The sequence below is a fragment of the Polaribacter sp. 11A2H genome (assembly GCF_011379025.1).
Taxonomy (GTDB): domain Bacteria; phylum Bacteroidota; class Bacteroidia; order Flavobacteriales; family Flavobacteriaceae; genus Polaribacter.
Genome location: NZ_WTLD01000001.1, coordinates 461,372 through 519,042 on the forward strand (window position 1 = coordinate 461,372; position 57,671 = coordinate 519,042).

Consider the following 57,671-nt stretch of genomic DNA (forward strand, 5'->3'; position numbering starts at 1 on the left):
AAATTTGTCAGAGAAAGAACAATTGGTGGGAGAAGCGTATGCTTTACGTGCAATGCAGTATTTCGAATTGATAAATCTATACGCAAAACCTTACAATAAAGCAACAGCAAATACAGATGCTGGTGTGCCGATTACTATAGAATATGATGCAGAAAAGGAATATGATGTACAAACAGTTGAAGAAGTTTATGCATTAATTTTAAGTGATCTTGCTAAAGCAGAAAGCTTATTAAACATTCAAAAACAAGAGGTAGGATATAATTATAGATTTTCTGTAGTTGCTATAAAAGCATTGAAGTCGCGTGTGTATTTATACCAACAAGAATGGCAAAAAGCAATAGACGTAGCAAATGAAGCACTTGCTATAAATGCTGAAATTCAAAATCTGAATGCAGATACTTCTATAATGCCATCAGAATACAACTCCGTAGAATCTATTTTGGCATTAGAAACCATTGCTTCTGTAGATTTGGTTAGCAATACAACTATTTCAGAAGCTTTAATTAATGCTTATGATCCATCTGAAGATTTACGTTTTCCACTTTATTTTAAGCAAAATACAGATGGAAGTTTTAGCTCTAAAAAAAGCGCTGAAACTAAGTTTAAGGTTTCTTACAGAACAGCCGAATTACATTTAACCATTGCAGAATGTTTAGCAGCTTTAAATGAAGATGTTTTGGCAAAAGAAAAGTTGATTGCCTTTGCAGAAAATAGATACACTACCGATGGTTTTAATACTTATAAAGCAAACGTAAATTTATTAAATAGTAACGACCTAAAAACAGAAATTTTAGAAGAACGTAGAAGAGAATTTGCTATTGAAGGACAAAGATGGAATGATTTAAGAAGAACTACGCAACCTAAATTAACTAAGATTTTTGACGGAGTAACCTACATTTTGGAAGAAAATGATGCTAGATATGTGATTCCTTTTCCTAATGATGCAACTATTAATAACCCTAATTTATAAATAAAAACAGTTGTAACCCTTTATTATCTTATAGGTTACAATTTTAATAATAAGATAAAAATAACCCAATTAAATATTTAAATTATGAAGAAAATTTTTTCGATTCTTACTGTTTTTTTTACCTTAGCTGTAACAACTGTTTCATGTTCAAGTGATAATGATGCTCCAATAGAATCATCTTTGGCAACTATTACCGATTTTTCAATTGCTATTGATGGTGTAAACGCAGATGATATTGTTTACGACCTTGGAACAGATATTATTGTTACAGTTCCTTTTGGAACAAACTTAACTGCCGTTGTTCCTACAATTACAGTTTCAGAAAACGCAACTGTTTCTCCAGTTTCTGGTGCAGCAATTTCTTTTGTAGATGGTGAAGCTAAAACTTTTACGGTAACTGCAGAAGATGAAGTTACTACTAAAGAGTATACTGTAACTATAAATGTTCGTGGTGAAGTTGGTAGTGGGTCTAAGTTAGAAACATATGTGCTAGCAGATTTGTTTGGTGAGAATTCAACAACAACATACACATACAATGAGGCTAATTTTGTAAGTGAATACACAGAAGAACAAGACGATTTTGACACTATTACAACAACGGTTTATACATTGGTTTATAATGATAAAAATCAAGTTGTAGAAAAAACAGCAGCAGATGAAAGTACTGTTTATACTTATGATAATGGTCAAATTGTAAAAGGTGAATATAAATCTGAGGATAAGTTAGTTTACACTTATGATTATGCATATAATGCAAATGGAGATTTAACATCAGAAAAACGTACAAACCATACAGATGAAGATGCTATAACTGAAGTTTTATTTACTATTGTAGATGGTAATGTTACATTAGAAACTAGATTTGGAGATGATTATACAGCTGCTTACGATGCTAGTAATAATCCTTTTAAAGGTCTTTATCCAGCTGCTTTTGCTGCAATTAATGTTGGTATTGCTACAGTAAATACAAACAATCCAATATCTGGTACTTTAGCTGATGATGTAGTTACTTATGAGTACAATACAGATAATTACCCAACAAAAGCTTCTTATACTTACTTCGGTGGTTTTGCTACTGTTGAAAAAACATTCACATATTTAGCAAATTAATAATACTTATTCCCCTTTTTTTTAATTACACAAACACTCTTATTTATAAGGGTGTTTGTCTTTATACAACCTATTTTAAAATGAAAAAATCCTTTTTATTCCTATTTCTTTTTTTAATGTTTGCTTGTAATACGAATTCTTCAAACGAAGAAGTATTTCCTCCTAATAAAGAAATTTCATTAACTAAAGAAGAAAGTATTATTAAAGTATATAATGAGTCTGTTTTGCCATTATTTAAAAACTATATGGATGTAGAAATACCTACCCAGTTTAAGGTAGATAAAGATGACTTAAGTATAAATGCAGGCGCAACTTTTGGCTATGTAGAAGTTAGTCAAGGTTTGGTAAACTTAACAAAAGAGCATATTCAATTATTTGCTTTAACGCATGAAGTAGCACATATTGTAACCATTTCACAATCTAGGATTTTTGGTTTGGAAGGAAGTATTCCTAAAGGAGCAATAACAAATGATTATAAAAAAGCAGAATATTTAGCAGATTTAATTGCAATTCATTTAATTAAAACAAAACTCAATAATGAGTTTCGTTTATTAAGTACTGACTTTCCTTTCTTAGAAAACTTGTTGGGAGGTAGTACTTTTACACATCCTTCAGGAAGTGATAGAATGAATGAGATACAAACGTATTTAGAAAATAGCCTCTCAACAAATAATGATGAAGCTTTTAAAATCAATTTCCTTAGAATATGGGAAATGGAGTAATTAGAAAGGTGAACAAACACTCTGTTCTATAATAATATTAAAGAACTAAAATGTGCTGTAATTGCAGCTCGTTCCTAGTTGGAGTATAAGGAAATGAAATAATTTTTGTCTCCTTCTGATTTATAGTTTCATAAATCTAATCAGTACATTTCACGAATAAAAGAACTTTGTAAAGAACATCTTTCTAAGTTTCGTATTTTAAAAAAACCGGACAATATTACTTTAGAAGAAAAAATGGATAGTTAATTCCTGAGTAGGTTTTAACGCTATTAAAATAAAGTTTTATAGCGTTAAAAAACTACTGTTACATACCGATTTATTTTTAACAGCTATTTTTTATTCTGTAATAGCATCTGCATTTTTATAGATTTCTTTTAACTGTTCTATAATTTCGTCAGACGGATTTTCCCACATTCCTCTCTGAATCGCTTCTAACATACGCTCAGACATGTCTTTTAAAGCCCAAGGATTGTGTTCTTCTATAAAAGCTTTATTCTGTTCATCAAACAAATAGGTTTCTGTAATTTGTTCGTACATAAAATCTTCTATTAAGTTGGTGGTGGCATCATAAGCAAACAAATAATCCATAGTGGCAGCCATTTCAAAAGCACCTTTATACCCATGTTCTTGCATCCCTTGCATCCATTTTGGATTTACAACTCTAGAGCGAAAAACTTTTAACAATTCTTCTTTTAAAGATTTTACCTTCGGATTATCAGGACGAGAATGATCGCCAAAATACGTTTCTGGTTGAGATCCTTTTATAGTATTTACGGCTGCCGTCATTCCTCCTTGAAACTGATAATAATCATCAGAATCTAAAATATCATGCTCTCTATTATCCTGATTTTGCATTACGACTTCAATATTAGACAATCGTTTTTTAAAGGTCTCGTGGGCGGATTTTCCACTATTGTCTTTTCCGTAATACGCATAACCACTCCAATTGATATATGCTTGTGCTAAATCATCAGAAGTTGTCCAGTTTTTTCCATCAATTAAACCTTGTAAACCTGCTCCATACGCACCAGGTTTCGAACCGAATACTCGATACAAAGCTCTTTCATTGGCTTGTTTTTCATCTAAACCTTCTTCTTGCCATTGCAGTTTTTCTTCATCAAAACGTTTCTTTATTGGGTTTTGTTCATCGGTTTCATCTAGCGTAGCAACTTTTTCTACAGCGGCATTAAAGAGCGAAATTAAATCAGGAAAAGCATCTCTAAAAAAACCAGAAATACGCAACATTACATCAACTCGTGGTCGTTTTAACTCTAAAGTAGAAAGTACTTTAAAATCTTTCACTCTTCGGTTGCTTCCTTGCCAAACAGGTTTTACGCCAATTAAAGCTAAAGCTTGTGCAATATCATCGCCACTGGTTCGCATTGTTGAGGTTCCCCAAACCGATAAACCGATAGAAGTAGGGTATTCTCCATTTTCTTGTAAATAGCGATCAATAATATTCTGAGCACTTTTTTTGCCTAATTGGTAAGCGGTTTCAGAGGGAACAGTACGCACATCAACAGAATAAAAATTTCGTCCGGTAGGTAAAATATCTAAACGTCCTCTTGTAGGAGCGCCAGAACCTCCAGCCGGAATGTATTGTCCGTTTAAGCCTTTAATTAAATGGCTGATTTCATTACTTGTTTTTTCTAAAACGGGTACTGTATGTTGTTGTATGTAGTTTAATATTTGATTGGTGTATTGTCCAATATTTTCTAGAACATCGTTGTTAAACAATTGGCTGACAAGATTCTTCGCTTTGTTTTCTAGTAATTCAACTGCTTGTCCGTAAGTTCTACAAGAAATACCGAAAATATCTTTTTCAAAAGAACTAGAGTATTCTACGTTTATAGGATCAAAATCGAGTTGTAAATCTTCAGCCAAACTCTGTGTAATTCCTTTTAAATCGCCTTGTGGCAAACGATGCAAGGCAACAATTAAATCGACTAATTTTTCTTCTCTTGGTAGTTTTCCTAAAATATGCAAGCCTCCTCTAATTTGCGATTCTTTTAGTTCACACAAATAACCATCAATAACTTCTAGTAGAGCATCAATATCTTTACCGTCTTCGTTTAAATCAGATTTAAGATGGGTTTCATTTACCAGCGTTTCAATTTTGGTTTTAATTAAAGAGGCTCTTCTTTTATCAACCAAAGCCGACTCATAAAACTCATCAATTAACAGTTCTAGTTTTAATAAATCGCCATAATTTTCTGCCCTTGTCATAGGCGGAATTAAATGGTCTAATATAATTGCTTGGTTTCTTCTTTTGGCTTGTGTGCCTTCTCCTGGATCATTAATAATAAACGGATAAAAATGCGGAATAGCGCCTAAAATAGCCGCAGGAAAACAGGTTTCTTTACTCAAAGCCACACTTTTTCCGGGCAACCATTCTAAGTTTCCGTGCTTGCCAATATGCACTAAGGCATCGGCTTTAAAACTATGTTGCAACCAAATATAATAGGCTAAATAGGCTGGAGGAGGAGGTAAGTCTGGCGAGTGATAACTGGCTTGTAAATCTAAATTATAACCTCTACTTGGCTGAATACTCACCAACACATTATCAGAAATAAAACCAGGAATTAAAAAAGAACCTTCTTTATAATTTGGCGAATCTTTTGGGTTTCCCCATTGTGCTTCTACTGTATCTTTAAGTGTTTTAGAAAGCTGATTGTAGTACTTATAAAAAATAGCTTCGTCTAATTTAATAGCGTGTCTTTCGTTTAATGTATTTATCGTTTCTAAATCGTTGGTAACAGAATTGGTTAACTTATGTATAAGTTCTTTGGTCGTTTTAGGATAATCGGCCGCAAGGGCATAATTTTCAGCTGCCAATTGCGCTAAAATTTGCAACGTACTTTGTGGCGTATCTAACCCAACACCATTTGCTAAACGACTATTGTTATTAGGATAGTTCGGTAAAACCAATGCAATTTTCTTATCAGCATTTTTTTTCTCTTGTAGGTTAATCCATGCTTTAGCCATTTGTGCAACAAACTCACAACCTTCTAAATTCGGAACGTAAGAAACCACTTCAGAATCTGTTAAAGCATCTTTTTCTACCGATTCTTTAAACGAAATTACTTTCGATATAATTTTTCCATCCACCTCTGGCAACGCAATATTCATAGCAATATCAGTAGGTGGTAAGCCAAAACTACCTTCTAGCCAACTTTCTCTATTGCAACTTCCCATAATCGCCTGTATAGCGGGGACATTAAAAACATCGAACAAGCTCTGTGTAGTATCATTAAATCCTTGCACGCTAAACCCTGTAGTATTAATAATAACTTGGGGTTTTTCTGTTTGATGCGCTTTTAGTAAATTAAAAATTTGTTGCTGAATATCATGTTCTCGATACCCAGCTGCCATTAATGCAATTGCAGAAATTCCTTGTTGCTCTAAAGCATCAATAATACTATGTATTGGTGCTAAATTATTAGATAAATAATAACTTCTATACCCAAAAATAATAGCTTGTTTTTTTTCTTTATTTTCTGTTGATGAAGTATAAATACCTTCTTTTGGGTGATATAAAAATAAATCGGGAATGGTTTTTATAGCATCCGGAATTACAACTGTATCTGTAATTCTGTTGCTAATTAATTGCAAAGATGCTTTACAATTTTCTAGTCCACCTGCCTGAATGTATTTCCAAATTAAATCGACATCCTTTAACGGAATGTTAGAAGATTGCATCAACTCTAAATCTGGTTTGTTATCACCAGGTAAAAATACTAGCTGAATATTGTTTTCTTCGCAACAATCTGTAATCGCTTCACAAAGATAATTGTAATAGGCTTTTCCGCCTAAAAGTTTAAGAACTACAATTTTTGCGGCAGAAATTACATCATCTACATACGTATCTATAGTTAATTCTTGCTTAAAATAACTAAGGTTTGCAAACCGAAAAGTAGGTGCATTGTCTACAGAATTATGTATTAATTTGTAGGCATTATTCATCATAAATAAATCGGAATCTGCCGAAGACAAAAAAACGATGTCTCCCGGAGATTGATCTATATAAAACACCCCTTCATCATTAGGGTTCCAGCCGCCTGGTATGGTAGAAATTAAATGCACGTTGTTATAATTTTATTAGATTACTTATTTTTTAATATACAGCAAACCACCAACTACTTATTGTTCGCCAATAAAGAAATCATTTCTTCATTGGGCGTTTTCCAACCTAATTGTTTAAAAGGAGTTCTGTTCAATTTTTGGGTCATTTCTCTAATTACAGAAGCATTAAAAACAGGATAGTCATATTTAAAATAGTTCAATTTCTCTATATTATAAGTAAGAACACCAATGGTTTTTCTGTTATTATTAGTGGAATGAAACGTTACTTCTCCAATTTTAGCAAGAATGTTTTTATAATCAACTGCTATTTTTTCAAATAACAATTGATTATAATAACTATCCAGAAATAACGCATCTAACTTGTCAATATCTTTCATTGAAAAACGAGGAATAACGACAGAAAAAAAAGTTTCAGAATTAACAAAAAGCAAACATTTTTTTTTCGCTACATAAAAAATATTTGCATTCCAATTTCCAAGAACATGCTCATCGATTAAATCGCTGTTTTCAATTTTCTTGTGTATAATCTTCTCCAGCTTTTTTGTAGTAAAAATGTGCGTCATCGTTTAATGAGAATGAGAATGAGAATGTCCGTGATCATGACTATGAGCATGCGTTATCACTTCATTATTTTTAGTCAATTCTATATTTTTACCAATAACCACTAAATTTGTTTTGCGAGCTTCATTTTCTCCCCAAGGTCTTTCAAAATAATAATCGAAACGAGCACCAACACCTTGTAAAACCATACGCATTGGCTTGTTAGGGATGTTTACAAAACCTTTAATTCTATAAATCTCGTTGTCTTCTACAAGCTTTTTTAAATCTTTCACTAAAACTTTAATATCCGCAGTTTCTGTATACTCTAATAAAACTGTTTTAATATCATCGTTGTGGTGGTGGTGGTTTCCAGACTTATGGTGCTCTTCGTGAATAGAATGACGGTTATCTACATCGTCCTCTGCAGAAGCTTCCACACCTAATAATAAATCATTATCCAATTCACCATTTACAACCGCAATAATTTTGGTATTAGGTCTTGCTTTGGCTGTAATTATTTTAGTAACCTCTTCAAACTTTTCATCATCAATTAAATCTCTTTTGCTCACTAAAACCAAATCTGCACAACCTAACTGATCTAAAAATAACTCTTCAATAGGTGTTTCGTGGTCTAAAGAATCATCTGCCAAACGTTGCGCTTGCACACGTTCTCTATCGCAAATTTCTCCAGTAGCAATTCCTACAGCATCTACCACCGTAATTACAGCATCAATAGTAATATGGGGCTTTAAATCTGGCCAGTTCACTGCTTTTACCAAAGGTTTAGGCATCGATAAACCAGACGTTTCAATCACAATATGGTCAATTTCATGTTTGCGCTCTAATAATTGCAACATAGAAGGCAAAAACTCTTCTTGCACCGTACAGCAGATACAACCGTTTGGTAACTGAATTAAATTACAACCCTCATCATCACATTCCGATGAAGCAATTAATTGTCCGTCTACATCTACCTCTCCAAATTCATTTACCAAAACAGCAATACGCTTTCCGTTGGCATTTTTTAGCATATTATGCACTAAAGTAGTTTTTCCTACACCTAAAAATCCGGTAACTATGGTAATTGGTATTTTCTTGTTCATGTCTTTAAAATTTAGATTCTTACTATTTTATAATAATGTTCTTTATTCCTTTTTGGGCGTTTCCCTCTGGGTCGGGCTATTCGCTATATCTTTTTTATCCAAAAAGGAATAAAAAAGGATGCCGCTACTATCCCTAACGCAAAACTTACTATCCATTTTAAAAAGATACAGTAAGTATTGCTGTTTTATAATAAGCTATTTACATATCTGCAAACCTTCTTTTATACCAAATGAATTTTAAAATGATTGATGATAAATTTAAATTATTTTTTCTTAATAAGAGATAGAAAATGGAATCATAGCCATAGCTACGGTGCTATTTTATATTGAATTAGTAAGGAAAAAGAAATGAATTTAATCAGTCATTTTGATGTTTATTTGGTATTATACAATTTGTTATTAAATATTTCGCATGTCAGTTCGAGTGATTTTTATGAAGCGGTAGCGTAATAAAAATTGTATCGAGAACTCTTTATGAACTTGAAATTCATTTACACGAAATAATTATTTGTAAACCGTATTAATTTGAATATGCAAAGCAATTCACTTTAACTTTTTTTCTTCTTTCTCTTGTATAAAAACAAGTTCCATTTTTCTTCTGCAACACCATGTTTGTCCATTTCTGCTCTTGCCATGGTAAAAAATAAATCAGACATACGGTTTACATAACTCATAATATAGTCGTGTACACACTCTGGATCTTCTTGCATTAAGGTAACCAATTGTCTTTCTCCTCTTCTCATTTGTGTTCTACAAACGTGGCAAAGTGCCGATATTTCATTTCCACCAGGCAATAAAAAATAATCTGATGGAGAGCTAATATTTGCTTCCATTTCGTCCATCCAAACTTCACAAAAATCTGCGCCATCTTTCGGTTCCGGATTCGGATTTTCTTTTTTAGAATCAGAAGGTCTAGCCAAGTGAGACATCATATTCATCATATCTTTCTGAATGCGATGTAAATTTGGTTGCCATTCGTGTTCGTTTCCTAGTTTAGAACGCATTAAACCAATGGTAGAATTTACTTCATCTAAAGTTCCAATACATTCAATTCTTGCAGAGTTTTTAAATTCTCTTTTCCCTCCAAAAACTCCGGTAGTACCTTTGTCTCCTTTTCTTGTATAAATTTTCATGTGCTAATCGTTTATTTCGTTAATCAATTGTAACAGTTTTTCTGATGTACCAAAATAGTGATGTACATAAGAACCCATTACCCGTTGTTTTTTATAAATTTTAGTGTTTGTATCACCATTTCTTGCATTTGTAATTGTGGCATTTATGGTGGTTTCAGTATCGTTTACTAAACTAGAATAATGAAACTCGTGCCCTTTAAAAATATGTTTATTTATGGCAGAAGTACGATACCCCAAATGCAATTTTTTATCCGCTATTGAAGCTTCAAAATCAAAATAATCAACCATTGTAAAAGCCTCGTTATTTTCAGAGATAATCGCTTTTCCTAAATACATCATTCCGCCACATTCGGCATAAATAGTACCGTTATTTTCTGCGAATTCTTTCATGCTTTTCAGCATTTCTGTATTGTTAGACAATTCTTTTAAATACATTTCCGGATATCCGCCAGGTAAATAGATAAAATCGCAATCAGGAATTTTCACATCAGCTATCGGACTAAAAAACACTACTTCTCCTAATGCTTCCATGGCAGCAATATTCTGCGGATATATAAAATTAAAAGCAGCATCTTTAGCCACTGCAAATTTTATTTTTTTGGATGCTGTTGTTTTTTCTGTTGATAAAAGAGCACTTGGTTCAATCTCTTTAGAAGCTTCTAAAATAGCTTGCCAATCTACCGTTTTGTTTAGTTCGTTTGCAATTTTATCAATAACAATATCAAACTTTTCTATTTCTTGTATGTTTAATCCTAAATGTCTCGACGGAATTTCAATGTCTTTTAAATTCGATAAATAGCCAAAACAACGTACATTAATATCATCACAAGCTTCTTTAAGCATATCGTAATGTCTCTCGGAACCTACGCGGTTAAAGACAACGCCCATTATTTCTACTTCTTTATCAAAATTCACAAAACCCTGAATAAGCGGTGCAACAGAATACGCAACAGCTTTAGCATCAATCACCAGTAAAACAGGTGTTTTTAGCTTTTTAGCCATTTCTGCCGTACTACCTTGGTCTTTTTTTGCGCCATCAAACAAGCCCATTACACCTTCTATGCAATTAATTTTAGCCTCTTTGCCATAGAAGTTTAAACAGGTGTTTATCTCTTCTTGAGACATCATAAATAAATCTAAATTGACACCCACTTTTTTACAAGCCAATTGATGAAATTTAGGGTCTATATAATCTGGACCAACCTTAAAAGGTTGTATCGCTATCTTTTTATTTTTGAATAAACGCAGCAATCCTAAAGTAAGCGTAGTTTTACCAGCATTACTACTTGGTGCAGAAATTATCAGTTGTTTTATCATCCTTTGGTGTGTATTGGAATTCCGGATACCATAAAATCTACTTTGGTCGCCTTTTTGGCAATATATTGATTCACTTTTCCTTGTAAATCTACAAATTGTCGTGTTGCTTTTTCCATAGGGATTACGCCCAAACCAATCTCATTACTAATAGCAATAATGATATTATTTTTCTCGCAAAGTAAATTCCATTCTTCAACAATAAAATGATAACTTAAGTCAGTATCATATTTAAAATGATCCATTACGTTGGTTATCCAAAGCGTTATGCAATCTACAAATAGTACTTTATTTACAGCAGTTATTTTACTTAAATGAAGCGTTTCTTCTATGGTGGTCCAATTATTAGTTCGTCTATTTTGATGAATTTCTATACGTTTTCTAAATTCAGCATCCCAATATTTAGAAGTTGCTAAATAAGTTGGCGAATCGTCTAAACTTAAGGCAACTTCTTCTCCGTATTCACTTTTACCAGAACGTTGTCCGCCAGTAATAATATGTATTATTTTAGCGCTCATTTTCTGTAATTAAAGGTTCGTAATTGGCATGAATACGATTGGCAAAATCTGCAGCAACACCAATTTTTACCATGCCTTTTTCTGCATCAATAACTTGGGTGTTATGTACGCCTTTACAATACGTTTGAAAAGCCAATACGGTTGCTTCTAAATTACTATCTGCATTTAACTTTCCGTCTGTTATAATATGTAAATTGTGTTTAAAATCAACATCAACACAAATACTTTTTATTTGTTTAAAACCGGCAGTTAAGTTTGTTTTTCCACCTGTTTTAAGTGAGGTTAATGCAATTTCAATATCTTTTAAAACAGCAGTTCTATGTAAAATATGTTGCGCTTCTCCATCAAACAAAGAAACAATAGAAAACTGTGTGTTCTGGTTTTTAGATTGTGTTGCAATTTTATCTACCGTTCCTTTTGCATACGCTATAATTTGATTTTTTAACATAGAGCCACTAGAATCTATTAAAAAGATATGGTGTTCTTTTAAAAGTGATTTTTTGTGTTTCGTCTTTATTTCAAACTTATCGGTTGCTACATATTGACTTACCGTTTTTTTTGTGTCTGTAGTAGAAACATTTCCTTGATTATAGTGAATTGCTTTAGAGCCATTTTCTATCTTGTCTGTAAACGTATTTTTTTGTTTCTGAAAATCGTTTTTAGGACTTAAAAAATGGATATTTTCTTCTTTAGACGCATTTCCTTCAGATGGAGCTTCTTTGGGTTGCTCGTTTTCGTTTTGATTCGGGTTTTGCTGATTTGGAGACTTATTTAAACTTCTGTGGTTTAACACAAAATCTGCTATTTTATCAACATCTCCTTTAGTAACTTCTGTCGCGTTTTGATACGCCGCAAAAGCCCTTGCTGTTTTCAATAATAAAATGTCTGCACGCAAACCTTCTACTTGATGCTGAATGGCTAATTCGCTACAGTATTCTATAATAGCATCGTTTATAAGAACCGTTTTTAACTTGTTTTTAGCGGTTTCAATTTGCGTTGCAATACGTTGGTCTTTACTTTTATAATTAGCAACAAAATCCGCAGGGTTATCATCAAACTGAAAACGTTGCTTAATAATTTGCTGACGTACTTTAGCATCTGTAGTTGTGGTAATGTTTACACTTAAACCAAAACGGTCTTTTAGTTGTGGTCTTAAACTTCCTTCTTCAGGATTCATAGAACCTACTAAACAAAAGCGACTTTTAAAATAACGAGAAATTCCCTCTCTTTCTAAGTAATAATTTCCCGAAGCAGCGGCATCTAATAAAATATCTGTAAGATAATCTTGTAATAAATTTACCTCATCTACATATAAAACACCTTGGTGAGCTTGCGCCATTAACCCAAGGTTAATCACTTCTTTTTTCGCATTAATCAACTCTTCTAAATTGATGCTTCCAATAAGTCGGTCTTCAGAAACACCAATGGGTAAATTTATAAAAGGATATTTTTCTTGATCAGTCATTAGATTTGTTAACGATCTAATTAATGTAGTTTTTCCTGTTCCTTTATCACCAATAGCCAAAACACCACCAATAAGCGGGTCTACCAAGTTTAAAATAAGAGCTAACTTAAAATTATCTTGACCAACAATGGCAGAAAAAGGAAAGTTGATTTGTTTTTTATCAGCAATCATAAGGTAGAAAGTGTATTATAAGTCCATATAATTCCGATAATTGCAGATGCTGCACCGGCAATACCATTCATCCATTTAAAAATGGATAAATTTCGCTCTAAAAAACGACTCATTACCGTAATTAAAACATAACTATAAGCACCCATTGCTACAATGATACCTAGAGATTCTACGGCAAGAATAAGAAGAGCATCGGTTACAGTATCACTACTTAAAACGAGTGCAGAAGTTAAAGCGCCACCTGTACCAGCTAATCCGTGTAACATGCCAATCCAAAAAGATTTATTCATTGGGTTTACCGCAATTTCTTCTCCTTTGGTACCGTGTAAATGTATTGGGTTAGCTAGTTGATGCTCGTGCGCTTCAATCTTTTTATGCTCTTTAACCATTTCATTAATCGCATGGTTTCTTTTAATTGCAACAACACCTAACCAGATCATAATAGGACCAACCGCTAGTTCTGCATAAAAAGAAATATTATGTACAAATAAAGTAGCCATACTTTTAAAAAGTAAAGCCACGCCACCAAAAAGTAATAAGGTTGCAGAATGCCCAAACGCCCACTGAGATGCTTTAAAGACAGTCTTAAAATCTACCTTTTTTTTACTGATAGCATTTTCGGTTGCCAATACAGAAACTGCTGTAACGTGGTCTGGTTCAAAAGAATGTAAAATCCCTGCCATTAAAGGCCTAATTAAAGAAGTTATTGTCATTATTTAATGTATTTAATAAGTGTTCCGTTTTTATGAATAAGGTAAATATCTAGGGCTACCTGTTTCATTTTTGTATGCGTGTGTTTATAGCAATGTTCTAATAGTAATTGAAAGAAAGGCGAATTTTGTTCAAACTCGAATAACTCAATTAAACGACCTGCCATATTTAATTCTTTAATTTTATCTCCGTCTTCAAAGCCAATTTGTTGTGCTAAATCCACTACAAAATCTTTATTCCAACTAGACACACAACTGTGCGTATCTGTTATTCCACCTGCTAATTTTACTGCTTTACCAAGCATAATACCAATGCTTACTTTTTTAATAGGGCATTGATTAATTTTAGTAAGGGTTTCTCCAATCCAATTTCCATAATGGATAAAAGCATATGCTGGCAAATGATTAAATTTTTCTGATAAAAATTTTTCACTTCTTGCTCCGGAATTAATCACCAATTCTGTAATATTATTAGCCACAGCAACATCAATACCTTGTTCTATACTGGCTATATACGAAGATGAAGAGTATGGTTTTACAATACCAGTTGTACCTAGTATAGAAATGCCATTCATAATGCCAACACGTTCATTAAGTGTCCGTTTTGCTAATTTTTTTCCGTTGGTTACAAAAACGGTCACTGATACACCACATTCTAAATCATAATCGTGCAATAATTTCTGAAGTGCACTGGTTATCATTTTTCTAGGAACAGGATTAATTGCAGGTTCTCCAATAGCCAATTCTAAACCTTTAAGAGTAACGGTACCAACGCCTTCTCCGGCAATAAACTGAATGTCTTTTTCTTGTGTTAATTTTAAAATACAACCTATTTCTGCTCCATTGGTAACATCAGGATCATCTCCGGCATCTTTTATTACAGAACATGTAGCTGTACTTTCTGTAAACTCACAAGAATGAATCTTAATTTCTAATATTTTATCAATAGGTAAATGTACGTTTACAGTGCTGTTTTTCTTCTGATGGATAATCGCCATCAATCCTGCTTTTGCAGCAGCAGTAGCGCAAGTGCCTGTTGTAAAACCTTCTCTTAAAGGTCCTTTTGGTACTTCTCTTAATCCCATAATTGCGAAGTATTGGTTAGCAATGTTGGAGTAGGAGTATCTGTTAAAATACGTTGTAAATCAATTTTATGAAACACAAGCGTAAAGTAACTAGGTATTTTAGGCTGATTGATGATAATAATTTTTGCGTTCGTTTTTAAGGCTGCTTCAATCTTGGTACTTAAAAACCCACTGTTACCAGTTTCTTTGGTAAGAATTACATCAATATGATGTGTTTTAATCAGCTCAATTTCTTTTTCTAAACTGTCAGACGGTAAGCCTAAAATTAATTGCTTTTCAGGGAAATTACTTTCTTTAGCAATGGCTAAAGATTCTGGTCTGTTTAGTATTCTAAAATACGTTGTATTTTTTTGCCACCACGGATGCAATTTTTTAATAGATTGTACACCAGTTAAGGCTAATAAAGTCTGTTTTTCTTTTAACAACGCAAAAGCAGCATCATATGAATTCACATATTTTACTAAAGGATGAATGGTTTTAGAAAGTAATTCTCGTCCGAATTTTAGTACAGGGATTTGTAGCTTTTCTGCCACTTTAGCAATGGTTTTATGCAATATTTCTGCAAACGGATGAGAAGCGTTAATAATGGTTTGTATATTGTTTTCTAGTAAATAACTTTCTAGTTCTTTTTCATCTAATGCACCGTAACGGTAACGCGCAATTTTAGTGATATCAAAAGAGATATTTGTTTTTGTAGAATACACAAAAGGCATTGCCATACTTTCTAATAAAGCAGCTGTTTTTTTACCTTCTGTTGTTCCTCCAAAGACTAATATCATGCTATATGTTTTATCAATAAGTTTATAAAAATCTCACAGGTTTTTAAAACCTATGAGATCTAAATACGAAATGGTTTTATTCTGTTACTACAAATTTCTTATTCGTTCTAAAAATGTGTTTCACATCTGGACTGTATAATTGAGACCTGTTTTTACGAGCACCAATTGCATGACCAACGATAATTAATACTGTTCTTGTTTTTTTACTGTCCTTTACAATTTTTGCTAGATTTTCTAATTTACCTTGATAAATTTCTTCATCTTTCCAAGAGATTCTGTACATCACTGCTACAGGCGTATCAGCATCAAAATGTTCTAATAATTGCGCTTCTACTTTTTTAGCAATTCCTACACTTAAAAAGATACACATGGTAGCATTTGTAGCTGCAAAAGCAGCAATACTTTCTTTTGATGGCATTGGTGTTTTACCTTCTCCACGTGTTAAAACAATAGACTGTACTACTTCCGGAATCGTAAATTCAGATTTTAAAACGGCAGCTGCGGCACTAAAAGCTGAAATTCCTGGTACAATAAAGTACTCCATTTCTAATTCATCAAAAATGGTCATTTGCTCTTGGATAGCGCCATACAAAGAAGGATCTCCACATTGTAAACGTACAATAGCATTACCTTTTTTGTAATGTTCTTGCATTACCGCTATTTGCTCTTCTAAAGTCATCATTGCAGAGTTTCTAACCACAGCACCTGGTTTACACCAATTGGTCATTTCTTCAGGAATTAAACTACCTGCGTACAATACACAATCTGCGTTTTCTAAATAGGCTTTTCCTTTTACGGTAATTAATTCTTCATCACCAGGTCCTGCACCAATAATTGCGATAGCGGTTCTACGTTCTGCCTTAACATCTAAAGCAATAGAAAAAGTGAATTTCTCACCATTTTCTAAATGAATTTTTTGTTTTTCAATTAGTACATTTTTGCTTCCAGAAAGTAGCATTGCAGTAGATTCGGAAACACCATCAACACCAATTTTAGATTGCACCATTTCACTTGGGTTTGGTACGGTAATGGTGTCTATTTCGTCTGAAGTAAAAGTGCTAAACGGAATGTTATTTTTTGTACTAAAATCTAAATACGCTTGTTGTTGTGCCTTAATATCTATAGATCCAACGTTTTTAATCGCTGAAAAGTGAATGTTTCTATTTTTCAATTCTTCTTTTAAAGTAGTTTCAAAAAGAACTGAATCTAATTGTTTAGAGCAACCAGAACCAACAGAAAGTACTTTTGGTATAAAGAATACACTAGCAATTGTACTTGTATACACTTTATAACTTACGGCAATAAATAACTCAAATTGTGTGTAATCAATCTCCGCTTCATCGTAAAAAACAGTAACAAAATTAGGTACTGTTTTTTCTAAATGCTGAGTACCTTTATCTTTAATATCTAACAATAGGGCAGTAGGTTTATTATTTACAAACAACGCCATTGTTTTGTTCATTGATAAAGAAGTGGCTACTTGCCAATCATATTGATTTGCTAACGTATCTAACGCCCAAATATTTTGTACATCACTAGACGTAGATATAATTGGGTTGGCTCCTAAAACGGAAGCAACTTTTAAAGCAAAATCATTTGCGCCACCTTTATGTCCGCTTAAAACAGCTTGCACATTTAGACCTAAATCATCCACAGAAATTACTGCAGGATCTGTGTTTTTATCTTGAATATAAGGTGCAATTAATCGCACACAAATACCTAAAGCAGTCACAAAACAAATACCGTCTAATTTTAAGAAATTATCAGTTAAATAGTTTGATATTGAGCTAATAGTTGATACGTTTTTATCCGAAGAATTTAACGTTGTAATTACCAAAGATTTTGGAAATTCTTTCTGAATAATAAGGGCTTTTTCTAACCCTTTTTCAGTAACTGCTATAATGGCTATTTTTTTCATTTATTGTTTTTCTGCGGTGTGAATGCTAATTTTGTTATGCTCGTTTACTTGAATGCTATTTGTACTAATTGTATAATTTAATTTGGTAAGTTCTTCTGTAAAAACCTCGCTACTATTTTTTCTTACAGCATTGGTAACCAGTTTTAAATATGGGTTTATTTGATGTAAAAGTTTAATTAGTTCTTTTAACCTTCCTCCGTGTCCGCCAATGAATACAACATCCGGAATTGGGTAGTCTTTTAGGTTGAGGTTAAAGAAATCATCAATAATAATTTCGATGCCAGGAGTTGCCAAACGTTCGGTGTTTTGCTGAATAATAGCAGCGCATTCTGTACGTTTTTCAAAAGCTATAATTTTTAAATTCGGATAGTGTTGTTTGGCTTCAATAGCGACAGATCCGGTACAAGAACCTATGTCCCAAAAAACAGCTTTATTTTGCAACTCTAATGCCTGAATTGTACTTAAACGAATGGGCATTTTTGTAATCATATTCGCTCTATTCTTTAACGGAATAAAAGCAGTATCGGGTATGCCAAAGTGTTTCTTTTTTGGTGCTATTTGTTTTAATAAAACACAGTTTAAATGTTGATGAGTTTTAAGAGTACACGACAATAAATCGAGTTGCTCAATATGTTCTGTATCTCCATCCAAAGCCTCTCCAATAGTTATCGAATAATTATCGAAACCATATTGTAACAAACGCTTTGCAATTTCTGCCGGTGTTTTTTTGTTATCAGTTAATACTCCAATTAATTCGGTTCTATTGATTAATGCTTCGTCTAAAGCCGACCAATCTCTACCGTGAACCGATATCGATTTTAAGTTGTTATAATTGGTTTGCGTTTTATGACATAGTAACTGAATGCTATTAAAATAAGGAACTGAATTTAGTTTAGCATTCGGTATTAAACGTTGTAAGGTATTTCCGAATCCGTAGAAAAAAGGATCACCAGAAGCAAAAACAACAATAGACTTATCAAAAGTATTGTATTGCTGAATTAAAGCGTCCATTTTCCCTGAAATCTCTATCCAAGTATGGTTTTCTGGTAAATAAGATTTTACCAGTTGATAATGACGTTTTCCGCCAGAAAAAACAGTAGATTGTTGTATGAACTCTAAAGCATCATCATTTAACTTGGGCGTACGATGATTGCCTATTCCAATTAAATAAAAATCGATATGTGTCTTTTTTTGCTTCATTTCTTAATAAGAATCCTTAATAACAACATCATTTATATTCTTACGTTTTTCCCATTGTAAACGTTCTAATTCTGGGTTTTCGTAGAATTTATCTACATGCCCTAAACACAAATAACCAATTAGTTGTCTGTCTTTAGGAGCATTTAATATGGTCTTCACCTTATCAGGATTTAAAATACTAACCCAACCTAAACCAACATTTAACGCTCTTGCCATTAACCACATATTTTGTATGGCACAAACCACAGAATAAACACCTGCTTCTTTCATGGTAGTTTGTCCTAAAACAGGATGCTCACTAGGTTTGTAGAATACCGCAATATTTAGTGCAGATTCTACAATACCTTCCAATTTTAATTGGGTATATGCATTTGCTTTTTTTCCTTCAAAAAGGGATTTAGCTTTCTCGTTTTCTTCAAAAAAACTATCCTTTATTTTATTTCTGATGTCTAAATCTTTAATCACAACAAACTCCCAAGGCTGTGAAAAACCAACGGAAGGTGCATTTACTCCAGCAAATAGAATTTTATCTAAATCTGCTTGAACAACAGGTTCGTCTGTAAATCGATTCCCTCTTACATCTCTACGAGCAAGAATAATCTGTTCTAACGTTTCTATATTTTCTGAAGTAAATTTGTTCATCTTTTAAGATTTAAAATAGGTGGATGCTTCTGGTAACGTAAAAGCGGCATTTACAATAGCTGCCGCAACATTGCTGCCACCTCTGTTGCCTTCTATAATTACCCAATCTGTTGTTGTAATTTGTGATAATTGTTCTTTCGATTCTAATACATTTACAAAACCAACCGGAACACCAACAACACCAACAGGTTTAAAGGCTTTATTATCTCTTAATTGGTCTACAATTTCAAATAAAGCAGTAGGAGCATTCCCAACAACATATAATGCATTTGGGTATTTTTCAATCGCTTTTCTAATTCCTGCTTGAGAACGGGTAATATTTTCTGATTTTGCTAATTCTTGTGCCTCCTCATCATTTAACAAACAGTGAATTTGGTTGCCGTATTCCTTTGTAAAAGCTTTTGTAATTCCTGCTTGTACCATGGTAACATCAGTCACAATTTCACCTCCGTTTTTAAGATGGTTGTGCCAATTTTCAATCGCTTCTGGTGTTGCCGAATAATGATTAAAATCTTCTAAAATTCCAGTGGTATGAATCACTCTCGTTATTGCCCATTTATCAGCGATAGCAAAAGGCAAATCTTTAATATGTTCGGTAACGATTCTAAAGCTTTCTTGCTGAATTTCTTTACCTGTATGTGGTTTTCTATTTAAGTACCCTCTAGGAGTCACTAAATAGTCTTTAAAACGATAGGTTTGCGAGTTTCCAATCATCACCAAGCAAAACATATCTACATCATCAGGATTAAATTCACCCAATGTCGTTATTTTAAGTTCTTCTTCTGGTCTTGTTACGTGTCTTATAATGGCAACCGGAGTAGAAGGTGAGCGTTCTGCTAAAAATATTTTTTGCAATCGGCCTAATTGCCAATGTCTCTTTTTACTTTTTGGGTTGTACAAACTCGTTACAAAATCGCCCATTGCGGCAGCTTTAATTCGTTGCTCAATTTTATTCCAAGGAGTCATTAAATCAGAAAGAGAAATACAACAAAAATCGTGACCTAATGGCGCACCCAATTTACTTCCTGCAGCTAAAAATGCCGAAACTCCTGGTAAGGTTTCTAATTCAATATCAGTATGATTTTCTTTTGAAACTACCTCGTAAACTATCGCCGCCATGGCATAAATACTGGCATCACCAGAGCCAATAACCACTACATATTTGTCTTCTTTTGCTTTTTCAATAGCTTTATGAGCTCTTGCTTCTTCCATCCCTAATGGCATAGAAATTAGTTCTGCATCTTCTTTAAATAAAGAGGCTCCAAACTGAAAATAATAGTCGTAACCAATAACTACATCTGCTTTTTGTAAAGCATTTTTAACTACGGGTAACATATAATCGATATCTCCAGGACCTAAGCCTGCTACAGTTATTTTCATTTGTTTATTTTTTTAATGATGATAAGAGAAAAATAAGGGGTTTCTCTTTGTGTTGCAATTGCCCAATCGGTTGTTATAAATTGTTGATCGGTGCCTAAGCGTTCTGCATAGGTAATGCTATGTTTTTTGTGATCTATTACATCGGTAATAATGTCTACAACCGATATAATTTTCATTAATACTACGGTGTCAAAATGTGCAATTGCTTCTTCTAACTCTTCCTGTGTTTGTATACGCGGAATAACAACTACTTTTTCGTTTTGTAAACACAAAGGCATTTTACTTTCTGCTGCTAAATGCAAATAAGAACTAATACCCGGAATTAAATGAATAGTTAATTGATGCGCTTGTATTTTTTCTAATAGATAAGAAAAAGAACTAAACGTACTAATATCGCCTTCGCTTACAATGGCGATTGATAATCCTTTTTTATAATCAGCTAAAATTTGCTGAAAGGTAGTTTCGTAAATTTCTTTGGCTTGCGCTCTTTCTAAATCCATCTTTAGATGAAAACCGACTAATTTAGCAGCATCTAAGTTATAATTATCTAAGATAGAAAGCGAATAACTTGCCTTTCTTCCGTCTTTAAATAAAGAACCCGGATAATATATTTTATCAGCTTGCTGTAATGCTTTTAAGCCTTTTAGCGTAATTAAATCGGCATCGCCAGGACCTAATGAAACGCCGTAAATTTTACCTGCTATCATATGCCTAACATTTTTTTAATTTTACTTGTAAAACCGTTTTCTTCTTCATTTGGTTTTTCATCTTCTTCAAATAAAATTCCTTTTACATTAAGATGATGACCAATTTGCTCTTTCCCTTTGTCTTCTTCAAAACCAATGACTTGTTTTCTGTATTTACATAACTGACAATTCATGTTTGCTATTCCGTTTTTAGCTTCATGTAAACGCTCATCAAAAGCCTGTAAAATTAATTCATCGGCACCAAAAGGATCTGTGTACACATATTCTAAATTAGAACTCGCATCCATTTCCGAAACGCTTTTATAAATTCGCTCTAATAAAATACCTGTAAAAAAGAAAAAAGGAATCACAATAGTACGTTTAAAACCTAATTTTTCGACTAATTGTAAACCTTCGTCTACATTAGGAAACGCTGTTCCGCTATATACTGTGGTGGCAAAACCAAAGCCCATTCCGTCCCAAAGCATACTGGTTAATTTAGCAACATCGCTATTGGCATCTGGGTCTGTAGTTCCTCTACCAACTACTACCAAACAGGTTTCTTTTCTATCAATTTTAGGTAATTTTTTCTCTGTTTCTTCAATCCGTTTTAACGATAAATCAAGTAAAAAAGAACTTACACCAATATGTTTTCCCATAGAAATGGTTAAATCATCGTGATAACCTTGTAAGGTATTTAACTCAAACGGAATGTCATTCTTGGCATGTGAACCCGCAAATAAAATAACAGGCAACGCATATATTTTTCGAATACCTTGCGCATACATGCGTTCTACGGCAGCTTCATACGTAGGATGATTAAATTCTAAAAACCCATAATCTACTTCATATTCATCTTGGTAGCGTTCTTTAAGAATGCTCACCAATCGTTTAAACGATTTTACGCCAGCTTCTCTTCTTGTACCGTGTCCGCATAATAAAATTCCTTCTTTCATCTTCTTAATTTATTGGGTTTGCACCTATTAAAAATACTACGGGCATTGGTAGTTTTTGTGTAATGATATCTTCTTCAATATTTTCTAATGTTGATGTTAGTAAGATTTCATTATCTCTAGAAACATTAGAAATAGCATTAATCGGGATGTTTGGATTGTTGCAAACGGCTATTAATTTCGGAATGATTTTATCTAAACTTTTAGAGCCCATATAAAGCGCCAAAGTATTACCAGCATTCAACATTTCTGCAATACCCTTTAATTGCGTTGTAGAATAATCTGCAGTGTGTGCTGTACAAATTAAAAAAGCATTAGAAAAACCTCTTTCTGTAACAGGTATACTCATTGCACTTGCCGCTGCTAAAGCTGCGGATATACCAGGGATAACTGTAAAAGGAAGTTGATGTTTCTTTAAAAAACGTACCTCTTCTGCAGCGCGACCGTAAATATATGGATCACCAGATTTTAGACGAATTACTTTGTTCCCCATTTCGCAATGTGTTTTTAGCAATTCGTTTATTTTATGCTGACGAGCTTGTGGATCTTCTTTATCGCCAAATTTTCTACCTACATAAATACGTGCTGCAGTTGTATTGATATCCATTATTTCTTCTGATATTAAATTATCATGTAAAATAACTTCAGCATTTTGTATGGCTTCAAAAGCTTTTAACGTTAATAAATTTTTATTACCAGGTCCTGCACCTACAATGCTTATTTCTGGCAATTTGTCTTTTGCAAAAATCAATTCTGGATTTGCAAACTGATATTCGAAATTTAAGATTGATTTCGATTTAGAATTATCAACAATTTTAAAATCTTGTGCAGTATCTTCTCCAAAAATAGGAGCAGGCAAGTTTAATTGTATGGCAGCGTTTTTATAATATTCCTTTCTTTTAGGATGCACATCTGCACAACCATTTATAATTTCGCCAAAACAATCTTGTTCTAAAATAGTTTCAATTAAACCAATACTATCTTTTAAATGAATGAGGTTTACCGGAACGTTTGGGTTTTTTAATTGCTTTTTGTTGGCAAGAAATCTTCCGGGATGACGTTTTGGACCAATTAATCCTGCCAAACGTAAAATAGTTAGGTTGCTTCCAAAATGTTGTTTTAATAATTCTTCTGCTTTTATCAACCCAATACCAGATGCTTTTTCTGGCACACAATGTATTGTTTCGTCTATAAGGCTATTTGTATTTTGATACACAGAAGTAGAACTTACAAAAATTACCTTTGTAGTTGCGGCAGTATTTTTTATAATTTGCGCTATCTGAAGCGGATGTATGGTCTCAATATTATCAATCCGCTTTGGCGGAAAATTGATGATTAAAGTTGAGGTTTCATGGATAAAAGATGCCCAATCACCAATAATTTTATCAGCTTCAACTTTTATTCTATCTGATTGAAACGCATATTTAGACAATGGTTTTAAACGACCAAGTGTTGTGGTACTACCATTTACGGAGTAGCCACTTTTTTGAAGTTGTAAAGCCAATGGTAATCCCAACCAACCTAAACCTAATATAGAGATGTTCTTATTCATAGTGATATTAAATCTTGACTCGCGTTTTGTAACTGAATTTTAGTACAATATTTCCAAGCCAAATTATCTATAGAATCAAAGTTAATGATTCCTATAACTTCTCCAAACTTATTTTTAAAACGGATACCTGTTTGGTTTATTTTTTTTTGATAAAAATACTCTGTACTAGAAATTTTTGATTTTTGTAATTCCTTATCTTCTTTTGGTACACCAGCAATGGTTAGTGGTATACAATCGGTTGCTGTTTCTAATTCTAACGTGTATGTTTTAGCATAATTTGCGGCAGTTATTTCTGTAAACGGCATTGCTTTTAGATGTGCCATTTTAAGTGTTACACCTTTGGGGTTTTCTAATAAGTATAAGAATAAAGGATACAAATATTGATCGGAGCTAAAGCCTTTTGTTATAAAACATTCCCCTAATTCTTTGTCGTCTTTTAATTCGAAAGGTTTGGGTTTAAATGGCGCTATTTCTCTATTAGATTTTAGCGCATCCCATTCCTTTTTATATAATAAATTAGCTTCAACGGGTAAGTTTTTATCAATATGACTTTTTACAATAGGAATAATTTTATCAGCAGTTAGTTCTTTGTACCAATATTCACCTGGATTTACAATACAAGTAGGTGCGTCTTCACATCTTCCATTACATCTGGTTTTAATAGTATGTACAGTATCCCAAAGATCATTATTACGTAAATAAGCTCTTGCAGCTCTTACTACTTTTTCTGATCCTGCTTTTTGGCAAGAGCCTCCGTCGCAGAATAAAAAAGTATGTGTTGTATTGGCTATATTTTTACCCATAATTTAAAAGAAATAAGTTAGATTTAATTTAGCTAAAAACGGAGTTCCTGGTGTAAAATGAATATCATCTACAGGCGCTAATTCTCCTTGTAATTGTGACGAGTCGTAAAAAACAGCTTCTCTCCAACTAGTGTCAAATAAGTTTTCAATAGAAATTCCTATTGTATATTTAGAAGTTGTATAATTAACAACAGCATCTACAATAAAATAATCTTGTGCTATTATAGATGCGTCTTCGGTTAAAGGACGTTCTCCTAAGTAGCGATAACGTAGCGATGCTTTAATTCCGTTTTGTAAACGTAAAGTAGCACCACCAGTAGTGGTAAAACGAGGCGCACTCGGAATTTTATTATCCCCTTTAGGGGCATCTAATAAAGTACCGTAACTATAATTTAAATCTGTATCTAGCCAAAAGTAGGGCAGCGGTTGGTATCTAAAAGAAGCCTCACTACCTAAACGTTTAGATCTTCCTTTGTTTTCGAACTCGAAACCATCAGACACAAATACAAATTCGGCATCACTTTGTAAATAATATGAAGTTAAATTACCTATAAAATTATCACCTATTTTAAATTCAGTCCCTAAGTCATACCCAATTGCTTTTGGCAAAGGATTTATACTCTTGTTTTTTACTGCGGCATTTGCATAATTAGAATGAAAACCAGTGCTTGCTTTTGCATAAAATTGAAGATCTTCTGTAGCGTCGTAAAACAGACTTAGTTTAGGGCTTAGTTTAAAAGCGGTTGTACTTCCTTGTTGCGGAGTTGGTATAATTTCTGTTACATTAAAGTCGAAATAATCTGCTCTTAACCCCGCTAAAACCGTTAATTTATTAGTAATTTGTATTCTTTCTTTAATAAATGCAGCGTAATTGGTTTCTTTAATTTTAAACCTATTTACATTTTCTAATAATTCTCTGCCAATAGTATGATTTAAACCAATGTAATTGTGATTATGTTTTGCAGACCAACCAAAGGTTGTGGTACTATTAGGTATTTCTAAAATGTTGTTTATGGCTATATTTCCTTTATAAGCAAAGACATCTCTGTTTTCTTGTTGATGAATCATATCTCCATGAACAGGATCGTTTTGAAAGAATGAAAAATTAGAAAACAAATTGTAGGTATTAGATACATAATACAACTGATTAATAAGCGTTGTATTGTTAGATAATGTAGAATTTAACTGTGCATTTACGTGTATTCTTTTAGTATCGCCACCTTCTTTATCATCAATAGCACCATATTTAGTTATAAGCCCGCTTTTTACAGCACGTAAAGGAATTTGTCCAGAAGCATTCCAATCACTATGAAAAGTAGAAAGAGAGGTTTTTAATTGATGTTTATCCGATAGGGAAATACTATATTTAGTAAAAGTATTTAAACGCCTAAGTTTTTGATTACTTTCAAAAAAACTGTTATTGTAAGTCCCTTCAATTGCTATATAAGCACTTTCATCATTTTTAGTTAAAAAATTCTTTTGATCTATAAGAGAAACCATTGCCAGAGCTCTTGTAAAATCATATTGACCATATTCTAGTTTTACAAAATTGCGATGTAGTTTGTCTTTGGTTGTAAATTTTGCAGCACCAGAAACAGCAAAGTTACCTAAAGAAGTTTCATGTGGTCCTTTGTAGTAATCTGCATTCTGAACCGTTTCTGGAATTAAAAAATGTAAATCGGCATACCCTTGTCCGTGTGCATGCGAACTTAAATTAATTCCAATATCATCTACCAAAACAGCAAAGTCAGTTCCATGATCATTATCAAAACCTCTAAGAAAAATTTGTTCTGCTTTTCCGCCACCTGCATGTTGGGCTATAAATAAACCAGGAACCGTTTTTAGAAAATCTTGCGAACTACTAATAGGTATTAATTGCAATGATATTTTAGAAACCTTATGAACACCTAGTTTTTTTTCGTCTTTAGAACTGATAATAATTTCAGAAAGTTCTGTAGTTTCTCTATCTAAAACAATAGCTAAATTGTTGGTTCCTTTTTTTAAGGTAATTGTCTTTTCTATATAGCCTTCTAACAAAAATGTTAGATTTATAGGTGCTTTTACAGCCGTAATAGAAAAGTTTCCTCTTTCATCAGTTGTTGTTAATACTGTTTTTCCGCTTGTTAAAATACGAACTTGAGAGATTGCTAACTGTGTTTCTGCATCAGTTATTTTACCTTTAATGGCCTTTTTTTGTGAGAATATGGGCAATGAAAAACACATAGCCCATACGCTGCATAAAATCAATTTTTTGTACATTTAAAAATGATGTTAAGCAGGTAAGGAAAGAAAATATGAAATAAACATAATTTTCTAACTCTTTACCCGAGAGTTAATATTATAAATTATTATCATAGTGGCAGGTCTCCTGACTCAACTTTATATTCATTTACCTTCCCATAGTCTTACTACAGTGGTTTACTTAATGAGTACTTTATAAGTTTTACAGTTGCGGGAACAGTCTTGGATTTACACCAAATTCCCTTTTAATCTTTACGAAAACGTAAAAAACCATTTGATGCAGCGAAGGTAGTACTTTTTAAATGAGTTAACTAATAGTAAAAACGGATTAATTAACGATTTTTTTGATAAAATCTAAACGTTTAGAAATAGTTGTTTTAGGTAGACTTTTAATTGAAAACCCTAAATTAGTATAAGTTTCTACCAATAAATTATGTAGCTTTTTAGCATCTTCGAAAGATTGAAGACGTTGTGGATCTTCGGTATAAATTTCTTGCCAAGGCGGAAGCATAAAAACAGTAATGTGATAATGTTTTTTATAATTAAAATTTAAAAATTTAGAACAAATAGGATGTTTTTTTAATTTTAAATAAGCAATATTATCTGCTAAACCACGATCTACAAAAGTAATTTTATTGCTTTTTATATTTAATTCTGCTGTTATTTTTTGATAGACTAAATTGGTAAACCCAACAACATCTTGCCAAGGAGTCTTGTTTCCTTTTTGCTCTTGCTGAGAAGTAATTAATTTTCTAGAAACTTCTTCAAAGCAATTAAAGCCATCTGTACGAAGGCTATCTATCAAGGTCGTTTTTCCAGTACCAGGAGCACCTGTAATAATATATTTTTTTTGAAGCTTAGACATTTTAAAACAGTAATAAAATTGCAATACTTAAAAGACAAAATAAGATACTTACAGCATAATTAATTCGACTAGCAATTTTAATTTCTTCGTGTTTAATTATACGGTTGTTACTACCAATAAAAGGTTTTTTAAGTAATTTTCCGTGATAATAATTAGGCCCTCCAAACTGACAATCTAAAATATAAGCTAATGCAGCTTCTGGGTAACCAGCATTCGGACTACTATGTTTTTTACCTTCTTTAAAAACAAAAGAAATTCCGTTTACTTTTAATTGAACAAGTAACATTAATATAGCTGTAATTCTAGCCGGAATATAATTGGCAACATCATCTAATTTAGCCGCAAACTTACCAAAAGAGATATAACGATCGTTTTTATAACCAATCATAGAATCTAAAGTGTTTATCATTTTATAAGCCATTACCCCAGGAATCCCCAAAATTAAAAAGTAAAAAAGAGGTGCAATCACTCCGTCACTTAAGTTTTCTGACATGGTTTCTAAAGTAGCAACTCTAATTTGTTGTTCGCTTAAATTATTAGTTTCTCTACCTACAATCCAAGATAAACGTTTTCGTCCGGCTTCTAAACCTTCATTTTTGAGCGTATTAAAAACGGCATATCCTTCTTTTATCAATGTTTTGTTGGCAAGACAATAAAACAACATTATTATTGAAAACAAAATAGAAAGAATAGGGAAGTTGTACGCATTTAATAAACGAATAGTTAGGTAAGGAAATACAAAAGAAATACCAACCAATAGAATAGTTAATAGCGCACCTTTAAAGACTTTAGAAGCGCCTTTGTTTAATTTTTTTTCACCAAAAGAAATACTATTTCCGTAACCAACAATAAGGTGCGGTAATTTTTTAGGATCTCCAAAAATAGCATCTAAAGCAAAGGCAATTATTAAAATGTATATTGAGGTTACATCCATTTTTTTAAAGCTTCAATTAATATATTATTCGCTTTTTTGCTTTGAGTAGAAAGTCGAATATATTCTCCTTCTAAACCATTAAAATTAGTAGCATCTCTAATTAGAATTTGATGTTCTGTACTTAAATATTCTTTAAGTTTTTTTGCTGATGTATGCAGTAATTCAACTAAAAAATAAGAAGTAGTACTATCGCAAACTTTTACGCCTTCTATTGCGGTAAGTTGCTTTTTAAATAAGGCTGTTTCTTCTAATAACTCTGTACTATTAAATTGAAGCGTTTTGTAATTGTTAAAAATATATTCCCCTGCTTTTATTGCTAATAAATTTACACTCCAAGGCATTTTTAAAGCTAAGAGTTGTGTAATGTTTTCCGCATTAGAAACTACGTAACCAAGACGTAAACCAGGAATTGTAAATGTTTTGGTTAAAGAACGAACTACTATTAAATTGATGTATTTCTCTGTTAATGAAACAATAGATTCAACACTGTTTGTAAACTCAATATATGCTTCATCAATAATAAAAGTAGTATTTGGTTTTTGTTGAAAAAGAAGTTCTAATTCGCTTTTAGAAAAAATAGCTCCCGTAGGATTGTTTGGGTTGCATATAAAAATTAAGTCGGCATTTGTTTTATGTATTTCTGTTCTAGAAATTAACTCGTATTTTAATTTAAATATTTTACAAGCATCTTCATATTCAGAAAAAGTTGGTGCAATAATTGCTGCCTTTTTATCAGAAAAAAACTGAGCGATAAGATAAAAAGCTTCGGTTGCTCCGTTGGTAAATAAAAACTGTTCGTTTTTAAGGTTGAACTTTTTAGCAGCAAGAATATTCAATTCGTTTGCAGCAGGAGAAGGATAACTTTGTATTAAAGGAACGTGCTTTGAAACTTCATTAAGTAGCATTTCTGGACACCCTTTATAATATACGTTTGAGCTAAAATTATGTTTAATTTCTCCATCAATTAAATGAAGATCATCTCCGTGGCCGTTTAACATTCTTGTGCACTATTTTTTAGAATTGCTTCCATATCTAAGTTTTCATCAATCCAATCTGCTAATTTATCAAATTGTTGGGCTTTAAACTCCTTGTAGTTTATGGCTGTTGCGTCAGGGAATTTTAAATGTAGTAATTCGGTAACAACGTTTTGATTATCAAAAATACCATGAAGGTATGTCCCCCAACTTTTATTGCCATCAAAATAGCCTTCTTCTTTACCGTTTATAATATTTAAATGGTTGTTTTTTGGAACGGTAGTTTCTCCCATATGAATCTCATAACCAATACAAACCTCTTTAAAATCTTTAAACTGAAACTTACGTTGTACGGTTTGTTTTGTTTTGGAAAGAGTTGTATCAATTTGAAACAAACCTAAACCTTCTTCTGATTTTACATTACTTTCTACGGAAAAAGGATCTTTAACCGTTTTACCTAACATTTGATATCCACCACAAATTCCGATAACAGGAATGTGTTTGTATTGTTCTTTAATAATAGTATCTAAACCGTCTTTTTTTAAGGCGATTAAATCTTCAATCGTATTTTTTGTCCCCGGAATAATAATAATATCTGCTTTATTAATTTCCGAAGAATTTCTAGTAAAATAAAGGTTGATTAATGGTTCTTGTTCTAAAACCTGAAAATCTGTATAATTAGACATGTAATGAAGTCTAACAACCGCTATATTAAGTTTGTTTTCTTTTGCAGTTGTTGCTCTTCTATTTAAAGCAACAGAATCTTCTTCTTCTATAATAATATCTGTTGCGTAGGGTAAAACCCCTAAAATAGGAATACCTGTTAGTTCTTCTAGTTTCTTTTTTCCATCAACAAATAAAGAAGGATCGCCTCTAAATTTATTAATGATAATTCCTTTTACTAATTTACGTTCCCAATCTTCAAGTAGTTCAATAGTCCCATAAACACTACCAAACACACCGCCTTTGTCAATATCCGCTATTAAATAAACGCACGCATTTGCGGCGGCGGCCATTCGCATGTTTACAATATCTCTATGTTTTAAATTAAGCTCGCTAATGCTGCCTGCACCTTCCATTACAATTGGGTTGTGTTTAGAAGCTAATTGTTTAAACGATTTTTTAGCTTCTTCAAAAAGGTGTTTTTTATCATCTCCTAAAAAATATTCTTTAGCGGTTTGGTTACCAACTGGTTTTCCGTGTAAAATAATCTGAGATTTATTTACCGAAGATGGTTTTAATAAAATAGGATTCATTTCTACTGTTGGCGGAATTCCGCATGCTTCTGCTTGTACAGCTTGGGCTCTACCTATTTCTAAATTATCTGGTGTAGAAAAACTATTTAAAGACATGTTTTGCGCTTTAAATGGTGCGGGGTTATATCCTTTTTGTTTCAACCATCTGCAAATTCCAGTTGTTATCCAGCTTTTACCAACATCAGAGCCTGTGCCAACTAACATGATAGGTTGTAATTTTTGCATTCTAATTTTGTTTATTGTAGAAAACAAAAATATATAAATAATATAGACTTCGTATAGGGTTACCGATAAAGTTATTGCTAGAATTTTTTAATAATGTTGTTGTCTAGAGACAATTATAAAAATAATGATATAATTAGTCGTTTTTTATATTTATTGTATGAAAGTATAATCTGTAATATTTCTTTTTTTAGAAGTAATTTAGATTGAGTAGTGGTGTCGTATTTTGTCTTTTTTATAAAGCATCTTTATAGACCCAATGCTTATTTTCTTTTACAAAAAATGAATTTTCATGAATTACATTTAAAGAGTTGTTTTCGTAAAAAAAAGCTTTAAACTCAACCGTGTTTTCTGTGGATTTTAAAACATCTAGTTTTATCCATTCTATGGACTTTGTCCAAATTAATGTTTCTTTTTTTTCAGAATTTGATGGTCTAGTTGCACTATGATGACTTTTTTGTAGATAATCTATATTCCCCATCACAAAAGCACTATATCTAGAACGCATTAATTCTTCTGATGTAGTTACAGAATGTATATTCTGGTGTGCTTTTTTACAGCAATTAGTATATAGTTTAGAAGGATTGCAAGGACATTTCATTGTTTTATTATTTATTAATACAATATATAATAATCCTTTTACATATCGATTTTATGTTCGTTTAAATAGTCTAAAAAAACCATCTATATAAAAATATGAAATGTAGATTATTAAATTCATTAAATCTTAATATAAAATTTTTTACTCTAGAATAATTTGAAGGCATTATATATTTGATGTCATAAAGTTTTTAAAGAACGCTATTTCTTTTTTAATTCTGTGATATTATAAATACACCTTCATCTAAAAAGTTAAAACTTTACAAAAAAATATCACTAAATACAGTGAGTAAAAAAAGTTGAAGTACTTTTATCTTGCCATTAATTATAATTCCTTTTTTTTGATAAGGTTTATAATCAGTATTTATAATTGATTTTAAGAATTAAGATATATGATTCCAGTAGAAGACGCTAAAAAATATATAGAAAAATATAAAAAACCAGAAATAGATCGGTTTGACTTTCGTGCATTTTCTGAACCTTATAGAGTTTTAGCAAAAATTTTAGGAGGCTTTGATAAAGGCGAAAGAAGAACCTATTATAATGTAAGTGATTTTGTTGCCGTTTTTGACGATGCAATTACGGTAAATCCATGGAGAACCGAAGAAGGAATGCGTTTGGCAATTCAGTTATATGGTATTGTTCAAACTCCGTATTTAGCCGATATGTGGGATTTTATGGATACGTTACCTTATCAAAGAGGATACGACAGAAAAGCTTTTAGGTCTGTAAAAACGCAAGATACATTACGTAATAAATTACAGTTTTTTACCCATTTTTTACGATTAAGTAGAAGTGGGTTTGGCGGCTTAACATTACAAGAACAGTTTCAATATAGCACGTATTTTCCAGGATCGAGTAGTTATTTCTTAGCAACCTTACTGCATAATGGAGAAGGAGTGTTTGATGAGTTATTAGACGATATTATTCAGGGAGAAGATGAAATTGGTGGAATTAGTATAGATATTATAAAAGCATTATTACTATCTGAAGACGAAAAGCATTGGGAAATGGTTGGTAAATTATTACTTGCTGCCCAACGTCAAGAAGGATTAAGACAAACTATTCTAGAATCTTTAGATGAAGCTGGTCTTGGCGCTTTAAAATACATGATCAATATTGTTTTAGAAAACGACCTTACTCGTTTTAGTAGTGTTACAAGAGCAGTAAGTACTTGGTTTGGTTTAAATTGGGACACACCTAAAAAATCGGTAATCAATAGAGTTTTAGAATTGGCACAATCTTTAATTTTAAATTTAAAAGAAGTAGACACACTTCTTAAAAGTAAAGATAATTTAGAGGTTTTAGTTGCTTTATGGTCTATCGCTATTTTAGATGTAGACAAAGCAAATGCCAAAGCGTTAGATCTTGTTTTTACATCAGAAGATAGAAATAAAAAGATTTTAGCCTTATATTTTATATCTAAAACAGACAGAACAAACGATTCTTTAGTAGCGTATTTTAAAAATGAAATTGGTAAAGATTATGCTTTAGATCATTGGATGGCAGTAAATTTACCATCCAATATTTCGTTAGATAATGAAACATTTCAAAAATTATTTGACGTAGCAAAAACAGCAGAAGAAAAAGGAAAAACTTTCGAGAGTAAAATATTCTCTTGGTGGAGTTTTACACCTAACTCTTATTATTTTTATCAGTTTCTTTTACATGAAGCTACAGAGCAGCAGTTAGAATTAATGGCAAACGATTTAGAAACGTTGCCAACGGAATTTAGAGAAAGTTATATTCGTAAAGTTTTCCCTATAGATTACAGTTATTCTTTTTACAATTATCAAAAAGATTCAGAGAAAAAAGAACCTTTAAATTTTGATAAAAATTCGTGGAAAAGAGCTTTAGCAAGAAAAGCAATTTATAACAGAAACGAATTGTTAATGGCTACCGGACTTAATTTGTTTAGTAGAATGCATCTTTATGATGAAGATTTAGAAATTGCAGAAGATTTATTAAGAAGAAAACATAAAGAATTACGTACTTCTTTAATTCAGTTATTGGTAAAATTACCAGCAGATCGTTTAAGAAATAGTGCTACAAATTTGGTAACAGCAAAAAGTATAGATCAACGTTTAGGTGGTTTAGAAATGTTAACGCTTTTACACGACGAAAATAGACAGTCTAACTTTGTAGAAGATCAAATTCGTATGTATAACGAACGACCTAAAATTACCAAAAACGAACAAGTTTATTTAGATAAATTTTCTGACAATGCAGAAGAGTTTAATTATGGTAATGGTTTTGGAGCTATAGATTATGATAACTTAACACCATTATATATACCTCAATCTCGTTTTGAAAAAAAGACCAGTTTCTTTGATAAATTAGGCATTACAACATCAGAATCTGCAGGATTTAAATTTAAAGAATTTATAGATGCTAATAAGATTATAAAAGAGGTAAATAAGTTAATAGCAATTGTTACAAAAAATAAACATTTCGAATATCAAACGGAAGTATATCAAGGAGAAATACAAACTACATATATAGAAAAAGGGATTCGTAATATAAAAAAATTAGGTGATGATGCTACTGCAGAAGATCATTTACAGAACCTTCCTTTAGCAAAAGTATGGATTGCTTGGTACGAGCAAAGTACGCTAAATGATTTTGAAATGCATGCTGCAATCCGTTACCTTAATAATCATAATAATCCGTTTGGAGATTACAAAGAATTAGGCACTTTTGCGAGACAATATTATCCAGATTTAAGCGGATTAAATTTAGATAAAGAAGACAGTTACAACTCAAAATCTGAAGCTTATAATGAAATTTTACAACGTCTATATAAAGTGTATGTAGAAGAAAAAACAATAGCTAATTTTAAGCTAGATGTTATGGAAGATATGATTGCTAATTTCCCTGACAAGCTGAAGTTAGTACAATATCAAACGTCTAATTACCGCTATAATAAAAAAACGTACAATTGGGCAAACATCATTTTACCACTTGTACCAAGTTTAAGTATTAATCACTTGGAACTTCTTACAGAAGCACAAGTGCATAAATATTGGAGCTTTTATATGTATTTAGTTGCACAAGATATAGAATATCCTAATGCAACTGCAGATGTAAGCGTAATTACAAAACAATTTAGTAGACCCGGAATTGTTCCATTTCCTAGTATTGCTGTTACATTAAGATTGTACAAAAAAGGATTAATTAATGATGATGATTTATGTTTACAAGCCTTACATTCTCGTGAATTAATGGTCATTATGGACGGTGGTTTTAATTACAGAATGAATTATAAATGGATAGAAAGAGACTGTGTACCTAAACATGTTTTTGCAGCTTTAAAAACCAATTTATTAGAAACAGAATTAGAACGTGGTGATTTAGAAACCACCGCTACAGGTTACATGAATGGTATTTATCGTGTAGAAGGTGTAGATTATGTATTTAGAATTTTAGAACGTTTAGGAAAAGATAATTTTGAACGTGGTTATAGTTATTACGGAGAGAGTAAAAAAACTATTTTTAGTTCTATGCTTAAAAAATCTCTTTTTAAAGATACCGAAAGTTATGCCGATTTTGCTGCACGTGCAGATGCTTCTAAAGTGACTAAAAAACGTTTGATAGAACTTGCCTGTTATGCAACACAATGGACAGGTGTTATTGGAGAATATTTAGGTTTAGAAAAATTAGAAGATGCCGTTTGGTGGTTTCAAGCACACGCTTCAGATCGTATGAATAGCGAACAAGAAACCATTATTTCTCGTTATTCTAACATTCCGAAAAGTGATTTTGCTCTTGGTGCCATAGATGTAGATTGGTTTAATAGAGTGTATAAAACCATCGGAAAAGCCAATTGGAAATTATTACATGACGCAGCCAAATATATTTCTGACGGAAATGGACATAGACAAGTAAAATTATATTCTAGCGTAATGTTAGGTGAAGTAAAAATTACTGAAACCTTAAAGAAAATTAAAGACAAGCGAGACAAAGATTATGTGCGTGCTTTAGGTTTAATTCCGTTAAGTAAAACCATACCAGAAAAAGATTTATTAAAGCGTTACAATCTGTTGCAAGATTTCTTAAAAGAGAGCAAGCAATTTGGAGCACAGCGTCAAGAAAGTGAAGCGATTGCTGTAGAAATTGGTTTAGATAATTTATCGCGTAACGCAGGTTATCAAGATCGTGTACGTTTTAGTTGGGCAATGGAAGCAAAGGCGACTCAAAAAATCATGGAGAATGCTAAAATTTCCATAGAAGAAACAGAAATAGAATTAGTAATTAATAATCTTGGTAAAACAGATATTAAGGTTACCAAAGCAGGTAAATCGTTAAAAAATATTCCTGCAAAATTACGTAAGGATAAGGAAGTAATCGCTTTAAAAGAGAACAAAACATACCTTTCTAGACAATACAGCAGAACCCGTTTATCATTAGAAAATGCAATGGTAAATGAAGATGAATTTACAGCGCTAGAAATTCATAATATGATGCAACATCCTATTGTAAGAGTGATGTTGAGTAAATTAGTAATGTACGTTCCAGAAAAAGAAATTTCTGGTTTTTACAATGAAAGTGTTTTAACAGATGCTACCGGTAAAACGCATCAATTAGAAGAAAACGACCTTTTAGTTATTGCGCACGCATCTCATTTATACAAAGCAGTAGAATGGGATATGTATCAGAAATACTTATTTGCAGAACGCTTAACGCAACCTTTTAAACAAGTATTTAGAGAGTTGTATTTAGTTACAGATGATGAACGTGAACACAGCAATCGTTCCGAACGTTACCAAGGACACCAAATTCAGCCTAAAAAAACCATAGCACTTTTAAGAAGTAGAGGTTGGACGGTAAGTATGGAAGAAGGTTTGCAAAAAGTATATCATAAAAAAGGTTTTATAGCAACAATGTATGCTATGGCAGATTGGTATTCGCCCTCAGAAGCAGAAGCACCAACCATAGAAGATATCTGTTTTCATTCTGTAGATACGTATCAAAGAATTCCGCTTACCGAGATTCCGACTGTAATTTTTAGTGAAATTATGCGAGATATAGATCTTGTGGTAAGTGTTGCTCATGTTGGTGGTGTAGATCCAGAAGCAAGTCATAGTACCATGCAAATGCGTGCTGCTTTGGCAGAAGAATCAGCAAGATTATTCAAGCTTAAAAACATTACCGTTAAAGAGCGTTTTGTGTTTATTAAAGGAACCTTTGGCGAATATAGTATTCATTTAGGAAGTGGTCAGGTTAGCAAAAACGGATTAGCATTGTCTATAATTCCGGTGCATAGTCAACATAGAGGTCGTATGTTTTTACCATTTGTAGACGACGATCCAAAATCGGCAGAAATTATTTCTAAAATGAAATTACTTTCAGAAGACAATAAAATTCAAGATCCAACAATTTTAGCACAGATTAATAGCTAATTTAAAAATAATACCAAATGAATTTTAAAGTTATTGATGATAAATTTGAATTATTTTTTATTAATATGAAATAGAAAATCTAATCAGAGCCTTAGTTATGGTTCTATTTTATATTAAAATATTAAGGAAAAAGAAACGAATTTAATCGATCATTTTGATGTTTATTTGGTATAACAAGGGCGTTACCTCGCTTAGGCGAGGTCGGGCTTTTGTTGCAAGTCCTCGTGCTAACGCACTGTGGGCTTTCCACGACAATCCCTAACGCAAAAAACATTTAGCATATTATGGAATTAACGTTACAACTAAAAAGACTAGGCAAGAAGAAGGTTAAAAAAGTGCCTTTTACTTTAGAAGAAAATCCTAAAAATTTAGAAGAATTATTAATTGGTTGTGTAAAAAATCAAGTAGAAGCTTTTAATAAAAAACGAACAGAAGTTAATGTAATTGGGTTTTTAAGTCCTGCAGAAATACAAGAAAAAGCAGAAAGTGGTAAAGTAGAATTTGGTGAGTTAGCCAATACAGATTTAGCAAATTTGCAACAAGCAATAGACAATGTTTTACTTTCTTTTAAAGACGGTTTGTTTGTCGTTTTTGTAGATGAAGACGAAATTACCGATTTAAAAGCACCTTTAGAATTAACGTCAGAAAGTGTCATTGCATTTATAAGAATGACGTTTTTAGTAGGTACGTATTGGTAGTATTTTAAATTTAGTAAATATGGATATTGAAAACATACAAAACCAATTAGCAGCACAAATTGTTAATCATCATAAAACTTGGAGCAATTTATTAGTGAACCTAGAATTCGGCAATGAAGCTTCCAGTTATTGGGATGTTACCTTAGAACCAACTAACGTTTCTGTTGAGGTTAATACTAATTCTTTCACTTTTGATAATGCCAAATTTATATTTGATGTAAATGTAGGAGTTTCTTACGGAGATGATGTTCAAATTTTCACCAAACAAATTTCGGGTAAAGGAGTTTGTCAACTTGTTGAAAATAAGACAATTAATCTTACAGAGTTAAAAATAGAGGAGTAGCGTTTAAAAAACAAATCTTAATAAAAAATGCTATTCAATATTAATAAAAAAAAAGGATGAAGTTTAAAAAATAGCAAGAAAATTAATGGAAAAACAATTTAAAACTAAAACAGGATTTTGTCATATTTTACCAGATAAAATTATTTTAACAAGAGATGGAATCATTGGGAATGTGGCAAAAGTGGCTGTTGGAAAAAGCATCACTCGAGTTTTAATAATTTATGGAGGAATTTCTATTTTCTTACTTTATTCAGCATTTGATAGTTTTCAAACAGGTCAAATTCCAATGTCTATATTTTATTTAATAATTGGTTTATTTCTAATGTATGGAATATTTGCAAGCTTTAATAACTCTGCAACACCAATAATAGAAAGAAAAGACATTACGAGTATTAAATTAAAAAAAGCAATATTCGGAATAACGCGTTCTCGTTTTGAAGTTCTTTTTAAAGATGAAAACGGAAAAATTAAGAAGCGTATCATAATGTTACCAGGTTCATTAGATAATGGAAAAAATGAAACCGAAATAGCAAAAAAAATAATGAAAGAAGAGAAGTTATTAGATGAATAAACATAAAGAAATACTAAATGTTATGAAAAATAATAGGTTTAAAGCTAACCTTTTCTTTGTCCGAGATTGTTATATTTATTTAAGTTGCTTTATTGTTTTTGTAATGCTTGGTATTGTTTTAATTCCGAATTTCTATTTTAGAGTTTATTAACCAAATATGTTTTTTAACATGGCATTTGTGTATATATGATACTAAAACAATTTAAGATAAAAAGTTAGATTTTCAGAAGAAATAAAGGTGTAATTTTATCGAAAATTAGTACATAAAATAGCAGCGAAAACGAATAATAATGGTTGAAATTATAAAAGCAAACACAACTCATTCCGAATTAATTGTAGAAATAGGAAAACAGGCTTTTCTTGAATCTCATGGACATAGTGCTTCTAAAGAAGATATAGCACTTTATATTTCTAAAGCATATAATAAAGAAGCGATTCTTACAGAGTTAGAAAACAAAAAAGTACAGTATCATCTTATTTATACTGATACTGTTATTGCTGGTTTTTCTAAAATAGAATTAGATACTACCAACAAAAATATAAATGATGTAACTATTACAAAGCTAGATAGAATATATCTTTTAGAACGTTTTCATGGCCAAAAATTAGGTGCTCAATTATTTGATTTTAATATAGAATTATCAAAGAAAAATAACCAGAATGGTATTTGGTTAGCCGTTTGGACAGAGAACCAAAAGGCCGTGAAATTTTATAAAAAAAGGGGCTTTAATATTGCTGGAGCATTCGATTTTAAAATATCAGAGACACATACCAATCCAAATCATATAATGTATTTAAAATACTAAAAATTAAAATTTAACGATAGATTCAACAAGGTGTTCTTATACTAAAGAATGCCTTTTTTTGTACATTATATTTTTAAAAAAAGTATAGAAGAGATAAACCGTTATATTTTGAAATAGCTGAATACAGTGATAAAAATTTTTAGATGCTTCTCTAGTTTTGTAGTAAATAATAAAAACAAAACATGATGAGCAATACAGTTAACGGAAACGAAAATTCAAAAGAAATAGAAAAAATAATTGAACAAACTGAAAATAGTGATAAAAAAATATATCCTATTTTAAAACCAGGAAATTGGGTTGGTTTAAAAGCAGGTGCTTTAAGTAATACTTTAATTCCTGCTGAAAATGGAGCAGAAGTGGTAATTGCATATGGAATGGATACACCAGATAACTTTGTGTTTTTAACTCAAAAGCATTTAGAAACTATGGATGGGAAACAAATTACAAGTGAAGCTTTTGAAAACTTAGGAAACTATGAAGCAGAATTAGAATTTGTTGGATCATTAGATAATAAAGCGGTTGCTACTAACGGAAAAGATTTTTCTAGTGAAATAATTCTTTCTAAAGCACATATGTTAAAAGCACATGCTATGTTAGATGCAGAAGAATTATTGGTATCTATACCTAGAAGAACGTGTATGACCATTATTTCTAGAGATGTAGATGAAGAAACAATGAATAAATTTGCATACCTACACAACTTTACTTGGAATGATGATAGTTTTGGAAATGCGCCTATTACCAATTCTCTTTTTATTGTAAAAGAAGGAACTATTGTAGGACATATTCCATTATAATTCAATTTAAATAATTACAAAAAAGGCATTCTTATTTTTAAGAATGCCTTTTTTTATGGAGTTAATTCTATTTTAATAAATAAATTACTAAATATTAAAATAGCTGAATACAGTGATAAAAAAACGTATGTGCTTCTTTAATTTTGTCGTAAATCTATGAGATGTAGCTTTATAAGTATAGCAAATTACATCGACTTATATATCGTCTTTTCGTTAGTTGTAAATAATTAGCGATACATATTAAAAAACAACTTTTAAAAATTATAAATTGAAAAATCTAGCCCCTGGTATTAACGATAGTGTACAAAATTTAATGGTAGATGTCTTTGAATCTATTAGCGCTTCTGATAAAGGAACAATAGAGATTAGGGAACTTTTAGATACCAGAAGTATTTTTGAACTCGTTTTTGAAATTGTTAAAGAGAGTGGTTTTTACAGTCAGGATGAAAATTTTAATCTTATAAAAGCTTTAAATATAGATACGGATGAAGATAGTTTAGAAGACGCTTTATGTGCTTCTTGGGTAACTATGGGCACAAATTTAAACACCGCAAAAACACAAGAAGAATTTAATGCTAAATTTGCCTTATTTGTACCCATCATTCTTAAAAAGATGGAGGCTATTAAGCGTATAGCAGGTTAAAAGAACCCTCAAGATTTATCATTTTACTATTCAAAACAAAACTTATGAAAATAGAAAAATTAATAAAAACTCGTGAGCCTTATCAGGAAATGTTATTTGACAGTTTCTTAATAGAAGACATAAAGTCGTACGAGGAACTTATAGATGTTTATAAAACCTATAAACAAAATAATCCAGACAAAACCATAATATTAACCCTTGATGATTTAGGTCAAGCTGAATATACCAGTGGTCACGCTTGTGATTGGAATTCTCTTCTGGATACAGAAGGATATGATTTATCTGGACTTGACAAAGCATGCTATGATGAAGATAACGAGCACTTGGGGCATCTTTCTACACCATCTGAATATTTTATTATAAGAGAAAACTTTTTAAAACAAACAAAAGGCATTGATTTTAAAAAAGTTTGTGAAAGAAACATAAACAATTCTGAAGATGATGTTTTAGATTTAGAAAACATGAATGAATCTCCATTAGCATTTTTAGACAAACAGGTGATTCTTAAAATTCTTCCCGTAGAAAAGCCATACGAAGGACTTACCGGATTTCCGAATGGATACTTTAGTGCAGATTTAAGTCCTTTTGAAAATTACGCTTTATCAAAACATTTATTTGAAAAATACAATTTTGAACTTTTTGGGATAGGTGCTTCATTTTTAGGGTTTATTAAAAATGAAAAATTAGCAGAAAATAAAGTAAAAGAATTAATTGCTGATTTGGCTAAACTGTATAATACAACAGAATCCGAATTTGAAAAATTAGCAAAAATAATTAAAGATAAAAATCATTTGTTTTTAAGATACACTGAATAATTTTAGCATTAATAAACATAGAAAAGCCCAATTATAAGTTTATAACTGGGCTTTTTATATAAGGAACATTCTATAAATTAAAATTTATTCTGAATAGGCTTTAATCAATTTGTATAAAGTCATTTTTGTTTTAAACAAACCACCATCATCATGACGAAAAATATAAAGTGTTTTACCATCGTGCCTGTCAATAAACAACAAATCACCTTCTGTATTTTTACCAATACTAATGCTTGCTGATAACATTAACATTGACCACTTCTTTCCTTTTTGATCATAAGTTGTAGATCCCATAATATCATTTAATGTAGTGGCATAAGCTCTTAAGGCACGAGCTTCGCTCACTTCCATACCATCAATATTTGTTAATGAAATCATCTTTTCAAAACTATATAGTTTAAAATCTTCATCTTCTACAGTAACTGTTCTCGGTTTTTCTGAAATAAAATCTCTATAATTTTTTCTAAACAAGTTTTTAGCAAGGTCAATGCTTTCTATAATAAAATCTGTACTCATAATTATATTTTTTAAATATTAGTTTTTAGTATTTTCTTTGGTTTTAGTATCTACAATCTGTAGTAACGTTGGCATTCGGTATTTACCGTGCATTCGTTCTATGGCGTGGCAAATCTCCTCTTTATCAACTCCAATAGTGGTCACATACAATGGCTTTTTACTTTCGCCACGAATCACTTCTTTAAATACAGATGTTTTAGACACAAACTCAGATTTAGCAATACCAACAACCGGAATTTTGGCTTCTAAATATTGGTACAAATAGCCACCTAAACCCAAATGTTTTTCTTCTAGAATAACGTAACCATCAACGATAATTAAGTCTACTTCTTCTAAATTCACTTGTTTAAGCAGACTTAAAATACACGGTAATTCGCGTTTGTAAAAAGATCCTGGTTCATACGGTTCTACACCTTCAATAATATCTGTGTAAATTTGTGTAGGTACTTCATCTTCCCAATTGTTAAAGCTTACAGCAATTGTTTTCGCCTTTCCGTCGTAATAATAAGTGTCAAAAGCAAGTTTCATAATTGTTGTTTTTATCCTTTTTCAGTTTGATGTTCGTAATAACTCAATGCTTCAGCTCTCACTAAATCGGTATAATTCTTATTCTCAGAAATCGATTTTAATAAATCGATATGTTTTTTACGTTCCTGTTCTTTTAAACCATTGATAAATCGATTCAACAAAAGGGTAGTAGTAATCGTTCCGTTTTCTGTATTAAATTTCAGCAATTCAGCATTATAAATATTGTAATCTGGTTGATCTATAGCTTCTATTAAATGAATGAAAGAAAAATCTTCTTCTAACTCTGGATCTTGCCGTTTTAGAAAATCAAAAAGTACCTGAATCAATTGTTGCTTTTGAGAACTTGTAAACGTTTTTACATCCCTTAATTCGTTTCCAATAGCATCAAAGAATTCACTAATTTCATAATCTTCCATATCATCATTGACGTCGAAGTTTTGAATTTTTATGATGGCATTTTCTAAATCCATATTGTTATTTTACTATTCGAATTATTACTTGTAATAAGAGTCTACTTAAACTTCTTATTTAAATACGTTTATTCTCCCTTTTTGTAAAAGCTAAAATTATTCAAATCAATTTCGTAGTTTAAAGCTTTTACATCATTAACAGCCGGTTGATGAATACTGACTGTGTTGTTTTTCTCATTCCATTTAAAATTTGTAATTCTAGCATAAAATTTTAGTGGAATATAGAATGATGCCTTCGGATTGTTTTTCTGTAATTTTGATGGAAATGTCCCTTCTTCCTTTAAATTAGGATACACTTTTGTATCAAAAAGGAAAATTTTGCAATAAGCATGATCATCAACATTTACAGATTCCATATATACCACTAAACTACCATCTAAAGACTGAGAAACATGACTTTCATCTTCTTGAAATCCTGCTCTATTTGTATAATTAAGAATGGAATATGTTGCTAAACAAACAAGAAATACGGTAAGTAATAGTACTGTTTTTTTCATCTAATTGAAATTTTGAAGTTGTGGAATGATATTTTTTTAATTACTTATTAAATTATAAACACTGTCATCGTTCACTTCTGAAATAGGTATTAATAGTTTGTCTAAATTACTAGTTTTGTTTCCATCAATTGTAGATATTCTCTTTCCAGAAATAAAATTGGTACTTGTATTTCCGGCGCCAACATGTGCAGCATTTCCATAATTATTATATTCAGCACCAATTAGCATATAGTCTTTATAGCTGTTTTGATATCTGAATTTTAATTCATAATCATGTCGCATAGATTGATGTTTTATACTAATTATATTTGTGTCTGTGACTTTAACTCTAACATCCGGATTTGTATAAATAAAAGAATAGGTTAGGTTACCTGTTTCATTTTTCAAGATAAAAGAACCGTCTTTCTGTCTTTCAAATATGCCAAGTTTTACGCTCGTTGCATTTGAATATTTTTCTTTCTTAGTTCCGTTTGCTATTAATATTACATAATCGAGAATGCCATCTGTATTTAAATCTGCCTTTATTTTATTAGACTCATTTCCAGAAAAAACAACTTCATATCCATCAGGAATAAAGTTGTCTACATCATTTTCTTTGACAATAATATTTTCTTTAGGCGCTATTTCTTGCTTTGAAGTCTTAGTCGATTTTTTAGTGTTATTACAAGAAAAGAAGACAATTGAAATGATTAGTACGTATAATTTATGCATTGAATAGGTTTAGATGTTTTAATTACAAATTAGGCTTATTTTATCTTTTGTAAAAGTTTTATTCGATTGAATCTTCTGTAATAAAATGAAATTTATTATCTATTAGCATTTGTAAATACGCATCAAAACTATCTGCAATTACTTCAAACTCATTCGGGTCATGAAGAAACCTCACCACTTGACCTATTTTTCCTTTTTCAGAAGGACTATAATCTATGTAAAGTTGAGACGTTCCGCCGTTATTTGTACAATCTGAAAAATGAAGCCAGTTAAGATCTTTTGCATTTTTTAAGATTTTTTCATCGATGTCTACGATATCATATTCTCCATATAAATAATCTTGAAAATTATATGGTGCATCACCTTGATTATCTAAAATTTGCTGAGACGATAATAAGTAATATCGACATTTAGATAAATCAGAACCCAATAAAGTAAAAGCAATATCTTCGTCACCATAGGTTCTCCAATACGTGCCATCTACATACTGTAATAAATAAATTAACGCCTTAGGAATAGCAGGACAATCTGCTTTCAATTCATTTAAATTTTCTTGAGAGGCACCGTGTTTTATATTTTCAAAATGACCCCAAATTTCTTTTCCTTTAGCATTATAATAGGCGTTTTTAAGTCCTGAAATGTATGTATCTACTATGTTGTCCATTTTAAATTTTCTTTTAATTTTTCACTAACTTTCATTAAAAAATGATGACGACTAATTTTATTTTAAAATTGGTATAAGGTGAGACCAATTTAGCGCTGTAGCAAAATCGAATGCTGTTTTTCCTGTTTTAGTTTTAGCATTTTTATCTGCACCTAATTCTAATAAAATCCCTACAGCTATTTTGTTTCCAGCAATGGTTTCTGTGTGTAATCTTGTCATACCATTTTCACCTACAGCAGCTACTACGTCTAAGTTTTCTGTAAAGAAATCTCTAGCAGGTTTTTCCATTGCTTTACTCATTGGGTGCTCAATAAGGTTTTCTTCTTTTTCTTCTTGTTGATGAGCTATTAGAATATTATTATAATCCCCAAAGTTTAATCCCCAAGCATTATCATGGTTTTCTCTAGCTTTATCTGTCATATCAGAGCGTAGTGCCTGAATGGTATATCCGCCATAAGTTTTACGATCTATAGACAACATCCAATCTGATATTTCTGATACTTTTCTGGTTACGGTATCGCCTTCAGCAACATTTGTCAATTTATTTGGTGCGTTTTGTAAAATACCTGTAATAAATTCTCCATCAAAATCAATTTCACTAATCCACATGTGTTCTACTAAAGGTTGTTCTTTTCCTTCAATTTTTTGTTGAAAAGGAATTTTTACTAATGCTAAATCGTGAGCAGGAACAACTCTTTTAGCTTCCCAATAAATTTCACGCCAAAAGTAATTAAAGGTTGACTGTGCTTTAAGATAAGCAGCTTTCATTTTTGCGTTTTGTTCGGTGTAGATTACATTATTTTCTTGACTCATAATTTCTTTGTTTTTAATTATTTATTTTTATTCAATACTAAAAATTGGATGATTTTGTAAATAGGAAACAACCTTTCAATTACCAACTTTATTTTTGCCAGTTATATTCTTTAGGTTGTTTTAAAGCGTACGTCTTCATTTTAGAATAACTTATTTTATTAGTAATCTTAAAGTTCTTTTTATAAAGGTATTGTGTCATTATTGGGTAATTATTTTTTTCATTAGCATTGGTGAGTCCCAATTCTGTAAATTCATAAATGTTAAATGTCCAATAATTGTTATTTTCATAATTATCAAGTTTCATTGTAATCGTTTCAAAGATTCCATCTTTATTAAAATCTCTTTCTTCACGATTTCCGTCCATCATATCATCATATGAAATTTTTGAAAACTTATTGTTTTTACTTTGAATAAGGTATATAACACGAACATTTAAAGCTGCGATTCCATTGCCCATATACGGAATTAAAATTTTTATGTCTTTTAAATTATCAGCATTAAAATCAGTTATTCTAATTGGTTCAAAAATATTTAATGTACTAAAAAACATATCCTCAGAAAGCTTCTGAACTTGAGTTTTTCCTCTAAATATACTTATGGAAGAAGCTTGATCTTCATCTCCTGTATAAGATGTTAATTGAATGGTTAGCGCTTCTGTTTCAAAAAAATCATTAATAGTAATTGTATAATCTGCTTGTTGTTTTGTTTCTGTTAAATCGTATAATTTCCAATCGTTGAATTCCTCATAAACAGGTTTAGGAGATTCTTCAAAAGGATATTGGCAATACCCAGTTAAATAGATTAAATTGAATATAATTAGTACTAATTGTTTCATGTTACGGGTACTTCTGTATAAACAGATCAATTAAATATTTTGAATAGAAATGAATTGCTTTTATTTCTTTATACGAACAAAGATGAAGCTTTGTACGTGTTTTTATGTAACGGTTTTCAGTGATATTAAAATATAAAGAAAAGTGTTTTGTTATTTTCTTGTTCCTACAGAATTACCATTTCATAATAGATTCTTCTTTCCAAAAAATAAACCTGAATTCTTCATAATGATTTCCATTTCCAATGGTGTGGTTATCTCTAAGACCTTTATCTAACTGTAATTTATGAAGCATTCCTGATGCAGAACCAATCCATAATGTGTTTTCATCGTCAGAAATAGTAATGCTTGTAATGGTAGAACCTAAAAAGTATTTCCAAATGCAATTTCCGTTAGTATCAATGGCTTTAATATAACCAAAAGCATCACCTAAAATGTAATATTTAGAAGTTGCTACACCACAATAAACTCTCATTCCGTCATCTATAACTGTATAATCTTCGCTTTCTTCATAAGCTGTTATGTTGATGTTTTTTAAGTCTGTAGCATCTACACCAATAGTTACTCCATTATAAAAATGACAAGAATTTGTAATTAATTGATGGTCATTTTTAGAGAAAATACAAAAATCTGGATAAGAAGATTGCGGACCAACTTCTCCAATTTCTACGCCATTATTATCTAAAACTCTATGGTCGCTGCATTGATCGCCAACAACAATGTAATTATTATCATTAGAAATTGTTGCGTTTTCCATGTCCATATCAGACACCCATTCATCGTCTTCTAAATCCGGAACTGGGTGAATCATGTTTTCTGCATCTTTAGAAATAATATAAATTCCTTCGGATGTTGTTAGTAGAATTTTATGTCCGTCGTTAAAAGGAGTTAATTCTGTAATTCCTAAGTCCTTCGTTTTTTTTAAATTAAAAGTTGCAATAATTTCTCCTTGCCAACCTTGTGTTGTTACTATTTTATTATTAGAAACAATTGCAAAAACGTTATTCTTTTTAGATTTTCCTATAGCACTAATAGCGTCATCAAGTTCTGTAATTGTATCATTTTTAAGAAGATATGCTTGCCTTTTTTGATAGGCTGTACCTACTAAAAACACAACCTTCTGCTCATTTATAAAATGTAATTGTTCTATACTTTGCCCTTTATCTTGCAAAAATTTGATGAAAGGCGTGTGCGCAGGCGGAAAATCATTTCTAAATTGAGTAACCGTATTATTTTTATTAGCTTCTTTTAAAAGCTGATAAATAGCATCTGCTAAATGATCCCTTTCGTCTTTAGGTTCTTCTCCTTTCCAATTTTCCCATCCGTTCGTTTCACCAAACTTCACCATTTCATTTACATCAGAAGCATATTTGCTTCCTAATAAATTCCATTCTTGTTTGATATTTTCTTTACTCTTGTCTGTGAATTTCATTTGTACTATTTTTTTCTTTTTTGGAGAGAACCTAAAGTTAAAAGAGGTTACTATTTAATTAAAAACAATTGCTGTTTTATTATTGATACTAAATTTAGCTGCATCTAAAAGAGTAGTACAAACCAATGTTTCAATCCAAAAATCACCTTCGTTTTTAATTTTTTCATTCAATTCTGGTAAATTAGATATAATATCATTTTCATTTAAAGTGATACCTAAATGCTTTGTAAGACTTTTTAATTCTCTTAAAAGATCGTAAGAAGAACCAATCATTGCACCAGGAACAGGAGCCTCATCTGTATCGTAAAGAACTTCTGGCAATTCTACAGGAATATAAAAACCTTCTGAATCTGAATGTGTTAAAAGGTGACTAGATAAATAAGAATATTGATCTTCTAAAACTGCATCACCTTGTGGTTCTTCTTCCGGAGAAAAAGGTGTTGGTACCCAATTTTCATCAAATTCATTTTCCCAAACATGAGCAGCAAAACGTCTTAAATGATGTAAAAAACCATAAGAAAATCCGCCAGTAGATAAAGTCTTTCCTTCTAGAGTATCTGGTTCTGTGTAAGGTGCTACACCATTTTTAACTAATATGGTATTTATATTCTCAAAAATGACTTTATAAGCCTCGTAACCTTCTGGTTCATTTTCTTTAAAATCTGCTAATATTCCACTTGAAATCGTTAATCCCATAACTTTTTTTATTTTTTATATTGTTAGACAAAATTAGAGGGAATGTGCTTTTTGTTTATCACTGAAATTAATGATATTTAAAAATAGTAGATTTTAGTTTAGAGTTTTTAGCGTACTAAAAGGCAAAAAAAAAGTACATCAATTAAGTGTACTTTTTTTTAATTCTTGGCATTCCAATTATAAAGACTCTGCTTCAATACCCATTTTTTCAAATTCGTCATAAACACAATCTTTAGCGTAACATAAAGTTGCTTTTTTAAGGTTAGGAAATTGTTTTGCATCAACAGCAGTTTCCATATCCCAATCATCTTCACCACCACCAGAAAAAGGGGAGAGGTTCATATAAATATCGTTTCCGCCATCTTGATAAATGTCTGTAATTTCTGTAGCCAAACGTTTCGGAATTGGTAAATCTTTAAAATATTGTACAACCTCAACAATAGGTTCGTAACCTTCTTCATCAATATCTATTTTACGATCTCTATACCAATCTGCAAATTCATAAATGTCGAATTTAGGTTCTAGTAAGCCTTTCATATACATTAATTCTTCTATAATAGACAGTTTAAAACCAAAGTCTACAAAAGTAATTTCTTCTTCCTCTAAAGGTTTAATACTATATTTATCATCCGGAATACCTTGCCAACGCACATAAGGTTTGTATGTACTTATTTCAATCGCTTTTATCGTTTCTTCTTCATCAACATTAAACCAAGCACAAATATCATTTAGTGCCAAAGCACCAGAATCATCACCTTTAAAAAGTGCTACACGTTCTTCTTTATGTGTTTTATAATAATTGGTAATCTCTTGATCATTAAAGTAGCATTTTCCAGAGAATTTGTTTTTAGAAGAGAAATCGTACGTCTCTGGTTCTAATTCTAAAGAGAGTGATTCAATGAGTTCACCATTTTTAGAATAACCTAAAAGTCCTAAGGCATCCCAAGTAAAAAAAGTATTTCTTTTTCCTTTAGTTATTCTGTAATTATCATCTAAACATTTTTTTAAAGTGTTTATAGAAATAGGAAACTCTATAGAAACTGAATTAATTTTTAAATCAGTTGAAGTTAAATGTATGGTTGTCATCAGTAGTTTTTTTAATCATCAAAGGTAATTACTCGATTAAAAATTTTACTGCCTGATTTCAGTGATTTTATATATCTATTAAAAATAGATTTCTTTTAAATAAAAAATAAATCACCCTTTTCGGGGATAAAAAAATGAAGAGTTACCTATAATTTTGATGAAAATATATTTGATGGAAGATAAAATTAAAAGTGCAGCTTTTTTAGATTCATTAAAGCGCAACAACGAAAAAATAAGAGACGATCGTGCAAGTGCCATTGCAGAAGATGCGCAATTAATGTACAAACGTGAAACGGAAGATTTAGCCTTGTCATTAAAACGCTTAAAGCGAGAGCAAGAAAACATGTTAGACATGAGTCCGACAGACGCAAATAGTTTGGTTTTAGCTTCAGATTTTGATGCAAAAGATTATGTAGCCAAAGACTTAGAAATGTCTGTAAAGATTAGAAATTTAGAAATTAAATTAGAATTAGCTAAAAAGCGATACACGCATTTATTTGGCGGAATCATAAATGAACTATAATTATGGGAGGAGGAAGATTTAGTAACGACGCTTATAAAAAATTAAGAAAAACAAAAGGCTATAGTAACAAGTCTAGAGAAGAGATATTTACGTCTAGAAATATAGATGCAGAAATGGACCCTACAAAAGCACTTGTTAGAGAATCTAGAGATTCTGAAGAGCATCCAGAAACGGTTTCTATTATTGTAGCATTAGACGTTACTGGGAGTATGGGCTTTGTGCCAGAACATATTGTAAAAGAAGCATTGCCAGATCTTATTGGTTCTTTAATGGAAGCAGGAATTGAAGATCCACAAGTATTATTTTTAGGGATTGGAGATTTTATTTATGATGCTGCTCCTTTACAAGTTGGTCAGTTTGAATCTTCTGCAGAATTGTTAGACCGTTGGTTAACGCGTGTGTATTTAGAAGGTGGCGGTGGCGGAAACAATCAAGAAGGGTATAATTTGGCGCATTTATTTGCAGCACGTCATACTTCGATTGATTGTTGGGAAAAAAGAAAGCAAAAAGGTTTTTTATTCACCATTGGTGATGAACCTGTTTTTCCTACAATTCCGGCAGAAATTATTAAAAGATACACCTGCGCAGAAGAAGCAGAAACTGTTACTACGGAAAGCATTATTAAGGAGGCTCAAGAAAAATACAATGTATTTCATATGCATTTAGAGCATAATGAATGGGCTAAAACAGAACACCGAAAAGGTAATTGGAAAGCGCTTTTAGGAGAAAACTTTATAGAAATCCCTGATTTTAAAACCGTAGCAAAACGTATTGCAGATGTGGTGATTCAAAATCATAAACCATTTAGTGCAACCACAAATACCAATACTTCTTCTGATGATATAGAAGTAGAAAATATGTTATAAATGACAAAATGTAGTATTGTTATAGATTTAGGTTTTGGTGATGCTGGAAAAGGTTTAACTACCGATTTTTTAGCATCACAAAATCCTAAAGAAAGTTTAGTGGTTCGGTTTTCTGGAGGACATCAAATTGGGCATACCGTAAGTACAGATGCACTTACACATACGTTTAGTAATTTTGGTTCAGGAACATTATTGGGTGTTCCGACGTATTATTCAGAACATACTACACTTTTTCCACCGGCTATTTTAGACGAAGGTAGTTTCTTGAAAAAATATCAACCAAAACTGTATTTTCATCCGCTTGCGATGATTACCACTTTTTATGATATTGCTTTTAATAGAGCCATAGAAAAGCAACAAAATCATGGTTCTTGTGGTTTGGGTTTCGGTACAACCATTGCTAGAAATAAAGAAGAAGTGTATTTATATGCCAACGATTTGCAGTTTAATTGGGTTTTAAAACAACGCTTAATTAGTATCAAAAATTACTACGAAACGAAGTTAGAAAGTCAGTCAAAAAGCGTTCAAGAATATTACAAAAACGAACTAAAGGATTATAACGAAGCGTATTTTATAGAAAGTTGTTTTTCTATTCAGAAATTTTATAATTTAAAATCTCTTTCAGAATTAAAAACAACATTCGAACATTTTATTTTTGAAGGTAGCCAAGGAATTTTATTAGATACACAACATGGTTTTCATCCGCATACAACTTGGAGTTATACCACCTCTAAAAATGCGATTCAGCTTATAAAAACGCATTTAGAAGAAGATGCAGAAATAGCTATTTTTTACGTTACACGTTGTTATCAAACAAGACACGGAAACGGACCAATGTCTAAAACAGCGTCTGTAACACTGCAGAATAATGAAAATGAAGCAAATGTTACAAACGAATTTCAGGGGGAATTTAGAACGCAAGCTTTAGATGTTGAATTATTAAATTATGCTTTCAATTCTGATGCAATTCATCATCAAGATTTAAAAATTGAGAAAAATTTAATGATTACTTGTATCGATCAATTGCCTAGTTTTTCTTACGAGAATTTACTTCAAAAATTAGCTATAAAATTTAATACTGTTTATGGAAGTTACGGTCCAAAACGAGCATGTATTAGCCAATTTTTATCAAAATAATTTATTTGTATTGATACCTAAAAGTATTCCGTAGTTTTTAAAATCATTAGTTTCAGTGATAAAAATTTCATAGCTCTAAAGTATCTTAGCAGTATCAAAAAAAATAAGAGAAAATGAACAATAGTATCCAATATTCTGAAGACTTTAAATTGTTGAAATGGAACGATTTTAATTTTGAACCTATAGAAATAAACACACTTTCTATTCTTGAAGATCCAAAACATTACAAGAATTCTTTTACATTCAGAGATGCAATTATAGATGCTATTGAAACTCGCTCCGGTAAAAAAATATTCAAACTCTCACTTGTTACACCTGATTATAAATCTAGTAAAAAATTCTACGGTATTGGGTTTTTAGAAGACAGAACTGTTGAAACTTTTGAAATAGAAAATACGCCAATATTTGAAGAATGGTTTATAAATATTCAGCGTTTTAGAAGTGATGACGTAACTAAAAAATTTGTTCCATCTATTTACAATTTTAGTACGAGTTTGTATAGCTCTCAACCTGTTTCTAATATAAAGAATATCACTTTTCAAGAAAATACAGGTGCTTTTATTGATCAATTTATTCCGGATCAATTTATAGCAGAAAAATTAGACAAAGAAAAAGTAGATTTTTTAACACCATTTATTCAGTTAGAAGCTAAAATTAATTTAGAAGAAGTAAAAGAATCTTTTAATGCTTTAATTGCAGAAAAAGGTTTAACAATACATCCACCAAAGAACAATGATGGCATTTATGCTCAATTTGAAAAAGAAGCTGGTTTTCCTTTTCCTGCAATAATAAAGGAATACTTAACGTTGCATAATGGGATTGATAGATGTGCCATAATGGGCGCAGAAGATATTTATAAGGAATGGAAACAGTGGAAAGATGTTTATGATGATTGGACGCAAGAAGACTTGTTCGATACCTATTCTACAAACCAAGGAAAAGCCTTGTTAATGTATACCATACCTTATTGGATTCCGTTTTTTGATTTAGAAAACGGTAATTTTTTAGCCTTTGATTTCGCACCAAATACAAAAGGAAAAGCCGGACAAATTATTCGTTTTGGAGCCGATCAAGAAATTGCATATATAGAAGCCGAAGATTTAAATACTTTTCTGAAAAGTTTAATGGGTAACGAAGGCGAAATTGAAGAAAATGAATGGTTTTTCGTTGAATAAAATCTTCCCAAAAAAATAAAATTGATTACAATATAATTTGAATAACACCCAGCAAATGTCTGCGATTTTTAAAGATAAAATAGTTCCGAAATTAGAGTTGTCATCTTTAGAGGCTTCTGAAGTAAAAGCTATACTTCAAGTTTTAGAATTAATGAACATTACTGATACTGATGTTTATCAAAATACAAAAAACAATTATAATACAGAAGATGTAAAAGCTGATTTTACAGAAAAAGTAGCAGAACTTATTTATTTTCATCCTGTTGTTTTTGCAAATGAAAAAGAAGGGTTATCGCTTATTGCATCTTGGATTCCATTGTTAGAAAAAGGATTTTATCCGGATGAAAAAAGCACTAATAAGCTCCTAGAGTTTTTATATTTCAGTCTTAGTTATTTACAAACCGATGCTGTTTCTGAAGATTTGAAAACGCAAATTTTTAAGGTTTTAAAAATGTTGGTACAAAGTGAATCTAAGGCTTCACTTTCTGTGGCTCGTTTTTTAGTTCACAGAATTTTTGATATTCGAGATGTGCTGAGTTCAGACTTTTTAATTCAGTATTGCATTCGATATCAAATTTTAAACGAAACATATTCGGTTGTCAATTCAGATAAAACCATAGCTACTTTTCCGTTTAAGATAGACAATGCTTTTGTAGAACATTTTTTTGATAATAATTGGTATAAATTTATTTCAGAATTTCATAGAATATTACCTGTAGGGCGTGTGTATGTTAAAGGTGCATACGATTTAATGTTGCCTTGGTTTAGCACAGAATTAGCTGCTTTTTATTACAATGATTTACAACTTATTTACGAAGCACATAAAGCGATAAAAGAGCGCATTATTTACTTAGAAGTAAATAGTTTAGAATTGTTAAACCTAAAAACTACCGAAGGTTTTCATCCATTAATTGCCGCATTAGGACCTAGAATGTTATGGGATTCTGGCGATGTTTTATTATTTAATAATCGTGATAAAAATATTCCACAAGAACAATTAGATGTTTGTTATTTAAGATTTGTAGATTGGTTAAACGCCGATGGCGGAAGTAATTTTTATACAGAAGCTTTTAAAGATTACGGGAAGTTAATTCTTACAGAAAATAGGGTAGAAGCACTTCCGTTACAATTCATTCCGTTTTGGTTTGATAGATGTCATCCTAAAACAGGTGTTAAAAATCAGACAGAAACCTTCAATACCATATTTTCAGATTTATTGATTAAAGACAGAAAAGGACAATTTCCTGTAATGCGTTATGATCACAAAGATTTTCAAATGACGGGTTCATTTTTAATTCAAAACGTTTATCAGAATAAAGACAACTTAAAAGGTTTTCTTAAAGACTTTATAAAAGAAGGCATTAAAATTCCATTAAATCAGTTTTTAATTCTCACTTTTTATGATGCTCGCGAAGAATTATTAATTTTATACAACGCAGAACAACAAGAAGTTTTACAATTATACTTGTTAGAAATCGCTTATTCAACAAGAGATGTTAGTGATGAAATCAGAAAAGAAAACTTACCTTTTATTGTAGAAACATTAGCTAATTTATGTGTAGAACCAGGTAATTTTACGCGTGTAAACGAAATTTGGGCACTAAAAGATATTGATGCTTGCGTTACAGATCTTTGTAACAATTTTGCAAAAGGACATTACGTTAATGAAGAGCGTCCTTTAAACTTAAATATTATTCAAGCTTGGTTTAATTATTTAGGCGATTTTTATTATAGTTCTAGACAAGAAGCTGTTTGGATTTCAGATGTTTTAGACACGCAAGGTATTCGTACAGCAAACTATTTTAATGCTAGAGAAGACGATGTGAGTTACTTTTTAGATAGAGCTATAAATAGAATTATTACTTTTCATAGAAAAGGCAAACTCAAAGAAAAAGACAACGGCATGTTAGGTTACATTTCGATGCAAATTGACACGTATTTAACCGATTTTCTAAAGACATTAAATAAAGAAAAATTAAATACAAATACGGTAAAATACCTTACTGATTACAGCAGAAGTGTTATATCGTGTTTTACGTATCAAGAAGAATTATTAGCGGCTATTGATGGTTTTTATCATTTTCATTTTAAAGGAGAACCTCAAACAGAAATTGAAAGTATTGCTGCAGAGTTGCAAACTATTAATGTTGAAATGGAAGTTAAAGAAATTAACCAAAAATATGTGGATGCTGTACTTTATAATCTAGAAAATTATAAGGAAAACGGAAGTTGCGACACTAAATTTTTAGAGCCTTTAGATGAAAAAATAGAAGAATTTAAAGTTTGGTTAGCTGATGATAAAACAGGAATTGAAGCTAAGTTTATTCAGGCTCTTTATATGACTTTACTTGATACAAATTTAGCACCAAAAACGGAACAAGAAACGTACGGAACACTTTGTAGAAGTTTATTTGTGCACTTGGTAAAAGGAACTAAAATGGCACCTTCATACGGAATGGGATTAAAATCGAGGGCAAAATCTGGAGCCTATTCAGAAGATTTAGCAAAGGCTTTATTAGAAGTAGTTGACCATTTAAAAGCTTAGATAATGACACAAGAAATAACACCAAAAATACAAGACCAATTAAATTTATCGGCCTTGATTTTGAAGAAAAATTATAAAAGTGCCAACTTAACAAGTTGGTCTGGTTTCGATTTAGAAAACCAAATGCATGTGAAGCAAGCCAAACGACTTTTAAGTTTATATGGCATAAAATCTGGTTTGCATTTGCGTAATAGTTTACAGCGTTATGAAAACGGAGAAATGGTTTCTAATGCGTTCGAAAAACTAGCAATAGAATTCCGAATGAGCACCACAAGAGATTTTGATGTAAAATACAATGCCGAAGAAAACCCAAAAACGAAAGGCATTTATAAAATGGTTTGGAAATACCGTTTTAGTCTAAAAAAGCAAAAATTAATTGGGTACGAAATGGCGTACTATATTTTTCAAATACGCTTAGGGCACGTATTAGGTTTTATGGATACAAGAGAAATGGTTTTACGTTTAGAAGAAGCGAACGACACTATAAAATCAACTTTTTCTAGTTGGGGAGAATTTCATAGAAATGTATGTTTAGGAGATGAATATGTTTTAGGAGCAACAGAACAAGATGTTAGTAAATTTCCTGGTATGGAAACACTTTGGGAATGCTACCAACGCTTATATATAGAACATGCCGATTGGTTTAAAACATGGAAAAAATGAGTTTAACAAGACAAGAAGTTATCACACAAATAGCGCGTGCAGAAGAACTTTATAAAGCGAATCTTTATGTTCCTTTGCAACCTATTATGGCCAATATTCAAGAAAATATTGAAATATTAGGAGAGCGTTATCCTGCAGATACTGCCAGATATTATCGCATGTATATGCTTTATATTGGTGTTTTTGAAGAACTAAATATGCCCGTTTTAGAGTCTTATTTACAAGCTTTAATTAGTATTGGCAAAGAGCTTCCTTCAGATTTTGAATATATCTGTAGTTATTACAAACAGTGTAGCGAATGGATTTACACTACGGCATTAATGAGCAATCCATATAACGAAACCCTGCATTTATTTTATGCTTTAAAGTTGCAAGAAGAACAGCGATTTGAGGAAGCAATTATCACACTAAAATATATTTTAGAATGTTATCCTGCCTTAACAGAAGCACGTTTTTTACTTTGGGAAATTGAATTTGCTCGAATAGAACAAATACGCAATTCTAATGAAGCAGAAG

Annotated in this window: 53 protein-coding genes and 1 riboswitch (2 of these 54 running past the window's edge); of the genes, 18 read left to right on the forward strand and 35 right to left on the reverse strand. The window is 31.4% G+C overall.

The window, feature by feature from the left end; translation table 11 throughout:
• The 3 genes from GQS58_RS01985 to GQS58_RS01995 all read left to right on the forward strand — a co-directional run.
• On the forward strand, window positions 1–970 hold the 3' portion of the coding sequence (locus GQS58_RS01985; protein WP_166382307.1) for a RagB/SusD family nutrient uptake outer membrane protein. 347 nt of this gene lie to the left of the window's left edge; the window shows 970 of its 1,317 coding nt (coding positions 348–1,317); its start codon lies off the left edge, out of view; the stop codon is at window positions 968–970.
• An 84-nt stretch (window positions 971–1,054) separates the two neighbouring features.
• On the forward strand, window positions 1,055–2,080 hold the full coding sequence (locus GQS58_RS01990; RefSeq protein WP_166382309.1) for a hypothetical protein: 1,026 nt from the start codon (window positions 1,055–1,057) through the stop codon (window positions 2,078–2,080).
• Window positions 2,081–2,160: 80 nt separating this feature from the next.
• Window positions 2,161–2,802 (forward strand): hypothetical protein, encoded by a 642-nt coding sequence (locus GQS58_RS01995; protein ID WP_166382311.1) that lies wholly within the window; start codon window positions 2,161–2,163, stop codon window positions 2,800–2,802.
• Between the two features lie 336 nt (window positions 2,803–3,138).
• Here the strand turns inward: GQS58_RS01995 and cobN are convergent, their stop codons facing one another.
• From cobN to GQS58_RS02115, 24 genes are all read right to left on the reverse strand, one after another.
• A complete protein-coding gene (gene cobN / locus GQS58_RS02000) occupies window positions 3,139–6,885 on the reverse strand; it encodes a cobaltochelatase subunit CobN (RefSeq protein ID WP_166382313.1) in 3,747 nt (1,248 codons plus the stop codon).
• A gap of 53 nt (window positions 6,886–6,938) precedes the next feature.
• Window positions 6,939–7,448, reverse strand: a complete 510-nt coding sequence (locus tag GQS58_RS02005) for a DUF6933 domain-containing protein (RefSeq protein ID WP_166382315.1) — start codon at window positions 7,446–7,448, stop codon at window positions 6,939–6,941.
• 3 nt (window positions 7,449–7,451) lie between these two features.
• The gene (cobW, locus tag GQS58_RS02010; RefSeq protein ID WP_166382317.1) at window positions 7,452–8,528 is read right to left on the reverse strand and encodes a cobalamin biosynthesis protein CobW; all 1,077 of its coding nucleotides are present in this window, start codon (window positions 8,526–8,528) and stop codon (window positions 7,452–7,454) included.
• Window positions 8,529–9,076: 548 nt separating this feature from the next.
• A complete protein-coding gene (locus tag GQS58_RS02015) occupies window positions 9,077–9,661 on the reverse strand; it encodes a cob(I)yrinic acid a,c-diamide adenosyltransferase (protein ID WP_166382319.1) in 585 nt (194 codons plus the stop codon).
• 3 nt (window positions 9,662–9,664) lie between these two features.
• Window positions 9,665–10,978: a cobyrinate a,c-diamide synthase gene (locus GQS58_RS02020; RefSeq protein ID WP_166382321.1), complete on the reverse strand. Its 1,314-nt coding sequence runs from the start codon at window positions 10,976–10,978 to the stop codon at window positions 9,665–9,667.
• Window positions 10,975–11,493, reverse strand: a complete 519-nt coding sequence (locus GQS58_RS02025) for a bifunctional adenosylcobinamide kinase/adenosylcobinamide-phosphate guanylyltransferase (protein WP_166382323.1) — start codon at window positions 11,491–11,493, stop codon at window positions 10,975–10,977. Before GQS58_RS02025 ends, GQS58_RS02020 begins: the two co-directional genes overlap by 4 nt.
• Window positions 11,483–13,129: an AAA family ATPase gene (locus GQS58_RS02030; protein ID WP_166382325.1), complete on the reverse strand. Its 1,647-nt coding sequence runs from the start codon at window positions 13,127–13,129 to the stop codon at window positions 11,483–11,485. The genes GQS58_RS02025 and GQS58_RS02030 overlap by 11 nt, the downstream gene beginning before the upstream one ends.
• Complete coding sequence (locus tag GQS58_RS02035; protein WP_166382327.1) at window positions 13,126–13,842, reverse strand: hypothetical protein; 717 nt, start codon at window positions 13,840–13,842, stop codon at window positions 13,126–13,128. The genes GQS58_RS02030 and GQS58_RS02035 overlap by 4 nt, the downstream gene beginning before the upstream one ends.
• Window positions 13,842–14,924, reverse strand: coding sequence for a cobalt-precorrin-5B (C(1))-methyltransferase CbiD (gene cbiD / locus GQS58_RS02040; RefSeq protein WP_166382329.1), 1,083 nt, complete (start codon window positions 14,922–14,924; stop codon window positions 13,842–13,844). Before cbiD ends, GQS58_RS02035 begins: the two co-directional genes overlap by 1 nt.
• Window positions 14,915–15,703, reverse strand: coding sequence for a precorrin-6A/cobalt-precorrin-6A reductase (locus GQS58_RS02045; protein ID WP_166382331.1), 789 nt, complete (start codon window positions 15,701–15,703; stop codon window positions 14,915–14,917). The genes cbiD and GQS58_RS02045 overlap by 10 nt, the downstream gene beginning before the upstream one ends.
• Before the next feature lie 76 nt (window positions 15,704–15,779).
• The gene (gene cobM, locus GQS58_RS02050; protein ID WP_166382333.1) at window positions 15,780–17,621 is read right to left on the reverse strand and encodes a precorrin-4 C(11)-methyltransferase; all 1,842 of its coding nucleotides are present in this window, start codon (window positions 17,619–17,621) and stop codon (window positions 15,780–15,782) included.
• Window positions 17,622–18,821 (reverse strand): precorrin-6y C5,15-methyltransferase (decarboxylating) subunit CbiE, encoded by a 1,200-nt coding sequence (cbiE, locus tag GQS58_RS02055; protein ID WP_166382335.1) that lies wholly within the window; start codon window positions 18,819–18,821, stop codon window positions 17,622–17,624.
• A gap of 3 nt (window positions 18,822–18,824) precedes the next feature.
• Window positions 18,825–19,463, reverse strand: a complete 639-nt coding sequence (gene bluB / locus GQS58_RS02060; protein WP_166382337.1) for a 5,6-dimethylbenzimidazole synthase — start codon at window positions 19,461–19,463, stop codon at window positions 18,825–18,827.
• Window positions 19,464–19,466: 3 nt separating this feature from the next.
• The gene (gene cobJ, locus GQS58_RS02065) at window positions 19,467–20,843 is read right to left on the reverse strand and encodes a precorrin-3B C(17)-methyltransferase (RefSeq protein WP_166382339.1); all 1,377 of its coding nucleotides are present in this window, start codon (window positions 20,841–20,843) and stop codon (window positions 19,467–19,469) included.
• Window positions 20,840–21,550 (reverse strand): precorrin-2 C(20)-methyltransferase, encoded by a 711-nt coding sequence (gene cobI / locus GQS58_RS02070; RefSeq protein ID WP_166382341.1) that lies wholly within the window; start codon window positions 21,548–21,550, stop codon window positions 20,840–20,842. Before cobI ends, cobJ begins: the two co-directional genes overlap by 4 nt.
• Complete coding sequence (locus GQS58_RS02075) at window positions 21,547–22,485, reverse strand: sirohydrochlorin chelatase (RefSeq protein WP_166382343.1); 939 nt, start codon at window positions 22,483–22,485, stop codon at window positions 21,547–21,549. Before GQS58_RS02075 ends, cobI begins: the two co-directional genes overlap by 4 nt.
• 4 nt (window positions 22,486–22,489) lie before the next feature.
• On the reverse strand, window positions 22,490–24,034 hold the full coding sequence (cobA, locus tag GQS58_RS02080; RefSeq protein WP_166382345.1) for a uroporphyrinogen-III C-methyltransferase: 1,545 nt from the start codon (window positions 24,032–24,034) through the stop codon (window positions 22,490–22,492).
• The gene (locus tag GQS58_RS02085) at window positions 24,031–24,837 is read right to left on the reverse strand and encodes a (2Fe-2S) ferredoxin domain-containing protein (protein WP_166382347.1); all 807 of its coding nucleotides are present in this window, start codon (window positions 24,835–24,837) and stop codon (window positions 24,031–24,033) included. The genes cobA and GQS58_RS02085 overlap by 4 nt, the downstream gene beginning before the upstream one ends.
• A gap of 3 nt (window positions 24,838–24,840) precedes the next feature.
• Window positions 24,841–27,096 carry a TonB-dependent receptor gene (locus tag GQS58_RS02090; protein ID WP_166382349.1) on the reverse strand — a complete coding sequence of 752 codons (2,256 nt, stop codon included), beginning with the start codon at window positions 27,094–27,096 and terminating at the stop codon, window positions 24,841–24,843.
• A gap of 81 nt (window positions 27,097–27,177) precedes the next feature.
• Window positions 27,178–27,368: riboswitch (cobalamin riboswitch) on the reverse strand.
• A gap of 38 nt (window positions 27,369–27,406) precedes the next feature.
• Window positions 27,407–27,943, reverse strand: a complete 537-nt coding sequence (locus GQS58_RS02095) for an AAA family ATPase (protein ID WP_166382351.1) — start codon at window positions 27,941–27,943, stop codon at window positions 27,407–27,409.
• Between the two features lies 1 nt (window position 27,944).
• A complete protein-coding gene (gene cbiB, locus GQS58_RS02100; protein WP_166382353.1) occupies window positions 27,945–28,877 on the reverse strand; it encodes an adenosylcobinamide-phosphate synthase CbiB in 933 nt (310 codons plus the stop codon).
• Complete coding sequence (locus tag GQS58_RS02105) at window positions 28,868–29,875, reverse strand: pyridoxal phosphate-dependent aminotransferase (RefSeq protein ID WP_166382355.1); 1,008 nt, start codon at window positions 29,873–29,875, stop codon at window positions 28,868–28,870. The genes cbiB and GQS58_RS02105 overlap by 10 nt, the downstream gene beginning before the upstream one ends.
• Window positions 29,869–31,332 carry a cobyric acid synthase gene (locus tag GQS58_RS02110; RefSeq protein WP_166382357.1) on the reverse strand — a complete coding sequence of 488 codons (1,464 nt, stop codon included), beginning with the start codon at window positions 31,330–31,332 and terminating at the stop codon, window positions 29,869–29,871. The genes GQS58_RS02105 and GQS58_RS02110 overlap by 7 nt, the downstream gene beginning before the upstream one ends.
• Before the next feature lie 232 nt (window positions 31,333–31,564).
• Window positions 31,565–31,930 (reverse strand): YchJ family protein, encoded by a 366-nt coding sequence (locus GQS58_RS02115; RefSeq protein ID WP_166382359.1) that lies wholly within the window; start codon window positions 31,928–31,930, stop codon window positions 31,565–31,567.
• 391 nt (window positions 31,931–32,321) lie between these two features.
• Here GQS58_RS02115 and GQS58_RS02120 point away from each other — a divergent pair, with 391 nt between their 5' ends.
• From GQS58_RS02120 to GQS58_RS02155, 8 genes are all read left to right on the forward strand, one after another.
• The gene (locus GQS58_RS02120) at window positions 32,322–37,328 is read left to right on the forward strand and encodes a DUF4132 domain-containing protein (protein WP_166382361.1); all 5,007 of its coding nucleotides are present in this window, start codon (window positions 32,322–32,324) and stop codon (window positions 37,326–37,328) included.
• A 284-nt stretch (window positions 37,329–37,612) separates the two neighbouring features.
• Window positions 37,613–38,026, forward strand: coding sequence for a hypothetical protein (locus tag GQS58_RS02125; RefSeq protein WP_166382363.1), 414 nt, complete (start codon window positions 37,613–37,615; stop codon window positions 38,024–38,026).
• Window positions 38,027–38,045: 19 nt separating this feature from the next.
• On the forward strand, window positions 38,046–38,369 hold the full coding sequence (locus GQS58_RS02130) for a hypothetical protein (protein WP_166382365.1): 324 nt from the start codon (window positions 38,046–38,048) through the stop codon (window positions 38,367–38,369).
• Window positions 38,370–38,454: 85 nt separating this feature from the next.
• A complete protein-coding gene (locus GQS58_RS02135) occupies window positions 38,455–38,940 on the forward strand; it encodes a phosphoribosylaminoimidazolesuccinocarboxamide synthase (protein WP_166382367.1) in 486 nt (161 codons plus the stop codon).
• A gap of 290 nt (window positions 38,941–39,230) precedes the next feature.
• Window positions 39,231–39,746 (forward strand): GNAT family N-acetyltransferase, encoded by a 516-nt coding sequence (locus tag GQS58_RS02140; protein ID WP_166382369.1) that lies wholly within the window; start codon window positions 39,231–39,233, stop codon window positions 39,744–39,746.
• 185 nt (window positions 39,747–39,931) lie between these two features.
• Window positions 39,932–40,543 (forward strand): DUF1444 family protein, encoded by a 612-nt coding sequence (locus GQS58_RS02145; RefSeq protein ID WP_166382371.1) that lies wholly within the window; start codon window positions 39,932–39,934, stop codon window positions 40,541–40,543.
• A gap of 268 nt (window positions 40,544–40,811) precedes the next feature.
• Window positions 40,812–41,186 (forward strand): hypothetical protein, encoded by a 375-nt coding sequence (locus GQS58_RS02150; RefSeq protein WP_240914543.1) that lies wholly within the window; start codon window positions 40,812–40,814, stop codon window positions 41,184–41,186.
• A gap of 44 nt (window positions 41,187–41,230) precedes the next feature.
• A complete protein-coding gene (locus GQS58_RS02155; RefSeq protein ID WP_166382373.1) occupies window positions 41,231–42,001 on the forward strand; it encodes a hypothetical protein in 771 nt (256 codons plus the stop codon).
• A gap of 84 nt (window positions 42,002–42,085) precedes the next feature.
• Here GQS58_RS02155 and GQS58_RS02160 read toward each other — a convergent pair whose 3' ends face one another.
• The 11 genes from GQS58_RS02160 to GQS58_RS02210 all read right to left on the reverse strand — a co-directional run bounded on the left by GQS58_RS02160 (window position 42,086) and on the right by GQS58_RS02210 (window position 50,246).
• Complete coding sequence (locus tag GQS58_RS02160) at window positions 42,086–42,517, reverse strand: hypothetical protein (RefSeq protein WP_166382375.1); 432 nt, start codon at window positions 42,515–42,517, stop codon at window positions 42,086–42,088.
• 18 nt (window positions 42,518–42,535) lie between these two features.
• A complete protein-coding gene (locus GQS58_RS02165) occupies window positions 42,536–43,045 on the reverse strand; it encodes an endonuclease V (RefSeq protein ID WP_166382377.1) in 510 nt (169 codons plus the stop codon).
• A gap of 11 nt (window positions 43,046–43,056) precedes the next feature.
• Window positions 43,057–43,515: a hypothetical protein gene (locus GQS58_RS02170; RefSeq protein ID WP_166382378.1), complete on the reverse strand. Its 459-nt coding sequence runs from the start codon at window positions 43,513–43,515 to the stop codon at window positions 43,057–43,059.
• A 68-nt stretch (window positions 43,516–43,583) separates the two neighbouring features.
• Window positions 43,584–44,012 (reverse strand): hypothetical protein, encoded by a 429-nt coding sequence (locus GQS58_RS02175; protein WP_166382380.1) that lies wholly within the window; start codon window positions 44,010–44,012, stop codon window positions 43,584–43,586.
• Between the two features lie 36 nt (window positions 44,013–44,048).
• Window positions 44,049–44,723, reverse strand: a complete 675-nt coding sequence (locus GQS58_RS02180; RefSeq protein ID WP_166382382.1) for a hypothetical protein — start codon at window positions 44,721–44,723, stop codon at window positions 44,049–44,051.
• A gap of 58 nt (window positions 44,724–44,781) precedes the next feature.
• Window positions 44,782–45,387, reverse strand: a complete 606-nt coding sequence (locus tag GQS58_RS02185; protein ID WP_166382384.1) for an SMI1/KNR4 family protein — start codon at window positions 45,385–45,387, stop codon at window positions 44,782–44,784.
• A 57-nt stretch (window positions 45,388–45,444) separates the two neighbouring features.
• Complete coding sequence (locus GQS58_RS02190) at window positions 45,445–46,200, reverse strand: DUF2314 domain-containing protein (RefSeq protein ID WP_166382386.1); 756 nt, start codon at window positions 46,198–46,200, stop codon at window positions 45,445–45,447.
• 88 nt (window positions 46,201–46,288) lie between these two features.
• Window positions 46,289–47,035, reverse strand: a complete 747-nt coding sequence (locus GQS58_RS02195) for a hypothetical protein (RefSeq protein WP_166382388.1) — start codon at window positions 47,033–47,035, stop codon at window positions 46,289–46,291.
• 172 nt (window positions 47,036–47,207) lie between these two features.
• Complete coding sequence (locus GQS58_RS02200) at window positions 47,208–48,464, reverse strand: hypothetical protein (protein WP_166382390.1); 1,257 nt, start codon at window positions 48,462–48,464, stop codon at window positions 47,208–47,210.
• A gap of 54 nt (window positions 48,465–48,518) precedes the next feature.
• A complete protein-coding gene (locus GQS58_RS02205; protein ID WP_166382392.1) occupies window positions 48,519–49,160 on the reverse strand; it encodes a hypothetical protein in 642 nt (213 codons plus the stop codon).
• A gap of 177 nt (window positions 49,161–49,337) precedes the next feature.
• The gene (locus GQS58_RS02210; protein ID WP_166382394.1) at window positions 49,338–50,246 is read right to left on the reverse strand and encodes a DUF6892 domain-containing protein; all 909 of its coding nucleotides are present in this window, start codon (window positions 50,244–50,246) and stop codon (window positions 49,338–49,340) included.
• Window positions 50,247–50,418: 172 nt separating this feature from the next.
• Here GQS58_RS02210 and GQS58_RS02215 point away from each other — a divergent pair, with 172 nt between their 5' ends.
• From GQS58_RS02215 to GQS58_RS17010, 7 genes are all read left to right on the forward strand, one after another.
• Window positions 50,419–50,769 (forward strand): hypothetical protein, encoded by a 351-nt coding sequence (locus tag GQS58_RS02215; RefSeq protein WP_165730891.1) that lies wholly within the window; start codon window positions 50,419–50,421, stop codon window positions 50,767–50,769.
• A gap of 2 nt (window positions 50,770–50,771) precedes the next feature.
• Complete coding sequence (locus GQS58_RS02220) at window positions 50,772–51,635, forward strand: hypothetical protein (RefSeq protein WP_166382396.1); 864 nt, start codon at window positions 50,772–50,774, stop codon at window positions 51,633–51,635.
• On the forward strand, window positions 51,636–52,772 hold the full coding sequence (locus GQS58_RS02225; RefSeq protein ID WP_166382398.1) for an adenylosuccinate synthetase: 1,137 nt from the start codon (window positions 51,636–51,638) through the stop codon (window positions 52,770–52,772).
• Between the two features lie 113 nt (window positions 52,773–52,885).
• Window positions 52,886–53,947 carry an SMI1/KNR4 family protein gene (locus tag GQS58_RS02230; protein ID WP_166382400.1) on the forward strand — a complete coding sequence of 354 codons (1,062 nt, stop codon included), beginning with the start codon at window positions 52,886–52,888 and terminating at the stop codon, window positions 53,945–53,947.
• Between the two features lie 55 nt (window positions 53,948–54,002).
• Complete coding sequence (locus GQS58_RS02235) at window positions 54,003–56,492, forward strand: hypothetical protein (protein ID WP_166382402.1); 2,490 nt, start codon at window positions 54,003–54,005, stop codon at window positions 56,490–56,492.
• A 3-nt stretch (window positions 56,493–56,495) separates the two neighbouring features.
• A complete protein-coding gene (locus tag GQS58_RS02240) occupies window positions 56,496–57,155 on the forward strand; it encodes a DUF1266 domain-containing protein (RefSeq protein WP_166382404.1) in 660 nt (219 codons plus the stop codon).
• Window positions 57,152–57,671, forward strand: part of the annotated coding region (locus tag GQS58_RS17010) for a hypothetical protein (RefSeq protein WP_205860357.1) (this coding region is incomplete at its 3' end). The annotated region continues 899 nt past the right edge of the window; 520 of its 1,419 annotated nt are in view. The genes GQS58_RS02240 and GQS58_RS17010, both read left to right, overlap by 4 nt.

Coding starts and splice junctions, on each gene's coding strand:
- GQS58_RS02110 (WP_166382357.1), bottom strand. CDS start 31,332: ATGCAAAAATTACAACCTATCATGTTAGTTGGCACAGGCTCTGATGTT.
- bluB (WP_166382337.1), bottom strand. CDS start 19,463: ATGAACAAATTTACTTCAGAAAATATAGAAACGTTAGAACAGATTATT.
- GQS58_RS01990 (WP_166382309.1), top strand. CDS start 1,055: ATGAAGAAAATTTTTTCGATTCTTACTGTTTTTTTTACCTTAGCTGTA.
- GQS58_RS02180 (WP_166382382.1), bottom strand. CDS start 44,723: ATGCATAAATTATACGTACTAATCATTTCAATTGTCTTCTTTTCTTGT.
- GQS58_RS02140 (WP_166382369.1), top strand. CDS start 39,231: ATGGTTGAAATTATAAAAGCAAACACAACTCATTCCGAATTAATTGTA.
- GQS58_RS02210 (WP_166382394.1), bottom strand. CDS start 50,246: ATGACAACCATACATTTAACTTCAACTGATTTAAAAATTAATTCAGTT.
- GQS58_RS02095 (WP_166382351.1), bottom strand. CDS start 27,943: ATGTCTAAGCTTCAAAAAAAATATATTATTACAGGTGCTCCTGGTACT.
- GQS58_RS02025 (WP_166382323.1), bottom strand. CDS start 11,493: ATGAGCGCTAAAATAATACATATTATTACTGGCGGACAACGTTCTGGT.
- GQS58_RS02115 (WP_166382359.1), bottom strand. CDS start 31,930: ATGAAATGTCCTTGCAATCCTTCTAAACTATATACTAATTGCTGTAAA.
- GQS58_RS02185 (WP_166382384.1), bottom strand. CDS start 45,387: ATGGACAACATAGTAGATACATACATTTCAGGACTTAAAAACGCCTAT.
- GQS58_RS02035 (WP_166382327.1), bottom strand. CDS start 13,842: ATGACAATAACTTCTTTAATTAGGCCTTTAATGGCAGGGATTTTACAT.
- cbiD (WP_166382329.1), bottom strand. CDS start 14,924: ATGGGATTAAGAGAAGTACCAAAAGGACCTTTAAGAGAAGGTTTTACA.
- GQS58_RS02015 (WP_166382319.1), bottom strand. CDS start 9,661: ATGAAAATTTATACAAGAAAAGGAGACAAAGGTACTACCGGAGTTTTT.
- GQS58_RS02105 (WP_166382355.1), bottom strand. CDS start 29,875: ATGTTAAACGGCCACGGAGATGATCTTCATTTAATTGATGGAGAAATT.
- GQS58_RS02030 (WP_166382325.1), bottom strand. CDS start 13,129: ATGATTGCTGATAAAAAACAAATCAACTTTCCTTTTTCTGCCATTGTT.
- GQS58_RS02190 (WP_166382386.1), bottom strand. CDS start 46,200: ATGAGTCAAGAAAATAATGTAATCTACACCGAACAAAACGCAAAAATG.
- GQS58_RS02205 (WP_166382392.1), bottom strand. CDS start 49,160: ATGGGATTAACGATTTCAAGTGGAATATTAGCAGATTTTAAAGAAAAT.
- GQS58_RS02170 (WP_166382378.1), bottom strand. CDS start 43,515: ATGGATTTAGAAAATGCCATCATAAAAATTCAAAACTTCGACGTCAAT.
- GQS58_RS02005 (WP_166382315.1), bottom strand. CDS start 7,448: ATGACGCACATTTTTACTACAAAAAAGCTGGAGAAGATTATACACAAG.
- GQS58_RS02160 (WP_166382375.1), bottom strand. CDS start 42,517: ATGAGTACAGATTTTATTATAGAAAGCATTGACCTTGCTAAAAACTTG.
- GQS58_RS02175 (WP_166382380.1), bottom strand. CDS start 44,012: ATGAAAAAAACAGTACTATTACTTACCGTATTTCTTGTTTGTTTAGCA.
- cobI (WP_166382341.1), bottom strand. CDS start 21,550: ATGATAGCAGGTAAAATTTACGGCGTTTCATTAGGTCCTGGCGATGCC.
- GQS58_RS02135 (WP_166382367.1), top strand. CDS start 38,455: ATGGAAAAACAATTTAAAACTAAAACAGGATTTTGTCATATTTTACCA.
- GQS58_RS02145 (WP_166382371.1), top strand. CDS start 39,932: ATGAGCAATACAGTTAACGGAAACGAAAATTCAAAAGAAATAGAAAAA.
- GQS58_RS02165 (WP_166382377.1), bottom strand. CDS start 43,045: ATGAAACTTGCTTTTGACACTTATTATTACGACGGAAAGGCGAAAACA.
- GQS58_RS02020 (WP_166382321.1), bottom strand. CDS start 10,978: ATGATAAAACAACTGATAATTTCTGCACCAAGTAGTAATGCTGGTAAA.
- GQS58_RS02075 (WP_166382343.1), bottom strand. CDS start 22,485: ATGAAAGAAGGAATTTTATTATGCGGACACGGTACAAGAAGAGAAGCT.
- cobM (WP_166382333.1), bottom strand. CDS start 17,621: ATGAAAAAAATAGCCATTATAGCAGTTACTGAAAAAGGGTTAGAAAAA.
- GQS58_RS02090 (WP_166382349.1), bottom strand. CDS start 27,096: ATGTACAAAAAATTGATTTTATGCAGCGTATGGGCTATGTGTTTTTCA.
- cbiB (WP_166382353.1), bottom strand. CDS start 28,877: ATGGATGTAACCTCAATATACATTTTAATAATTGCCTTTGCTTTAGAT.
- cobA (WP_166382345.1), bottom strand. CDS start 24,034: ATGAATAAGAACATCTCTATATTAGGTTTAGGTTGGTTGGGATTACCA.
- GQS58_RS02215 (WP_165730891.1), top strand. CDS start 50,419: ATGGAAGATAAAATTAAAAGTGCAGCTTTTTTAGATTCATTAAAGCGC.
- GQS58_RS02225 (WP_166382398.1), top strand. CDS start 51,636: ATGACAAAATGTAGTATTGTTATAGATTTAGGTTTTGGTGATGCTGGA.
- GQS58_RS02240 (WP_166382404.1), top strand. CDS start 56,496: ATGACACAAGAAATAACACCAAAAATACAAGACCAATTAAATTTATCG.
- GQS58_RS02085 (WP_166382347.1), bottom strand. CDS start 24,837: ATGGGTAAAAATATAGCCAATACAACACATACTTTTTTATTCTGCGAC.
- GQS58_RS02200 (WP_166382390.1), bottom strand. CDS start 48,464: ATGAAATTCACAGACAAGAGTAAAGAAAATATCAAACAAGAATGGAAT.
- GQS58_RS02230 (WP_166382400.1), top strand. CDS start 52,886: ATGAACAATAGTATCCAATATTCTGAAGACTTTAAATTGTTGAAATGG.
- GQS58_RS02125 (WP_166382363.1), top strand. CDS start 37,613: ATGGAATTAACGTTACAACTAAAAAGACTAGGCAAGAAGAAGGTTAAA.
- GQS58_RS02045 (WP_166382331.1), bottom strand. CDS start 15,703: ATGATATTAGTCTTTGGAGGAACAACAGAAGGTAAAAAAACAGCTGCT.
- cobJ (WP_166382339.1), bottom strand. CDS start 20,843: ATGAAAATAACTGTAGCAGGCTTAGGTCCTGGAGATATCGATTATATG.
- GQS58_RS02120 (WP_166382361.1), top strand. CDS start 32,322: ATGATTCCAGTAGAAGACGCTAAAAAATATATAGAAAAATATAAAAAA.
- GQS58_RS02155 (WP_166382373.1), top strand. CDS start 41,231: ATGAAAATAGAAAAATTAATAAAAACTCGTGAGCCTTATCAGGAAATG.
- GQS58_RS02220 (WP_166382396.1), top strand. CDS start 50,772: ATGGGAGGAGGAAGATTTAGTAACGACGCTTATAAAAAATTAAGAAAA.
- GQS58_RS02195 (WP_166382388.1), bottom strand. CDS start 47,035: ATGAAACAATTAGTACTAATTATATTCAATTTAATCTATTTAACTGGG.
- cobW (WP_166382317.1), bottom strand. CDS start 8,528: ATGAACAAGAAAATACCAATTACCATAGTTACCGGATTTTTAGGTGTA.
- GQS58_RS01995 (WP_166382311.1), top strand. CDS start 2,161: ATGAAAAAATCCTTTTTATTCCTATTTCTTTTTTTAATGTTTGCTTGT.
- cbiE (WP_166382335.1), bottom strand. CDS start 18,821: ATGAAGCAAAAAAAGACACATATCGATTTTTATTTAATTGGAATAGGC.
- GQS58_RS02130 (WP_166382365.1), top strand. CDS start 38,046: ATGGATATTGAAAACATACAAAACCAATTAGCAGCACAAATTGTTAAT.
- GQS58_RS02235 (WP_166382402.1), top strand. CDS start 54,003: ATGTCTGCGATTTTTAAAGATAAAATAGTTCCGAAATTAGAGTTGTCA.